The following is a 40684-nucleotide window of genomic DNA, read 5'->3' on the forward strand; positions in this document are numbered from 1 at the left end:
CCCAGCCGCTCGCAGAAGCGGTAAAGCTCCTCCTCCTCCGAATGGGGCGACAGCAGCAGCAGGACGAACAGGTTGTCGGAATAATCGAGCACGCCTCCGCGGAACGATGACAGCTTCAGCTCGTCCTCCACCAGTTCCCGGATCATGTTATCCGCCCCGAACCTCAGCAGCTGCCAGTCCCGTTCCTCCAGTCGGGTCAAAAAAGCAGGCCTCGTAATCCGCAGGCTGACGGCCGCCGTCCGGCGCGGACTGGGAAGCTCCAGATAATCGAGCCGTTCTTCGTTTATTTCATGAGCGAGATACCGCGTCGTTAACAATTCATAGAAAAACTTCTCGCGCAAATACGGCAGCATCCGGTCGATCTCCCGCTTATAATGCTCGTCCAGCCGGCGCTTCTGTTCCGTATGCTCCAGCTCCTGCAGGATTTCATCGAGCACCGACTCGATTTCGGACACGCTGGCCGGCTTGAGCAGAAAGTGACTGACTCCCCAGCGCATGGCCTGCCGTGCATTTTCAAACTCATCAAAGCCGCTTAGAATAATAATCGGGAGACTTGGATTTTCCTGCCTGAGCGCCTGGGCGAGCTCCACCCCGTTCATACCGGGCATATAGACATCCGTCATCACCAGATCCGGCTTCAGTTCCTTGTACCGCTCGAAAGCCTGCCGGCCGTCCATTGCCGTACCCGCTATCTTTAGCTTCAGCTTCGACCAACCGACATGCTGGGAAAGACCCTGCAGAATATGCGCTTCATCGTCCACAAGCAGAATCGTCCTCATCTGTTCTCACCGTCCAGCAGCCACTTTAATTGTTCCTCTGTCTCAATCACCGGGACACGTACCGTCACCCGGACGCCTCCCTCCTCCCGGTTCTCTACAAGCAAGCCGTAATGAGGACCGCAATACAGAACGATGCGCTGATGCACGTTGCGTATGCCGATGCCTGTCGTTTCCTCCAGCTTCCACTGAGCCGGCAGCCCTCTGCCGTTATCCGTCAAGGTAAGCTCCAAACACTTCCCCTGCCCTTCCTTCCTCAGCTCCCGGATCTTCAGACCGAGCTGAAGAGCCTGACCGCTCTGATCCGGCTTGCCATGGATCACCGAGTTTTCGATAAGCGGCTGCAGAATGACCTTCGGTATATAATAGCCTCGAACATGCGGGTCGATCTGCTCGGCGCATTCGATGGAGAACGGTTGACGCACCTGCTGGATCCCGATATAACAGCGGGCATGCTCCAGCTCGTCGCGCACCCGGATAAACAGCTTGCCCCCGCTCAGTCCGATGCGCAGCAGCTTGCCCAGCTGTGTAATCATCGAGCTGATATCCTCTGCCTTGTAATCCAGCGCGCGCCAATGGATCATATCCAGCGTGTTATAGAGAAAGTGCGGCTTGATCTGAGCCTCCAGAAGACCTGTCTGCGCTTCCCGTTTGAGCTTGCTCTCCTTCTGCACGCTGTCTATCAGCTCCTGCAGCCGGGACACCATATGATTGAAGCTGAAGGACAGCTGCACGTACTCCTCCGTAAAGCTGCTGGAGGTTTTCGCGTTGAAATCTCCTCTCTCCAGCTTCTTCATCTCCATCATTAACCGGCGAAGCGGCCGTACGGTGCCCTTGACGAGCACGTAGGCGAGCAGCGCAGAGATGGTCAGCCCCAGCAAGCCGATGACCAGCACATACCAGCCGGCCCGCTCAGTTGAAGCCAGCAGCTCGCTCGTCGCAATCACCTGGACCAGTCGCCACTGTACCGTATTGGGCTTGGAGAACAAGACCAGATAATCATGCTCCCCCTTGCGGTACAGCTCGTAGCCGTCGCTGAAGTTATGCGAATGCCTCGTGAGCCAGTCCGTATCCGGTATAGGCTGCACATCGGCGCGATTCGGATCATTGACCTGGATGATGATTTTACCGGCCGTATCCACTACAAGCACCTGGCCCTCCAGCACCATCGGCACGTCCGCGAAGTGACTCAGCACATCCTCCTGGGTCATTCGGATGACTAGATAACCATTCGTTTCTCCACGGCTGTTGAACATATGCTGTGCGTAGCCGATCAAGGATTGAGAAGAATCTCCCTCCTCCGCAGGAATCCAGACCGCATCCGCCTGCTTCAGCGCGGAAAACCACTTTTCCCCGGAAATATTGGAGACGGGGTACACGAGATCCGTAGAGCTGTATGGCACCTCATTGAACAGATCCGAATAAATTTCAATCGAGCTGATCCCTGTGTTGATCACCAGCATATGATGCAGCTTATCCGAGATTTCCCGTCTTCGCATCAGCATGTCATACTTGGACTCTACAGCTCCGCCGAGTCTTTCCGTGATCTCCTTCTGACTGACCACCGAGTACGCTGTATTGGTAATCTGGGTCATAAAGTCAAATCCCCGCTTGGTGCTTTCGTTCAACAAAGCCAATCTGGCCTTGCTGATCTCACTGAAAGCAACATCGGAGAAGGCCCGGTAAGAGAGCCAGATTACCCCAATGAACAAAACGAGGTTCAAGCCGATGAAGCAAACGACGATCAGTGTGGACAGCTTGCAGCGCCGAAGCAAGGAAGGCCATGAGGTAAAGCCGGAAGCACGCATATCATCACCCTATCCGGTTTCAAGTACCCTGATATTATCCCTTTATACCGGACGTTGCAATCCCCTCCACAAAGTACTTCTGGCACACGATGAAAATCAGGAAGCAAGGGGCCAGCGACAGCACGGACATAGCGAACATCGGCCCCCAGTCGGATTGAGAGCTGGAATCCAGAAACAGCCTCAGCCCGAGAGGCACCGTAAACATGGAGGTTTCGCTCAAATAGATCAGCTGGCTGAAAAAGTCGTCCCACGTCCACAGAAACGTGAATATCGTCGTAGTGATCAAAGCCGGAACGGCCAAAGGCACAATGACGCGCCAAAATATTTGGACGGGACCGCAGCCGTCAATCGTCGCCGCCTCGTCAAGCTCCCTGGGCAGACCGCGAATGAACTGGACGGTCAGAAAAATAAAGAACGCATCCGTCGCCAGCCATTTGGGCACGATCAGAGGCAGGTACGTGTTGACCCAGCCCAATTGGTTAAACAAAATATATTGCGGAATCAGCGTGACATGATGGGGCAGCATGATCGTGAGGAGCATAAGCCCAAAGCCGACGGCTTTGAAGCGAAAGCGCAGCCGGGCAAAGGCGTATGCAGCCATGGAGCAGGTCACCACATTGCCCAGCACCGCGCCCAAGGCTACGATCAGGGAATTGCCCAGGAACCGCGAGAACGGGTTATCCCCTACTCCTGCCCAGCCTCTCGCATAGTTATCCCATACCCACTGCTTCGGCCATAAACCGATTTCCGAGAAAATCTGATGGGCCGGCTTGAAGGAGCTGGCGACCATCCAAAGTACGGGGTACAGCATCACGAAGGCCATCCCGATTATGATCGCATGCTTGAACCATACGGATTTCCCTTGGACATGATCCATGAGCTATTTCCCCCCGTCTTCATAATGCACCCAAGATTTACTGGAACGAAATACCAGGAAAGTGAAGAAGCCGATCAGCAGTACCAGCACCCAGGCCATGGCGGAAGCATAGCCCATTTGGAAGAAGGCAAACCCTTTCTTGTACAAGTACAAGGAATACATCAGCGTGGAATTAATCGGGCCGCCCGTTCCATTGCTGATCACGAAGGCTTGCGTAAACGATTGGAACGAAGTAATGATCTGCATCACCAGATTAAAGAAGATAACAGGCGACAGAACCGGGACGGTAATGCTGAAAAACTGACGGACTTTGCCTGCCCCGTCCACCGAGGAAGCCTCATAGTATTCCGCAGGAATCTGCTTCAGACCGGCCAGGAAAATAATCATGGACGAGCCGAACTGCCAGACCGACAGCAGCACGATCGAGTACAGCGCATACTTGGGATTGGCTACCCAATCGGGCGCCTGAATGCCCACGTAAAGAAGGAGCTGATTCAGCAAGCCGTCCCCGCCGAACATTTTGCGCCACAGCATGGCGATGGCCACGCTGCCTCCGAGCAAGGACGGTATATAATAAACGGTGCGATAAATGCCGAGTCCCCGCATCCCCTTGTTCAACCAGAGGGCCACGGCGAGCGCAAAAATAAGCTTTACGGGAACGGATGTAAACACATACAGGAACGTAACCTTCAGGGACACCAGAAACAGTGGGTCCGTCGCGAACATCGCGATGTAGTTGTCCAGCCCGACCCAGGAGGGAGCGCTCAATATACTGTAATCCGTCAGGGAATAGTAGAGCGAAGCCGCCATCGGTCCAAGCGTCAGCACGATCAGACCGATCAGCCAAGGAGCAAGAAACAACAACGCGATGCGATTGTGCGGGTACAGGCTCCCTCTCTTTCTCTTCGTCTTGGCGGCGACGGCTTTCACATTTTCCACATATTGAATATCCATGGTAACCTCCACCATCCGAAAAAGATCAGCGAATGGTCGGTGCTCTGCGCCATCCGCTGTCTAGTCTCTAGTGTTATTTGCTCTTGCCGAGAATTTGATTGGCTCCGGTAATAAAGGAGTCAATGACGCTGTCCTGCTTTCCCTGACCGAATGAAATCTGTTCGCTTGTCGTCTTGAAGTTTTTATCAACCTCGGCAAAGCCTTGCGGATAAGGAGGGTCGATGTCGCTGGAATGCTTGGAGACGGTGTCTACAAAGTCGAACACCATCTTCTCGATTTCTCCGAGCGACCCCTTCAACTGCTCCCGCATCTGCGAGTTGACCGGAACGCCCCGCTCCGAGCCGAGGATCTGCGCCGCTTCCGGATCATTGACCAGGAAGTCGATGACCATCGCTACTTCCTTCGGATGAGACGTCTTGGCATACCCGGAGATGAATTGGCCCGGCTTCAAATATTCTCCGATCTTTTTCTCGCCATCCAGATGTGGAATGACTTGAATTTTCAACGCATCGTTCTGGTTCTTCATGGCTTTCTGGAAAGCGATGATCTGGTTGGACCAGGCAAAGTCCATCGCCGCCGTCCCGAGAGCAAGCGGCCTCGTCTCCATCGCATTCGTCATAGCCGCCGTCACTTCAGGCGTCGTGATGCCTCCATTTTTGCGCAGCTCCGCCCACATGTTGAACCAGCCTTCGAAGTCCTCCTTCGTCGCTCCGAGCTTGCCGCCCTCGAACAGCGCACGGCCATTCTGACGGACCATCACTTCAAATATATTGAAGGTTCCGGAGATATCCGCCGAGCCGTAAAAGCCTTTCCCCTTGGCCTTGGCGATCTTGGCGGCGATATCGCTGAATTCCTTCCAGGTCCAGCTTTCCTTGGGCTCCTCGATGCCCAGCTCCTTGAACAGCGTTGAATTATAAACAACGCCTGGCGCATTGACGCCTAATGTTATCGCATACAGCTTGCCGTCGACCGAGCCGGCCTTGATCATGCTCGCATCGTGATCTGCCGTACGCAGCACTTTGCTGTCTGCATAGGTTCCCAGATCAAGCAGCGCGCCTCGTCTCGCGTAGTCCGTCAGGAAAGCGTAATCCATCTGGATCAGGTCGGGAGCGTTCGAGCCGGCGACTTGGGTGGACAGCTTATCGAAGTATCCGTCCCAGCCGGAATATTCCGCCTTGATCTTTATGCCGGGATGCTTTTGCTCGAACAGCTGCAGAGCTTTTGTCGTCAGATCATGACGGGTTTGCGAGCCCCACCAGGTCATGCGGAGCTCGACCTTTTGTGCGTTTGCGCCGTCGGCGCCTGCAGTAGGAGCCTTTCCGTCGTCCTTGGGTGTACCGGAAGAGCATGCGCTGATGACCAGAGCTAGAGAAATGGGCAGAAAGGCTACTGTTCTTTTTTTCACCTAGATATCCCCTTTGATCGATATTTGAAAACGATTACATTCTTATTGTAGCTCATTTGACGATCCCGAAAAATTAAGAAAAGTAAGGAAATCCATCGTAAAAGTAACCTGCTTCTCGTACTTTTCGCGTCTGTACCTTCCTGTCTGCTCGATCCAAGCGGCTCTCCAGCTCAAAAAGACCCTTCCGCATCCCATGCCGGAAAAGCCTCTATGATACATGCGAACGAGGTTTAAGCCTGGACCGCCTCTTCTTCCTTGAACTTAAAGCTTCTGGCGATATACAGGAAGGGCGTCGAAGCCATCGACACGATAAACTTGACGATATAGGTCGTAATCAGAATTTGGACCCACACCTCCATCGTATACTCTCCAAGGAACGCAATGGAGCAGAAAATCAGCGTATCAACCATCTGGCTGACCGCCGTGCTGCCGTTATTGCGCAGCCACAGCTGACCCGGCTTGGGGAATACCCGCTTCAGATACGAGTAGATCTTCACGTCGAGGAACTGGCTGACGAAGAACGCCGTTAAGCTTCCCAGAGCAAGCCGGGGCAGCAGCCCGAATATCGTGGCCAACGAGTCTTGGGCAAAGTCCGACTCCTGCGGTGTGAATACGAGCGTCATCTTCATGGTCACCATCGTAACCAGCATGACGAAGAAGCCGAACCAAACCGCCTTGCGCGCCTCTTTCTCGCCGTATCGTTCATTGAGCAGATCGCTGGTCAAATAAATCGAAGCGTACATCGTATTGCCGAGCGTCATCACGATCCCGACCATCTCGATCGTCTTGGTCACCTGAATATTGGCCAGGATCGTCGCAATCCCTACCCAGGCATACAACCCGTTCTTGCCGAACAACCGGTAGCATAACAAAAAGCAGCCAAAATGAACGAGGACAAACAGCGCCCCCCACAGCAAATGAAACATGTCTTTCCCATCCTCCTAGTTTTGGTAACGCGGGAGTTTTCCGAACCGCGGCCCGGGTTGCCGGGCTATGCCAAGCGCCCGCCGGAGAGGCAGACCTGTTTCATTATACCGGGATATGCGGCGATTTCAAGAGAAATTGCTGCCATTCGGGTACACCATAACCTTCAGGCTCCCGCTCTTGTTCGTCATCGCCCGCTCTAGGGCTTCTTGGGTCTGTTCAAGCGTATACCGGTCCGTGAACAACGGCTTCACGTCCGCAGTACCGGACGCAAGAAACTCGATGCCGTCGGGATACGTATTCGCATACCGGAAGATGCCGTACACCTCGATCTCCCGGTCGATCAGCACATGAATGTCGAGCGGCGCATCGGATTGAGCGGGCAAGCCGACTATTCCCAGCTTGCCGCCCCGGCGCAAGGACTTTAATGCCGACTGAAGCGCCACGGGGCTTCCTGCGGTTTCCCAGGCCGTATCCACACCTTGGCCGCCGGTCAGCTCAAGTATAGCCTCCACCGTGTCTCGCTCCCGGACATTAATGGCGTGTGTCGCCCCCAGCTTCAGCGCAGCCTCCAGTCGAACCGGCTCCAGATCGCTGACATAGATCCGGGTGGCCCCGAATGCCTTGGCCGCCACAACCGCCATCAGCCCGACCGGCCCCATCCCCATGATCGCGACGCTCGAACCCGGCTGCAGCCCGGTGCGCTTGGCCGCATGGATGCCAACGGAGAAGGGCTCGACAAGCGAGGCTTCCTCGTAGGATAGATGATCGGGAATCGGAAACAGGAAGTCTTCTCTCAGCTTGATATATTGAGCGAAAGCCCCATCTACAGGAGGCGTGGCGAAAAACACGACATCGGGGCATAAATTATAGCGTCCTTCCTTGCAGTAGCGGCAGCGCCCGCAGGTAACGCCGGGCTCCATAGCTACCCGGTCCCCCGGCTGGAACCTCACCGCTTTCGCACCGGCCGCGACGACCATCCCTGCGCACTCATGTCCGAGTATGATCGGCTTATCCACGATGTAGGAGCCTATCCGCCCATGCTCATAATAGTGCACGTCCGAACCGCACACGCCGACCGCCATGACCTTGACCAGCACCTCGTCCTCTTCCAGGCTCGGAACCTCCCGCTCCTCGATGACGATTTCCTTGATCTGAGTCATCACGGCTGCCTTCATCGTACGGGGAATCGTTATATCCTTCACTGTGAATCATCCTTCCTGCGTCTAGTGGCTTTCCTGAGGACGGCCATGACGCTCTGCCATGGCTGTTCTTCTCCCATTCTAGCATGTTCGGTCACTTATCTCTTCGAGAAAATGTTTCAAAATAATACGGTATGGTTAAAAAACAACAGGCGTGATTCTTCTACGCTACTCCCCTTATCATATAAACCCTTAGACCCGCAGCCATCCATGGCCTGCGGGTCCTTTTTTTGTACGGGCAGTCAGCCGGCACGCAACTTTCAAGCGAGGCGAGGGCCGATGGGAATGAGCTGCTCTAGAGCGCTAGGACTGGCTTGCATTCGGACCTTGTCGGAATCGAATTTCATGCATAGGGTCAATGATCCACGCTTCACCCAGCCATGTATCTACCTTAATCCAGATCTCCAGCCGTTTGCTCGCCTTCACGGTTTGCGGACCAAGAACTCCCTTCCAACTGCCTCCCGGCCGATCATGAATTTCCCGATTAAACGGAAGCTCGACCTCTTGGTTATAATCTACCGCTATTCGCTCTGGCTGCAATTGAACCCATACGTCGCCGAGCTCACTATGCACATGATACCAATCCCCTTCTGCCGTTTTCTCAAACGGGTTTAAATAGCGTTCATGGACATCGCCTAGCATTTTGGACCGGTTATTCGGATACATATAGGCAGGCAACCAATAACCGTCAACTTCAAGGGGACTGGTATAGGGAACGGCCTCCAAAGGAGCAGAAATCTTAGGATGCAGCCACGTTTCCTTCCCAAACGGTGTTTCAACCCGGAGCCATCCGCCCGCGGCAGAAGCCGTCGTTTTCATTGTCTGAGGCTCCAATTTGCCAAGAACATGCGTGTAGGGATAATCATACACCGGCGTCTCGGTTTGCAACACCACTTCCTTCGACTCTTCGTTCAGGTTGAATATGAACGGCCATTCTGGACGTATCCACATCTCTCCGAGCCAGGAAGTTTTGATTTTGTAATAACTCCCTTCATTGAAAACCGCCTGTACCGTCTGCGGCGCAAGGGAGTAGGGGGTGATACCGGACTCTTCTGGTGACGAATAAAGGACCGTTTCCTCGTTAAAAGTGATGGTGAAATCGACTTCGTTGTCAGGATTGCCGTCCGCGTGCAGTTGTCCATACTCACTCAAGGTCACGGCCGCGTAAGCGGGTTGAGCGTACAAGCCACCGATAAGCGTCACACTCGTTATCAAAAGTGAATAGAGCAAACCTTTCATCTAAACAACTCCTTTTTCCGAACATTTGTAATTTCATGCTCTTCCACATACGCAGCATGGTTTTCCCCATAATTGGAATAATAAGTTCAGGGCCGATTCGAGGCATGCCCTTCATCAACCTCTATCAAATTCTTTGCAGGGAGAGCAGGCTTATGCATGTATGCTTAGCCGTTTTCAGCGCCTTCGCCGCCTGGAAATGGGCAGATTGGCGGCATTGGAAGCACTATCAGTCTACGATGCTGTACATTACCGTTGGAGGCATGCTGTACGAGTACTTGACGGATGACCGCAATCTTTGGGTGTTTCATCCCGATTTCCTCTACAACCAGCGTATGACCGTGCTCGTCTATGCGGTGTTGACCATGCCTCTAAATGTGCTGATCTTCCTTTCAACGCTTCCGCGGCAGGGCAAGCTCCGAATCGTCCTGCACATTATGCTCTGGGTTGCCATATACGCGGCAGCGGAGGGACTCCTCCAAATGTTCGGCCGCATTCAATATGCGCACGGGTGGACCTTCTGGCATTCCGTATGGTTCGATCTGATCATGTTCCCGATGCTGCTTCTTCATCATAAAAGGCCGGGCACCGCTTATATCTTATCTTTATTCATCATTGGTTTCCTCATGCTTTGGTTCAAGGTTCAGCTATAAGGCATCCAGGCGGTACTAACTAACCTGCCTAAAGCATATCGAGCATCGGCCGGATATGCTTACTAAGAGGCTCGATGCCCGCCCCCCGGATGCTCTCAGCCACCAGCCTGGCGATAGCCGCCGCACCCTGCTCCGAGAAGTGCGTGTTGTCCTGCGTACCTTCCGGCAACCCTTCATATTGTCCCGGCTCCGTCCACATGAAAAGCCGTTTGCTGCCTTCCACTCCCGCCTGCTCATATAAGACTTGGCTCCTAGCCGCCAGATCGATATAGGGAACCTGCTTGACGCGGGCCAGCTGCTCCATCGCCGCAATATATTCGCCATGCGTATTCTTTATGCGGCCCTCTTCGTCAAAGAAACGCCGATGCATCGGAGCCGACAGCACCGGATAAGCGCCCCGTTCCCGGGCGCCGTCGATATACACGCTCAGATACTCCTGGTATGTAGTGAACGGAAGGGTCCCTCCTTCATTATCTTTCTCATCATTGTGAGCGAACTGCACCAGCAGACAATCGCCGGGACGGATTTTCTTCCAGATCCGGTTCAGACGGTCCTCCGTAATAAAGCTCTTCGTGCTGCGGCCTGAGCGGGCATGATTCGCCACTGCGATGCCCGCATCCAGATACAGCCCCAGCATCTGTCCCCATCCGGTATACGGATACCCGCCTGAAGGCTGATCGGTCACGGTCGAGTCGCCGGCCAAATACAGCGTCGGCAGCTCCGCGCGCCGTTCAATCTCCAGGAAACGCAATCCAGCCGCTTGGTCTGAGAAAGCGAGCCTTAGCTGACCGTCATCCACATGAACGGCGAACTCGGCCTGCGCCGTCTGCCCGGGCTCCGTCCCGACCTCGCGCAGCATCAGCTTGCCCAGACCCGCCTTGACTGTCGTTCGAGAGGCGGTATGCTCGCTGCCCAGCTCAAGCTTGACGACATAATTGCCGTTTGGAACATCGATCAGAAGCGTAGGCACACGGGGGATAAAGTAATCCCCAGGCCAGGAATCCCTCAAATCTTCATACCGGGATGCAGCAGGGGCTTCAGCCCAGCCGTATCCTCTCTGCGGCTCGTAAGCCAGACTTGCGGATAGAGCGAAGCTTCCCTCTGCAGCCGCCCCCTGTACCAGGGAAAAGCGTTGTTTCACTTTCATAAGATCATCCTCCAGCTCCATGAATGCCTGTTTTTGTTGTCTATTGGAAGTTTATCCCACCCCACGTATTTCCGCAACCCGATCCACGATATCACACCTGCGATCAGGCTTAGTGGTGCCGCGTTCGCTTACTCGGGCATGTCCTGCTTTCCTTCCAAATACGCTATCTGCGTGGGCTTCAACCGGATATCCGCTGCTTGAAGGCTGTCTGACAGCTGCTCGTCCGTGCGGCAGCCTACGATGGGAAAAGTCTGGATCGGCTGGGCCAGCATATACGCAAGAGCGATCTGACTAACCGGCCGGGACAGCTCCTCGGCGAGCCGCTTTGCCCGCTCATAGCGTCTAGCATTTTCCTCCAGGCGGTACATAGGCGGTATGCGCTCATCCTCCATCCCCGCAGCCGATTCCCCGAGCTTCGAGAATAAGCCCTGAGCCTGCGAGGAATAGGCGAACACGGCCATCGGATAATTCTCATGATAGCGGTACATCGATTCATCCATATGCATAAGCGTCGTATCCTCGATCCGGCTTGCGTCTACCTTCGCCAGGCTCCAGGAAACCTGACTGCAGACGAACCCTCGAAGGCCATGCTTGCGGGCGTAGTCCCGGGCCTCCGCGATCCGGTACGTTCTCCAGTTGGAGCAGCCGAAGTAACGGAACTTCCCCGCTTGCGCCAGTTCATTCATCGTATGCAAAATTTCTCCGACCGGACGGTACGGATCGTCGCGATGCAGCCAGTACAGATCGAGCTCGTCCACTTGCAGACGCTTCAGGCTGCCTTCTAGATCCTCCGCGATCAGCTCCGACGTCAATCTTCGGATTTGGGGCGATGCCGGATCGGGATGCGCCCCCTTCGTCGTTACGATGAGCTGCGATCGGTTACCCCTGGCCTTCATCCACCGGCCTACCGTCTTTTCACTGAGACTCCGCTCGCCGGGCAGCCAGTTGGCATACACCTGGGCCGTGTCCACCATATTCCCTCCGGCCTCGACGAACGCGTCCATCAGCCGAAACGACTGCTCCTCGCTTAGCTTTGAGCCGAAGTTGACGCTTCCCAGCACGATAGACGAACAATCCAGCGAAGTGCCTGTTATCCTCTTTTTCTCCATAGCCGGTTCTCCTTTTTTGTTAAAATTCGTCTCCTTCAAGTATTAACCCCTCTGATCAAATGTAATCGGGCGGGGACCATCAGCCGGATAGACAAACAGCCCTCTCCCCCGGCTCTCGGGAAAGAAGGCTGCCCTTCCAGTTACTTGTTTGGATCCAAATTCTTTGTCGCGTCGGTGCGTCGGAGCGCCGGGTTCCGCTTACCTTGGAGGCGATCAGACCGGCTCGACCCGGAACCAGTCCACATCGGCCCAGCCTTCTGCAGCGTCTCCGCTTGGACGGATACAGAACAGGCCGAGCTTGGCCCCTACCCAGCCCCCCGGCAACGCGGAGAAGCTTTGTCCGATCGGCGTGTAGCCTTCTCCGCCGAGGCTGTAAGAGAAGGTGCATTCGGCTTCAGGCACTACCGTAACCCTCAGATACACAGCCGTCGTGCCTTCCGGCAAGCTGATTGCCTCGGCAATACGCTCCGTGGCGGCTTCTTTGCTGCCCTTGCCTTCTGCCCAGACAAGCCGCGGCCCGCTCCCGGTGCTTTCCAAAGCCACATACCGGTACTCGTATCCGAACACCGTCAGACCTGCGCTTATGCCAGGCGTAGCCGACTGCAAGGCAAGCTTGACCGTAGCGGTCAACGCCGGCGCAGGCAGCTTCTGACACAGCACATTGGGCGCATAGTGCAGGGCGTCGGCTCCTGCAGGAAGCGGCTGGGCATACAGTCGGAGCTGTCCCGGCGAGTCGGTCAGGGAGTACCACTCCTGCCGCCAGTTGGCCTGCCACTGCCACTGCAAACCTAGCTGAGCGTCCTCGAACTCGTCGCTCGTCTCGATGATAGCAATCGGCCATTCCTTGCCTACATTGGGCTTTTTATGCTCCAGTACGGGCTCTCCGATCCCATCCCCGTTCGTATCGATCCCCATCACCGGCCAGTCGTTCTCCCAGCCCATCGGCTGCAGATGTACGATCCGGCCATACGCTTCGCGGTCCTGGAAATGAATAAACCACGACTCGCCCGACTCCAGCTCGACATAGCCGCCCTGGTGCGGCCCGTTCACATCGCTATCGCCCTGATGCAGCACAATTTTATCCTCATAGGGCCCATACAGGCTGGTCGAGCGCAGAATGGTCTGCCAGCCGATCGGCACCCCGCCTGCAGGCGCAAAGATATAGTAATAGCCATTGCGCTTGTACAGCTTGGGACCTTCCATCGTAGGGTGATGTTCTTCCCCGTCGTACACGATAACGCCCTCGTCGAGCAGCGCGGTACCGTCGGGCTTCATCCTGCACATCTTAAGCTTATGCTTGATCCCGGCACGGCTTCGGGCGAAGGCATGGACCAGATAGGCATTGCCGTCCTCATCCCAGAACGGGCACGGATCGATCCAGCCTTTCACTTCCTTGACCAAGTGCAGCGGCGTCCAAGGGCCCGCCGGATCTTCCGCAGTGGTCATATAAATCCCTTCGTCCGGCGTGCTGAAAAATATCCACAGCTTGCCGTCGTGATAGCGGATACTCGGCGCCCATACGCCGTCGCCATGGCGAACATGCTCATAACCGCCGGGAAGCCGATCGACAGCGTAGGTCAGCAAGCTCCAATTCACCAAATCTTTTGAATGCAGAATCGGCAAGCCCGGCGAGCTGTTGAAGCTGGATGCCGTCATGTAGAAATCGTCCCCGACCCGAACGACATCAGGATCCGAGTAATCCGCGTACAAGATCGGATTCTTGTATTTCCCGTTGCCCAGATCGGCCTGCCAGACCGGCTTCTCCTGACCTGACCTTTGTTTGGATGTTTGCATGCTTATTTCCCCCTTAGTTGATATTCCTCTCACAAAGTCAAGCAGCCTGACCTCGCCTCTACAGGATGCGTACCTTATCCTCCGACACTTCCTGCCCCCGAGTCACCCCGCGTAAGCCCGCTTCCGTTCTGATCTGCGAGCACTCGATCTGTTCCGAACGGCTGCCCGTTACGGCCAGCATAACCGACTCCTCCGTTGCGGTTGTGCCCGCAAGTCCCGTCAAAACCACCTGCTGGCTTTGATGCAATCGGACAAGAGGCCCCTGCATCACCTGCAAGGTCAGCTCCTCCAGCCGCAGCTTCCTGACATTGTGGCAGATCACGCCATGCTCGAACGATCCCCGAAGTCCGCGGATCGTAACGGCCTCCAGAGGCATTTCCGCCAAGCCGTTCACAATCAGAGCTTTGTTCGCCCCCGAGCAATCCACGTTGCTTATCTCGATACTCCGGAAAACCGGCGTTTCCTCCGTAACCGGAAAAGCCTGCTCCTGTGCCGTACCCGATCCCTCTACTCCCTCGTAGAACAAGTGGAAGGAGATCGCTTCGCCTACGATATCCACCATGCGGACGGACTCGATCTCGATATGCTCGACGATGCCGCCGCGTCCGCGCGCGCTCTTGAAGCGGAGTCCGATATCGGTGCCTATGAACGTGCAGTCCGACACCTGGATATGGCGCACCCCGCCCGACATTTCGCTGCCAATGACGAAGCCGCCGTGACCATGGTACACGCAGCATCCGCGGATAGTTACGTATTCGCATGGCATAGCGAGCGCACGACCCGCAGCGTCCTTGCCCGATTTCAGGCAGATCGCGTCATCGCCCACATCAAAGGTGCAATCCTCCACCAGCACATAGCGGCATGACTCTACGTCCAGGCCGTCTCCATTTTGCGCGAACCACGGATTGCGTACATTCACCCGCCGGACGGTAACATGCTCGCAGCCCCATGGATGCAGGTTCCAGGCCGCCGAGTTTTGAAAGGTCGGTCCCTCCAGCAGTATGCGCTTGCAGCGGCGGAAGCTCAGCAGATTCGGCCGCAGATAAGCACGGGCCGCTTCATAGGCTTCCGGCGACGTGTTGCCCGCCTTCTTCAGATCGGCGACAAGTGCAGCGCCTTGCATGGCCTCGTCCGACGGCCACCAGATCCCCGCATCCCGGTCCACCACGCCTCCTGAGCGAACGAGCTTGCCCCACTGGATATCCGTCATCTTGAACCGTTTCACCGGCCGCCAGGCTTGCCCGCCTCCGTCGAAAATCCCCTGCCCCGTAATCGCGATATGTTCCGCGTTCTCCGCATCCAGCGGAGACTGGCAGCGGATCGACGGCTCGCCTTCGAAGGTGGAGACGATGACAGGGTAATCCTCGAATCTCTCGCTAAACAGAATCGTAGCGCCCGCTTCCGCATGCAGCTCCAGCCGGCTTACGAGCTTGAGCGGCCCAGTCTTCCACAAGCCGGGGGGAATGACCAAGCGGCCTCCCCCCTGCTCGTCCAATGCCTGGATCGCGCGGCGGAAGGCTTCGGAATTATCCGTCAAGCCATCTCCCTTGCCGCCGAAATCGCTCAGCCGCACCTCGCGCGCCGGGATCTCCGGCAGCAGTACTTCCGGCATGCCCCGTTTCTTCTCAGTCGAAGCTTCATTTTGCGTCATCCCATGCTCTCCTTCCAGTTCTCTAGCTGCTAAGTATGCCTCCCATTATATAGCATGTATGATCTCATTATCTTGCAAGATTGTTGCCCGAATCTATACTTATTCTACATATTTGTCATTTAGGAGACCTTGTTGAAGCGCTCCGGCATCTGCTCAAGACATATTCCGGAACGAGTAGGGTTCTTTTCTCAGCTTGTCCCGATACTGCCCCGGCGTTAAACCCGTCCACCTTTTGAATGCATTCTGAAAGGAACTCGGCTCTGAAAAATGCAGAACATAGGCAATCTCCCCGACAGAATATTCCGGTTTCCTCAAGTAACCCATCGCTAGTTCTTTGCGGAACGCTGCTGACAGTTCTTGATAGGAAGTGTTCTCTTCCTTCAATCTATTCTGCAAGGTCCGGGTGCTTGTTCCGAAAAATTCAGCCGTTTGCTGCACAGTGGGGAAAAAGGACGGAAAGCTTGCCTTCATCCATTGCATAACTTGGTCCGACAAGCTGCTGGTCCGGGTCAGCTCATCCCTGGTTTCCTTCGCTATGGACTCGAATACAGCAAGCAGTTTGGGATCGGAATACAGGACGGGGTAGTCCAACACGCCCTTGCTCATGCTCAGAGCCGCTTCATCCCCGCCGAACCTAGGCATTCTCCCGAAGACGGACAAGTAGGGAGCTGTGTCTTTGGGCTCGTCATGAGCAAAGCGAAGGTCTGTCAGCGGCGCCAGCTTGTTGCTGAGCCTGCCGATCAAGCGATACAGCGAGCTGGCCATGTCCTCCACACAATGGCGCGACATATGCCTGTCCCCGGCCTGTTGCAGGAATAACCGGATCGTGACCTCGTCCCCTCGCACTACCCAGTCCAGATTAAAGCCGCTGCACAGGATCATATTGTATCTCTGGTAAGCCGCCAAGGCGTCGGCAACTGTTCTGGAATGCATCATGACGTACCCGAGAACCCCCATATCGGCGAACTCCATAATCTGCCCCTGATGCAAGCCAAAATGCTCGTCTTGCGTGTACTCCGCAGCTGCGATCATCAAGCGCTCCAATTCTTCCCCGGCAATGCGGGCCTCTACATCTTGCAAAAGACGGGCGTCAAACGAGGCATAGCGGCAAAACTGCTCCGTATCATACCCTTTATGTACAATGGTCTTCATGACAGGATAGACCATGGAGATCGCGATTCCTTGAGTGTTCAGGCTTACTCCTCCTTTGCGCAAATCAACAATGGGACTGCGCGATTGATCATTCACTTTCGCAGGCTATCGTTCTATGCTAGTTGTAGCCTAACACCACCAATATATCACAAAAATCAAAGCGCTTAATTCATAAGGAGGAGAATGACATGAGTTCCCGTATTCTCGTAATCATCGGTCATCCCGATTCACAAAGCTACTGCTCGGCCTTGGCTCGCGCCTACATCGAAGGCGCCTCGGGGAGCGGCGCCCAAATCCGGGAGATAGACCTTAGCAAGCTCACCTTCGACCAGAACCTCCGATACGGATACCGCCAAAGAACGGAGCTGGAGGAAGAGCTGAAAGAGGCGCAGGCCCTGATCAAGTGGGCCGATCATCTGGTATTTGTGTATCCGACCTGGTGGGGCACGATGCCGGCCATCCTCAAAGGGTTTTTCGACCGCGTCTTTTTACCCGGCTTCGCTTTCAAATATCGCGAGCATTCATCGCTCTGGGATAAGCTCTTGAGCGGCAAATCCGCTCGCCTGATCGTCACATCGGACACCCCTTCCTGGTATAACCGATGGATATACAAGCAGGCCGGGCATCAGGTGATGAAACGAAATATATTGAAATTTTGCGGAATCGCGCCCATTCGCGTTACGGAGATCGGCCCCGTCAGGCCGTCATCGGATGTGCTCCGTGCCAAGTGGCTGGACCACGCGAGACGGCTCGGGTCCAAGTTAGCCTAATGCGAGAGGGTCGTTAGGGAAACCTTGTGGGGGAATCTTACGCTACCGGGAGTGATTATCCGGTTGAATGACTCGGTTGGATTCCTTGATCGGATTAACCCGGTTGGACATTGCTGTCTTGTCTCCATACAGGTATACTTGCATCATAAAGTCGGTCGTGAAGCACATGCCGCTTTGAACCTTAACTCCATTGTAAAAGATGGTGTTGGGGATCAAAGCGGCTTTTGTGTTTCAGCGCATCTACTAACAAACAAGGAGAGGGTGTACGTATGGTGCGGTTTCAACAACAATACGAGGAATGGATTCATGCTCAGATCTCGAATGAACGAAGCCCCAGAAGGCGCGAGTTGCTTGAGAATGGACTCGGCCATGGAACGATAGAATTTCTTCGTTCGGTATGGTTTCCCGCTGTAGGAAATTTCGATCATCTATTTCCCGAGTGGGAAGTGCGGGATTTCAACAATGGCTACCGCTATCTGGACCTTGCCTATATGCCAGGCGGGGCAAAGGGCGGTATCGAAATTCAGGGATATGGGTCTCACGCCAGAGACCTGGATGTAAAGCGGTTTAAAGATTTGTGCATGAGGCATTGTTTGCTTTCCCTCGACGGTTGGATTTTCCTTCCTATTGCCTATCTCTCTATTAAAGATGAGCCGAAGCAATGCCAGCAACTCGTTCTCTCCTTTATTGGGAAATTCTTAACCACGGATGTGTCTTCGCAGCTGTCATGGTTAGAGGCTGAGGCTTTGCGTTTTGCACGGCGTTTATTGCGGCCCTTTCCACCCATGGAGCTTGCCCGGCACCTTAGGATCACGGACCGGCATGCCCGGCGAGTCTTGCATCATTTGGTGGAGCAGCAATTGTTATTCGTGACGAGCGGAAATGTGCGGTATCGCTTGTACCAGTTGAGACTGTAAGTTGACAACGGATACAGCTACGGACTCCCTGTTATTTGCTGGAGTGATCTCGATCGTCACCGGGAATTCCTTCAGCATGCCTGCGTAGTGAAGGAACAGGAGTGGAGAAGGAGCGGGTGGGCGGAGTACGGAGCAATCTATATAGCGTGCTGGAGCAACTATTTAGCGAAAGTACCGGATCGACTATATAGCCAGAGTACTGGAGAGATCTAATGGACTTCAGAGCCGCTATAAGCCCCTCCTCCGCCCTTTTTGCGGAGTTGCGGACTGAGGAGCCGTTAATCAGGCCATGATCGTACTCACCAGACGATTTATGTGCCCATAGCAGCATCCAGGTCCGTAAACTGGTGGATTCGGGGATTCTGGGCACTATAACGACTCTGGGGTCCGTCCCGTGACCGTTGTGAATCGCCCTCCGAACCGAACAGCGAATCGCCTTCTGAACCACACTCGCAACCGCACTCTCAACCGCACTCTCAACCCCACTCCCAACCGCATTCCGAATCGCTTCTGAGTCGCCCCCCGCTGCCTTCCGACCGCCTTCTAAACCCACACTCCCAAACGTACTCCGAACCGCCACCTCCGAACTGCAACCAACCGTATTCCGGATCGCTTCCGAACACCCCCGATGCACTCCGACTTCCCTCCGAAACGCCCTCTCCGACAACGTTCACCGTTCGTCTCTGCCGGGAGCCTTCCGATTAGCTATACGGAGGGCCTCCGCCCTCTAGGTCATCGCCCGTCAACGGAGATGCTCCCCCGTAATCGCCGGAATAAAGCTTTACAAACTAATAAAAACCAATATAATAGAGATAATATATCACTTGATATATATTATATGATATCCATAATCCATTAAGGAGTGACCAATGGCACCCAAGACAAAGTTTACCAAGGAATCGATCGTTTCCGCCGCTTTTGAAGTCGCCAGGGAAGAGGGGATCGATCATATCACCATAAGAAAAATTGCCGCGAAGCTAGGGAGCTCGATCGCCCCCATCTATGTCAATTTTACCGATGTGGAGGAAGTCAAGCAGGAAGTGCTGACCTACATCCAGCGGCTTTCCCAGCAGATGCTGATGACGGCTTACAGCCCCGATCCGTTCCTCAATATCGGCATCGCCAGTTTGAAGTTTGCCAGACAGTACCCCGTGCTTTTTAAGGATCTGGTCATGAACACGAACCGATTTGTGAAAGACGTCCAGCAGCCTCCGGGCAGCCTGATCGACCAGATGAAGCAAGCGCCGGAGCTGGTTGGGTTCACGGACGAGGAGCTCATGGATATTTTTTTCAAAATGCAAGTATTTCAAATGGGGATATCCGTCATGGATGTCAACGGGCTTCTTCCCGAGGAAGCGGATGAGGAGAAGCTGATCAAGCTTCTGGAAAGCACGGGCAAGGATATCATCACAGCCGCGCGTATGCATAAAAACAACAAGTCCATCATCTAAGCACAGGAAGGTGACTCCATGAAAACCGAACAAGCGCAAGCGTCCATAGAAGCACATTTCCGCAGACTCGTCCAAAAAAATGCGAACCTGCACAATGCCTACCTGCTGGTTCAATCCGACAAGCTCGGCATCCGGCTGGAGCTTGCCGAGGGCACTACCGGCGGCATGCCCGCCCATGCCCGTCAGCCTTATTGTATGGCCAGTGTAAGCAAGCTGTTTACCTCGGTTCTGATCGGCATGCTGTTCGAGCAGGGATTGCTGTCTTACGAAGATCCTATCTCCAAGTATCTGGACTCGGGCCTGCTAGACCGCCTGCATGTCCACAAAGGAACCGACTATACGCATGACATCCGAATTAAGCATCTATTGAACCACAAGTCAGGCCTGCCCTGCTTCCTGGAGGATAAGCCCAAGCAGGGTAAATCCATCCTCGACCTCCTGCTGGGCGAACCTTCTCGTCTCTGGACTCCTCAGGCGATGATCGAATGGTCCAAGGCTCATCTCAAGGCCCATTTCCCTCCCGGCCAAGGGTTTCATTATACGGATACGGGCTACCATCTGCTTGGATTGATCATCGAGAACGTAACGGCCCGCCCGTTCCACGAAGCGCTTCATCATTATCTATTCGAACCTCTCGGGATGAAGCATTCCAGTTTTTTTCGCAAGGAGCCTATAGAGAGAAGCGAATATCCTTTGGCCCATTTGTATGTACGCAATACGAATATTACCGATTACAACAGCTTGAGCCTGCTGTACGCCGGCGGAGGACTAGTTTCTACCTCTCAGGATATGCACGTCTTCATGAAAGCCTTGGTTCATCACCGGCTCCTTGCAGCTTCTACCATCGAACTCATGAAGAAGGATTGCGGAAGATTTTTTCCGGGAATTGATTACGGCTACGGTGTTATGATGTTCAAGCATGTGCCCTTGATCATGCCGGCCAAATATCAGGTGTGGGGAAATGCGGGCTCGACCGGTTCTTTTATGTTTTACCATCCGGCCCTGGATACATACATCATCGGGAGCTTAAATCATTTTCGTTATCATCAAAAAGGAATAAGACTTATGCTTCATGTCATTGGACAGCTTCATAAATGTGCGGGCTAAATTCCCTTGTATAGAGCCGCCGCGCTCCGGTCAAGCTAATAACGATGCACAGCTTATGCCACCGACCGACGGCTTTCCCTCCAGAAGCTTTAGCAGTTTTCGAAAAAAAATGTTGAAATTTGCGATATGTTATGATAAAGTAAATGAGGTCGAAAGAGACAAGCATTCTTCCACCGAAGGAAACTTTCACTGAAGGTCCGTAGCTCAATGGCAGAGCAACCGGCTCTTAACCGGTAGGTTGTGGGTTCGACCCCCACCGGGCCTATACCTAAAACATCCGTGATTTCACGGATGTTTTTTTATGCTCTTCTCCGACTTCAACTCTATCGCCGCCGCTTGATTCTAGGCAGGACAAAACACGCTCCTTCCCAGGAACGTGTTCGGCCTCCCAAGGCTCCGCCAAAATAAGAGCTAGAAGGCGCGGCCCGCTTCGCATCATCCGCCGCCTGCTCAGCCTGTCGCGCGGCTGACAATGCTCAGTACGTCGGCTCTGCTCAGCTTATTGCCGCCCGCACGGATCAGCTTGGCCGTTGCATGGGCAAGCGCCAGCGGAAGCTTACAGAACTGCAAGGCCGGGCCCGGCTTCAGCTCGGAAACATACTCATCGGCCAGCTGCAGGTTGCGCTGCGTGTAGCGCAGCATCTCCTCTTTCCCCCAGCCGTTCGGGTAAAAGTCGACGCCGCGCTCCAAGTCTTCCTTGCGGTTGCGCAGGATGTTCACCGCTTGCAGCCCCCGGCCGAAGGCTACGGCTTTGATGGGATCCGCCTTGATCTCCCGATCGTCCCATACCCACAGCTCGGACAACAGCTCGCCCACCATTCCCGCTACGCTGTAGGTGTACCCGTCCAGATCTTCTTCCGTTTCGATGCTCCACTGCCTGTCCACCCACTCGGCCATATCCCCGGCCATCCTGGAGGTATACCGGCATACCGTCTCGACGGTCCCAGGCGGACATAGCTCGATCCATTTATGCAGCTGCAGCGAAACCTCCGGCAGCTTTCCTTGGTAAGGGGCCAGCAGCTCTTGGACCGAAGCGGAGACGCGGGAAGTCGGAAGAATATCGCGAATCTCGGAGAGGAGCTTGATCTTGGTAGGGTCGTCGAGCTCCGGCCGGTCTTCAATCTCGTCAATAGCCCGCATGCACAAGTAGGCGGCCGTGACCGCTTCCTTCAAGCCCGGGTCGAGGCGGGAGATGGGGATATAAAAGGTTCGGCTCGTTTTCTTCAACATGTTCAGCGCTTCGCTCATAGCTTTGATAATCATTCACTCCATTTGCTTTAGTTGTCGTTCAGAACGATGCGCATGCTGCATGACGCCCTGAATGGCTAGGTATTGAACTCTTCTATCCATTTTCCTACGAAACCCTTGACAATGCAAATATATTTCGGGACACCGCCTTTCCGTTTCCTTCTTCTATCTTTTAAATCATTTCCCATCCTTTGAAAACAAATGATTCAGCATTTGAAGAAAAAGCGGAACGAGCGCCTACCCTACTCTATAAATCTTGAATTAATTGACTATTGATGTCGAATAATGGTATTATTTATAAAAAATACATATGTTGAGGAGGCCGAGATTCATAGGTCCATAAGTCCATCAGCAGGCTTCAGGCCGGTATTCAGCTGCCATCACACTTCATCCCATCGCATTGGATATCTTCATATTCGCTTTACCATAAGGGAGATCATCTGCCATGTCCAAGTTTTTAATCGTCGATCCCTATTTATATGAAAAAGCTATGAAATGCTCGGAAACGAAAACGAAATTCGATATGATCCAGCATCATATTTATCAAATCGAAACGAAGCTTGATTTATTAAAAAGAGAAATGACGCTTGTACCTTCTCTGCTTACCCTCGCCCTCGAATCCATTATTGTACATATGGAGCTGTTAGAAACGCAGCGAGGCGACAAAATCGCGGAGCTGGAGCATTTATTCGCTAACTTTGAGGAAAAGGAATGCATGCAAGAGGAACAGGCCAAAGACCATAAGCACAAGGAAGATTGGTCGGATTATGCGCAATGAAAAAGGCCAGCCCGCTAACTGGTTGGCCTAATTACGAAAAGCCCCGGATCGGGGCTTTTTTCGTTAAAAATAAATCGGCTTGCTATCGGGCGGCCTCCTCGTCCTCAAGACGCCGAAGGAGCCGGTTCATCCGCACCGGAATTTCCTGCTGCAGCTGCGGCCATGGCACCATCGCATCCTCTGCCCATGTGTACGGCCGATACCGGTGCAAGGGCTGGAAGCGAAAGGCTTGCAGATGCCGCTTCGCCAAACGGTGCAGCCGATCGTCCGCTGGATATAGGTTCTCGAACATGCGCGGTACGAGCACCCCCTCTTCCCCTGCCCGCTCCTGGCAGCACGCCGGAACATCCGGCAGCAGCCGGAAGAGCTCCGGCATCGGGGAGAAGGCATGCTTGCCGGCTTGCACCAGCAGGCGAACATGCATATCCTGCTCGATATTGCTGCGGTCGGGCAGCAGACCCAGCAAATATTTGCCATGAAAGCTGGCCTCGCAACGAACGATCTCGCCCTGATGTCCGAGGAAGATCCACACATGCTCCAAGTCGTACAGGTGCTGGATGTCATAATCCCAATATACGGCGTATTCGAGCACTCCTTTGACCTGCTCGGGATCGAATTCGATCCTCCGATTGAAGGAAGGCGAGTCCCCAGGCCGGTCCAGGAACGTAATCCCCGCCCTGATCGGTTCAAAGGGCTCCGCGATGTCCAGCTGCAGAGCGGGCGCATACCGCTTGGCCGTCAGCAGCAGCTCAATATCCTTCATTTGTCCTTGCTTCCTTTCCCTGCGAAGAATCATCCTGTTGCCCCTAGGGCAGATTGCCTGCGCTGTCCGCGAAGCATCAGGGCGAAGCCGATGGCGCACGCCATACTGATTCCGGCTGTAATCCGGTACAGCGGCGGGAACCCGTAGCTGTCAATCAGCCAGCCGCCCGTATTGCTCGCCACCAGCATGGCCAGGTTCGCGCTAACTACGGCGAATAGCGTCTGCGCGGTTGTGCCGAGCTGCGGAGGGCTGGTCTCATGCATATACCGGATGCCGATCGTCATAAATAAAGCAAAAGTAACGCCGTGAAGCAGTTGTCCTGTGGCGAGCAGCCAGAACGGAGGCTCTGTCGAGAGCAACAGCCAGCGAAGCGAGGCGGCCGTCCCGACAAGGGTCAGAAGCAGGAACGGACCGAAACGCGCAATCAACCGCCCCGCCAGTAAAAATAACGGAAGCTCCGACAAAGCCGCTATCGTATTCAGCAGCCCGATGCGCGCGGCGGCGCCTTCGCCCATCTCTCCGACATAGACCGGGAAAAATACATTATTAGCCGCTGACCCAAGGGAAATGCCGAAGACGAGCAGGAGGAACAATAAAAGCCTTCTCTGCGCGAGGAACGGCCGGATGCCGCTCAGGAGCGAGCCGGTCCGCTTCCTTGCCTCTATCCCGGGCCGCTTCTCCATGAACAGCAGGGTGACCAGCAGGAGAGCCATCAGGCCTGCATAGACCGAGAACATCTGGACGAGCCCGCCTCTCGCATAGAGCATCCCCATCCCCGTCGAAGTCAGCGCGAAGCTGATCGAGCCCAGCATGCGGATGCCGCCATAGCTGAAGCCATGCTTCTCGGCATGCCGCACCGTCAGCGCCTCTCCGATCGGCGACATGGCCGAATAAGTCAGCGCAAGTCCCCAAGCGGCGAGCATATAGACGGCAAATCTAGGACCAGCGGCCAGATAGCCGTAGGCAAAAACCGGGGCCAGCACCGTGGACAAAATCAGGATGACGCGCTCCAGCCGGTACCGGTCGCAAAGCATGCCCCAGAGCGGTTGGATAAATAGCCCCAGCACCGGCCCGACGGAGAACAGCAGGCCGATTTGCTTGTTATCCAGCCCTTGCCCGGCAAACCAATAGCTTAGATAAGGGTTAAAGGCGCCTTGCGTCATATAGAACACGAAAATATAAAGATGCATGGAGTACTTGCTTGGGTCAGTTCTCATCTTAGCCCCCGGCTTTCTCTTCCTGCGCCCTCAGCTTGCGGCTTTCGTCGTCTGCCGGCCTCAAAGCCCCTGCAGACCGGCCCTAACACTGGGCGGACAGCCGTGCAGCGGGTCAGGCTATGCCCCCCGCGCACTACTTCCGCCCTGCGGTTCATTGAAGCTGAAGCGTAAACAAATGATCCAGCGGAGTTAACAGATTCACCAGCACCGTCTGCAGTCCGGGCTGCGCCGGCTCAACGCGGATCATCCGCAAGCGGTGGTCATGAGCCCCTCCGTCGAGAACCAGGCGCGAGCCTCCAGCCTCACAGGTTAGCTCTCCGCCCTTCCAGAAATAAACTTGCTCTCCGATTCGCTCCAGACCATCTCCGGTTAAGTGCGTATCGATACCGAAGGAGAAGGCTACCTGTGTAAACACATCCTCCAGATCGTCTGCCGACAGCCTCATGCGCCATTCCTCCGCTCCGGGTGTGAGCTCGGCGCGGACCGCATGCTTCTGCAGATGAGTAACCGGCCGCTGATGATGAGGAAGCAGGTACCAAGGACTGATGCTCCTCCCCGCCGAAGGGGGGAGCAGATCCTTCGGCAAGGGGCCATAGTAGCCCTTCTCCATTCCGGCGCTCAGCGTATAGCCGCCATCCGGATGCTTCTCGAAATGCTCCATCTGAACAAGCCCAGGCGTGAACGACGTAAACAGCTGTGTTCCGGCCAGATGAACCTCGCCGTGCCGCAGCGAGAAGAAGGACGGAGCCCGCGTCACGATCGTGGCGCTTAGCTCCCCGTCGCGCAGCCTCACGACCGGCGAGCCGAATGACAGATGCATCGAGCTGTGCTCGATTCGGTCATGATGCCCTACGCTCTTCCTGCTCTCGAGGTCGGCCTCCACCGGATGATGCTCGTTGATGATCTTCGTGTACGACACCGGCAAGGACACGCGGCTCAGCGTCTCCAGCCTCGTCTCGGGATAGAGCAAGCAGCCGAGCATCACGTGGTTGTTTACCGGGCCGAGCCTGGACAGATGCGTGCCTGCGAGATCGGACATCGAGGCGAAGAGCGGGTCCTGATCGAGCGCCGCCATCAGCCGGTAGATGAGGAAGTATTCCGATAAATCCGCCCGCTGGCCGAAGTCCTGGCGTCCCGAATACTCGGTGACGACATCGCCGTTCGGATGGACGAGGTACGCCATCATCCTCAGGTTGCGGCGGACCGGCTCCAGCAGCTCGCTTTTGCCAAGCAGACCTGCCGTATGATAGAGCATTATATCGTTCACCGTGTTGTAGATGCCATGGCTGCGCTCGGTCCATTCCCCATCCTCCGTGCAGTCCATCCCCTCGGCCAGCCACTCGTCGGCACGCGCGGCCAGCGCTTCGTCTCCGAAGATGTCGTAGAGCCAGCCAAGCGCCGAGGTCATGACCCAGCGGTGGTTGGGGGTATGGCAGCCTCCGGTCAGCATCGCCGGCACGGCCCGCTCCAGGAACAGCTTGACCTTCGCCCGGGAGCCGCCGACTGCCGGCCAGTCCTCCCGCTCAAGCAGCCGATACAGCTGGCCGAAGCCCGTCACCACGAAGCCCGTGTCCGGCGGCGAATGATAATTGGTCGAGCCGAGCGAGATCGTGCCGTCCTCATGCTGGCGGAGCAGCATATAGTCGGCCGCCAGCTCAAGCCGGGCCGCCAGCTCCGAGTCCCGGTACCACTGGGAGTCCGGGTTCAGCAAAGCCGCCGCCATAGCGGCCATAGAGCTTCCGGTGCCTCCGTGGGTCGGACTTGGCAGCCCAGTCATGTCGTGGACAATCCCGCCTCGATGGCGGCTCCCCGGATCGGTCACCTGCTTGCTCAGCGCTTCGCGTACGTGGGCGTCATTCATATGGACCAGCTTTGCATAGATCGGATCGTTCATCTCGCCACCTCGCCCAGCCCGGCCAATTTTTGCTGCAAAAGCCGATGACTTTCCTCGATCTCTTCAGGCAGGCAGCTCGCCTTCAGCTCATACACCTTCAGCGGAGCGTCGCGCACGATGTCCAGATAATCGTCGAATACGTCCGTCCCGCTGTGCACATACGGACAGTAATGATCGGACAACCCGACCGTCTCGTGGATATGAATGCCGTAAATATACTCCTTCAGCTCGCGCGCGTCCTTCACGCTGTCATACAGCCCCATCCGGTCCATCATCATCGCATGCCCGAAGTCATACCACAGGTGGACCGGCGCTCCCTTCAGCCCGTCGATAATCGTCTTCGCTTCCCGGGGCGTCGGCATCTGATAGCAGCGGGAACGCGTTTCGATGCCGATCGCGAGCTTATAGCCCTTGGCAGCCGCATACTCGCATACCTGCTCCAGACTTTCGCTGATGCGCCGAACATATAACGGACTCAGCTGCTCTCGTCTGTCCAGCATCTCTCGCCACAAGCTCTGATAAGCGGCCGAGTCCTTGCCCTCCTCGCGATACAGCTTCTTCAACCGGGCATCGATATTGTCCTCGAAGGGCACCTCGCCCGGATGGACCACTACCGCTTCCGCGCCATACCGATCCGCATAATCCAGCGAACGGTTCAGCAGCGCGATGGAGCGGCTCCTCTTCTCCTCGTCCTCGAAGCCGAGCAGCACCGAGTCGGTACCGTAATCCGGGTCGGATACATGGGGGAACGTATTATGCACGCTCGACACCCCAATCTCCCCGCTTGCGATCATCGGCTCGATGGTAGCGAGCAGCTCCTCCGTTACGTTATAGTTCAGCTCCACCCGCCGGAAGCCCAGCTCTTTGATCTCGCGGATCATGCTGCTGCCCGTCTGATGCCGCTTGATGTTCCAGCAGGTGGAAAACGAATATTCACCTTTGTCCGTGGCCACTTTACACAACTCCTTCACCTTAAAACTATGCCAAACAGCGCCGGGCGCGGCTGCCCTTGGAGAGGACCCCTTCCGGTTCGGTCACACCTCCTGGCACGGGCCGAGCCGGGCGCTTCTATAATGGGGCTCCCTCTCCCAAGGAGACTTTGCATGCGTAGCCGTTCTTTCTCATTAGCCCTTTACCGCGCCCAGCATGATCCCGGATACAAAATAGCGCTGCAGCCATGGATAGATAAGCAGGATCGGAACGGTGGCGAACATGACGCTTGCCGCCTTCAGGCTTTCCGGTAAAAACTGGACGACCTGCGTCCCTTCGAGCTGCATCAGGTCATTGATCGTATTGTTCATGATAAGCTGGTACAGCTTGAGCTGCAGCGGATACATCTTCGGGTTGCTGATATAAAACAGCGAGTCCATAAAGCCGTTCCAGCGGTTGACCGCATAGAACAAGCTTAGTGTGGCGATGACCGGCATCGACAGCGGAATGACAATCTGGGTGAGCACCCTTACATGGCTGGCGCCGTCCATCTCGGCCGATTCGTGCAAGCTGGCCGGGATCGATTGGAAAAAGTTGATCAGAATAATCAGGTTAAACGGACTGATGAGGAGAGGCAGGATGAGCGCCCACATGGAATTAAGCAGATTAAGCTCCTTCATCAGAATGTATTCCGGGATGATCCCGCCGCTGAAAAACATCGTAATGACGATCAGCACCATAAAAAACTTCTTGCCCTTCAGATACGACTTGGTCAACGGATACGCGGCCATCATCGTCATCAGCATGCAGGCCAGCGTAAATATCGCGGTCAGCGTAATCGTATAGCCCATCGACTTGAGCATCGATATATCGCCCAGCACCTTCCGGTACGCCTCCAGACTGATCTCGATAGGAAAAATGGTCACATCCCCCGACATGATCGCCCGGTTCGAGCTGAGCGAGATCGAAGCGATATGCAGAAACGGGATGAGGCATAGAGCCAGCACAATCGCGATAAACACCTGGATGGCGATATCGATCACACGGTCATTGGTTGAGACTCGCATAAGCAGATTCCTTTCTCCCGATGTCAGAGAATACCCTGATCGGTCGTTTTCTTGGCGAAGTAGTTGGCGCTCAGGATAAAGACAAGACCAACGGCCGCCTGGAAGAAGCCGACCCCGGTAGCCAGCGAATATTGGGCGGATTGAAGCCCCATTTTAAACACGAACGTACTAAGCACCTCCGAATATTCGCTGACCGACACGTTGCCGAGCACGAAGGGCCGCTCGAAGCCGATCTGGACGAGCTCTCCCAGCTTCAGGATCAGCAGGACAACAATCGTCGGCTTGATTCCCGGCAGCGTGATATAACGGATCTTGGTCAACCGGCCGGCTCCATCCACCTCTGCGGCTTCGTAGAGCTCCTTGTTAACCCCGGTCAGTGCGGCCAGGTAAATGATCGTCCCCCAGCCTGCGCTATGCCACACTCCTGTAGCCAGGTAAGTAATCAGCCAATAGTGCTTGTCGGACAGCCACGGTATCGATTCCAGGCCAACCTGATTCAACAGCGTGTTGACCATCCCCGACTTGGTCGCGAAAACCTGGTATACGATCCCGCCGACAATGACCCAGGAAATGAAATGAGGCAAGTATAAAATCGTCTGGGACAGCTTTTTATACAGCGCGCTCCTGAGCTCATTGAGCATGATCGCCAGCACAATAGGAGCCGGGAACGAGAAGATCAGATCGAGAAAATTAAGCATCAGCGTATTGCGCAGAGCGACGTAAAACTCCCGCATCCGGAAAATTTCCCGGAACGTATCCAGGCCTGCCCACGGACTTTGATTGATGCCCTGGAACAAATTGAACTTCTTGAATGCGATCGTCACACCGTACATCGGTCCGTACTTGAAGATCAGAAAATAGACGATTGGTAAGATGAGCAAGGCATACAACTGCCAATTTCGCCGCATGTACACCTTAAAGGCGCTCTTCCGCGCCTTGGTCCCCGCTGCCTGCGTAGCCGCTGCTGCGTCCATGCGCTTCCCCTCCTTGCCCCCGGGCGGGCGCTTAAGCGGCCCTATTCCATATGCTTATCCGCTGAAGCGCCCAGGGGAGATTCCTTATTTTTTCTTCATTTCCTGATAAGCCGCCTTACGCTCGTTGGCGATTTCCTGGCCGCCGCTGTTCATGAAATCCTTCAAGCTCTGCTCGTACGTCTTGTCGAAGTCGGCCGGCTTAGCCAGCATGGACTTCACGATCAGCTCATAGTATTTATCCACCAAGCTGCTGCCGTACTTCACTTCGGCCTGGATAGGACGCGGGAAGCGTACCTGAGGCTCGGTATCCGTCAGCGAGATCTGGCGGGCCAGCTCGCCTTCCTTCGCATATTCCGGCGGCAGCGATTTGATGGCGAGGGTTGAATTTTTGGCCTCGTCGCCCAGATCCTGCCCGTTGCTGATGATCATGAAGTCGCCGCCGATAAACATTCTATCCTTCGTCTCCTGGCTGTCGATCCGAACCGGAACCCCATCCTCCATCTTGTAATTTTTACCTTCTTCGCCGTTCATGATCGTGAAGTAGTTATCCTTCTGGGCCATAAAGTCCAGATACTGAATCGCTTCCTTCACATTCTTGCTCGACTTCGGAATCATGATATACATCCCGGCCGGCATATATTTGGGCTTGGTATGCTTGCCGTCAGCGCCTGCGAACGGATCGATCGGAAGCAGCTTGGCGCCCTTCACATTCGTCTGCAGCACCTTGTAGACGCCTGGGGAAGCCTGCAGCGGATTGACCGAATCCTCGCTGAACATCCCCACCTTGCCGGTCATGATGTCCTGATTCATCTTCTTCTTATCCTTATCCAAGGCGAAGTCCGGGCTCACCAGTCCCTCGTTATACAGCTTGTTCATGAATTGTACGGCTTCTTTATGTCCAGGCGTCAGAACCGCATAATCGTTGGAGCCGAGCTGCATCCGCAGCGTGTACTTCTCTTCCTCGGTCAAATCCTTCTTGATGAACGGCCAGATGATCGGTTCGACCGATGCCGCTGCAAGCGCCAGACCAAGCGGAATCAGATCCTTGCCCACTTTGCCCGGGTCCTTTTCCTTGAACGCCTTTAAGGTTGCGTATACTTCTTCCGTGTTCTTCGGAACCGGCATATTCAGCGCTTCCAGCCAATCCTGGCGAACATAGGACGCATACTTGCCCAGGTTGACCCTTCGAGCCGGGATCGCATACTGCACGCCGTTGAATTTGCCGTAGGCCAGAGTGTCCTCTCCTAAAAACGCTTTCAAATTTTTTCCATGCTCGTCAAGCGCCTGTCCAATGTCCGCAAGTCCGCCCTGCTGCACATAGTTATTGACCAGATTGCTGTCATAGGTGAACACGATATCCGGGGCATCGCCGCCGCTCGCCATCAGCACGTTCAGCTTCTGTACCTCCTGGGCCCGCGGGACCGGCACATACTCGAGCTTAATATTATTAGGAGTAGCAAACTTTTCCTGCATCCATTTGGTCCAGTAATTATCGGTTGCCGATTGGCCAGACGGCGCATTGCCGCGGTCGAATATTTCAACTTTCAAGGTCACGGGATCTTTCTTCTTCGCTTCAGGGGTGCTTCCCCCGGTTTGCGGTTCGCTGGTCGCACATCCTGCTAGCGTGCCCCAGGCCAGTGCTGTTGTAAGGGAAAGCGCAACCAGCTTGTTCCATGTTTGTTTTTTCAACTTGAACCCTCTCCTTTTTGGAAATGAATCCTTCGTTTGCCCGGCCGATGCATGGGATCCCATCGTTTGCTTCTGTCGTTGTTCCGGGCACAACCTGGTTATACCCCATGAATCCGGCAGGCGGCAATCAACAAGATTCCACCGGACCAACCGAATGCCGGAAGACGCCATGTGAACGTCCGAACCGGATTCCGCTCCGCCAACCGGATTCCTAATTGAAGCCTTTTCGCTCCCCCCAACTCTTTTCAGACCACAAACCGAATTCCGTTCGGCTTCTTCGGACGCTACGGGCGGCCGGGCGGTGCGGCTGCACCGGTCCCCGAGCGAGTACGCGGGAGCGCGCAAAAGGCCAAGGGCATGTATGCCCTCAGCCTGCCTTCCCGCCGCCCCTGCATGCTGCCGCTTACATCAGTTTACGGTAATCCCCCGGGGTCGCACCGATTACCTTTTTAAAGGACCGGCCAAAGGAAATGCCATGGGTATAGCCGACCTTATAAGCGATCTCCTGGATGGAGCTATCTGTCTCCAGCAGCAGCCGCTTGGCCTCCTCCATCCGGAGCTGAACGAGGAAATCCACAAACTTCATCCCGAATCGTTCTTTAAACAGCTGACTGGCGTATTTCGGATTGATCTCGAATTTCTCGCTGAGATGGTTCAGCGACAGATCCGGGTTCGAGTAATTGGCCTCGATATAGGCTTTCATCTCCTCCAGCATGACCGTCTGGCTTCTGGAGTCCCTCACCGCCATATACTGGCCGTACAATTCATTCAGCCGCAGCTCCAGCACCCCGAACAAGTCTTCGACCGACCCGGCTCTCCGCATCTGAAGCCGCAGCTCCTCTCGGCCCCTGTCCCAAGCCCGGCCCACCTCTTCGGGCAGCTCCTCCAGCTCGCGGTTCAGCATGTGATGCATATAATCCATCAGACTGCGGATTTCCTTGTCATCCATCAGGTCTTTATGGATATGGTCGAAAAGATCGCGCAGCACCTCGGACCATCTCGGATTCGCCATCCTGAAGTACTGCAGCAGCAACGGAACCTGCTGGTAATATTGATAGGCCCCCCTCCAAGTCCCTTCTACGGGCCCGGAATAGGTGATTGCGCGATTGCCGCCCATCGTCAGCTTGTGCTCCAGAGGAAACAGCGCCTGGAGATAAGAGACGCGCAGACCGGACAAGTCCTCTACGGCCTGACCCATCCCGATAGATATGGAGAACTTGAGGTTCGACTCCACCCAGGTGCGAAAGGCCTCATTCAGCCGGGCAAGCGGCTCGAGCATCGGTTCGTCCTGCATCATAACGATCAGCCCCAGCCGTTCGCTGTTGATCCACTCCGTCCAGATGGACAAGCTTTCTTCCTGGGCAAACTCGTGGATCACATTCGTCAGGACGAACTTGAGGAGCTGCTGATCCCGTTCCGAGTACTGTTCAAGAAATTCGGGGTAATCGTCGATCTCGGCAACAGCCGCAACCAGATGCTTGTAAGCGGATGGCAGATGCAGCCGGGCCGTGCGGGCCCTCCATTCCTGCTCTGTTATTTTCTTATCTCCGCTGACCAGCTCGTGATAAAGCTGCCGCCTGTGTACAAGCAGATCTTCTTGAAATTGCTTCTCGAACTTGCTCGTCTGGTCAATCAGGCCCTCCAGCGCCTTATCGATAAAGGAAAATTCATCCTTATCTGATTTGCCCGGCAGCAGATTCCGGTTTTGATAATCCTGCAAGCGCTTTACTATGAGCTCGAGCGGCTTGTAGTTTCTCTTCGTAATGTACACCAGGTATATAATGCAGAGCAGCAGGATCGCTATCCCAAGAACGATCCACACATACGACACGACAGATACCCAGCCGAATAATTGTCCGGCCTTGATGCCGCTAGTAAACGTCCAGCCGAGGTAGTCCGAATGGATCTCGCTCATCACCTTGGAGTTCGCTTCCGCACGCCCTCCGCCGAACCTGCTCCCCGGGTAGATGATCGTCTCCTGATCCCGGATGTCCATAAAGGAAAGCTGGCCATCCACCCAATCGTCCACCGCCTGCAGCAGCGTATCCACCCTTACATTGATCACGACGAGCCCCTGGTTTCCGAAGGGGAGAAGCGCTCTCTTGCTCATCGTAATAACGCTTTCTTCCGAGTCAATAGCAAACCCGTTGAGCATTCGGGGCGAGGACCATTTCATCCGCGGGGAAGCGGCTCTTTCTTGTTCTATAAATGCCTTGTCGGCGAACCGTTCGAGGGGCTCCGCCGATCCGTGCGTCAAAACTAACCCGTCGCTGAACCTATAAAAATACAAGGAGTGAATCAGATAATGATTCGTCATCAGATTTTTGGCGTCACCCGAAAGCATGTACTGAACGAGCCTCGGGTCCTGGCCCGATTGGGCGATAAAAAACTCTCTGACATTGGGGTTGGTAGCGAGCTCCTTAAGCAACGTTTGCTCAATGTCCCGCAAGGAAGCTTCCACCGAGTTCACCACGTACCGGGAGGAGATAGCATTCGCCTTCTCGGCTTCTTTTTTGGATACTTCCGAGACCAGTAAAAAGGAGATGAACAGAATCGAGGAAATGGCAATCAAAAATACAGGAAAATACGAGAGAAGGAGCTGCTTATACCACTTGTTGTTCATGGAATCCACCGTCCTGACTGCCATAGTACGCTATGCCCATATAGATCCGTGATTACCCTATCTTACTACGCGAGCCTTCAGAATACTACTCGTAACAAGCATTGGGGACCGTATTACGGGGTAGACGGGCATGAGACGCGCTGCTCCCCCTCCTGCGCAAAAGACCGCCCGATGAAACCCGGACGGTCACTTGCTACTAGCGCAATCCGGACTGCCGTCTAGATAACGAAGAGTAGGCGAAGCCTTAGCTGGCCCCAAGTCGATTAAGCGCTTAACCTTATAGTACACTACGCGGTGATCTACTTCAAGTTTTTTCCCGCTTGCCCAATCCATTGGTTCCCTGTTCTCATACCATACAGAAGCTGAAGAGGAAGGGAGGCGATCCTATGGGTTTCGTTGGTGGAGTCGGCGCAAGTTGTGGCGGTTTTGGAACGACGACTGCGATAGTTCTCGTGCTTTTCATCCTTTTGGTCATCATTCTCAGAACCTTCATCTAAGCTGAGTATGTTGATTTGAGCTCGCTAAGCGACAAGCAGCCGTACGGAGTTTCTCCGTACGGCTGCTTGTCTTTTGCGATATGCTCCCTTAGCGAGCTTGCCTCCCTCCCTTATTTCCAGTTGTAAAGCCGGTACAAGAGGACGGCTGCCTCCGCCCGGGTAGTGTGGCCGAGCGGGTTCAGCTTACCGTCCGCTCCCCTGATGATTTGCCGGTCCGTCAAGGACGCTGCGGCCTGCCGGGCGTAGTCCGCCAGATCGTCCTGATCGAGATAAGCGTCCAATGCCGAAGCGCCTGCATGCTTCCAGCCGGCATCCGCCAGTCCCATCGCTCTGTCCGTCAACACCATCATATCCTGGCGGGAGATGGCGGCGTGCGGCTGGAACTCATTGTTCCCTTGCCCTTGGGCGATCCCCAGCTTCTTCGCTATGCCTACGGCCTCATAGTAGTAGTCCCCGGGCCTAACATCCGCAAACTGGCTATCGGCATCCGCATGCAGACCAAGCGTTTTCACGAGCAGCAGCATGTAGTCCGCTCGGGAAACATCCTTACCTGGAGCAAAGGTCCGCTCCGCTTCCGATGTCCCTTCTACCACCCCTTTGGAGGCCAGCACCTCAATTTCCTTCTGGGCCCATGCATAGGAGTCCAAATCCGTAAAGGTCTTACGGACAAAAGAAACGGCGAAGGTGCTGAAATGACGGGTTGTAAACTCTACGGTACCCGTCTCAGGACGGTAGCGTCCGTTAGTGACGGGGATGCGGCTGCCTTGCCCATCGATATAGATGACAGCCAGATGCTCATGACCGCTGACTTCGCCTCCCGCCGGTACATAAGGAAGCGAAACATGGACTGCGGCGTCCGCATGCTGCCAACGCTTCTCGACCCCATTGACCTTGATCTTTAGCTGAATGGTCAGTCTATCGCCCGCAGTCGCATCCGGTTTTGCAGCAGCAAATTCAAATTCAACGACATCCTCGGGCTTCAGTCCGTCCTGGCCCAGCATATGAGCGGGCAGCGTGAAGCTTCCCAGTTGACTAGCAATCGTCAGAAGATGCTGTCCCGACGGAGAGCTGACCGCAGTGGCCGGAAGCTTTACCGAGTAAGCCGAAGCTTCTCCTGCCAATTCCACGACGATCCGCTTGCTTCCCTTGGAATCCGCCTTAGCCTGCTTCAAGGCTTGATCAAACGCCTCCCGCTCGACTATGCCTTCCAGTTTTTGCGTGTCTGGATGGAGCGTTCCCTTCACAGCTAAAGCGGCAGAGCCGTCATTCCGGGCGGACACTTCGGCTGGAGCCTGCGGTACGCTTGACCCAGATCCAGATCCAGACCCGGAGCCAGAGCCGGAACCGCCGTTACCGGAGTCCGGATCCGTCTCGCCGCCACCCGAGTCAGGCCTTGACGCTGCGGGTTTATTCGTATAAGCCACACGCGGCGCCTTTAGCTTTCCGGCCAGAACGGTATCCCGGATATCCTCGCCGAGATAGAATCCGAGGTGCGGAGGCTGGTTGTAGGCCGTATTCTGCCAAGCGATCCCCATCCGATAGACGGTATCGTGCATCAACGTATACATCCGGTATTCCGTCGGAATCGTCGTGCTGTAGATGCGCAGCTCGGAGCTGTCCGTGGCCGGCAGCAGCACTTCTTCGCGCCAATCCCCCAGTATATCCGCCTGCAAGGTAGGGGTGGCTTTCGTGCCGTTATTGCTGGTTACTCCTTCGAAGCGTTTGAGAAGCTCCGCCGCTCCTGTCACTTCGTTATACTTCGTAATCGAGGTTTGATCGAGCAATTCATGCAGCAGGTCTCCATCCCAATAGAGGGCAAAGTTAACGGAAAGACCCGCAGCTCGGAAGCTGTCGGCGATAGCGCCGTTTTGAACATTATAGATACCTCCGCCAGTGGCTGCATTCGGACCCGCCGTTCCCCAGAACTCATAACCGGGGCGTGACGTAATATTCGCCGCGAGTCCCCTGCCTGCATCCACGTAGGCATAGAACGATTGAAGGGTTTCTCCTGTAGCGCCATCGTGATACTCCAGGGAAGCGACGGCCGGATCCTCATGCACCCCGATAACGTGGAGTCCTTCGCGATCTGGATCGAACGCGCCCACATGAAGCGCATCTCCGTGAGAGCCCTTCTCGCGCCCCTTGTCGCCATCCATCATATACAGAATCGAGCCATCCTGATCCAGCACCAGAGATCCGGCTATAATCTCATCGAAGCCGTCATTATCCACGTCTCCGGTCGCCAAGCTATGGTAGCCGAGGCCGCCTCCTTTGCCTTCTACAGCCGAATCGAACGTCCATTCCAGGTGAAGCTTGCCGTCCACAAGGCTGTAAGCGGCATAAGTCGTGCGCTCGTAATAGCCCCTGCCGTATACGGCGCTAGGCTTCACTCCGTCGAGATAGGCAAGACCTGCCAGGAATCGGTCGGAGCGGTTATGCCAGGTATCTCCCCAAGAAGCGACATCCCCGAGCGGGAATGCATAGTCGACCGTATCGATGACTTCTCCGGTCTCTCCCTTGAATACCGTTATATATTCAGGTCCGCCGAAGATATGACCCTGGTCGTTCACCCACTTGCCGTTGTCGTCCGCATTGCCGATGACGCTGATCACCTTGCTGCTGTCGAACACGCCGTTTGTGGTTCCGTATACCGTCGTGGCATCCGCTGTTTTGATAAGAAACTCGCTCTTCCCGTCTCCATCGAAGTCTGCCACGATAAACTGATGATAGTGAGCGCCGGAAGTCAAATTCAGCCCCATATTCATCCGCCACAAGAGCGTACCGTCCAGACGGTAGGCATCGAAAATCGTCGGTCCCGTCATAGCCTGCTGCGAGCTGTCGATGGCATTGGAAGGATACCATTTGACCAGCACCTCATACTGGCCGTCCCCGTCCAGATCCCCTACGCTTGCGTCATTCACGCTATACGTATAGGCTCCCGAAGCTGTAACGCCGCCCTCAGGCTTTTGCATCGGAATCGACAGATAGTCGGTTTCCGCAGCCTTCGTCTCGTTACGTTCCCGGGCAACCCCTTGAATGACCGTGTCGACCCGGTAAGTGTCGCCTGGCTTTCCTTCGGGGTCAGCGTAGTTGGTCACTTGCAGAGGCTGCGAATTAAGCAGCGTTCCGTTGCGATACAGGTTAAACCGGATGTCTCCGGCATATTCATCCGCCAGCAACCGCCAGCTGACAAACGTGCCTGTCTCCGACTTGAGGGCGATCAAGCCCCGGTCGAGCCATTCGGTTTGACGCGCCGTATCGGGCGGAGCCAGCCGGTTGTAGACATAGATCGAAGCGGTGCGGTCAAAGCTGTTGGCGAGGCCGATCGATTCGGCCAGTTTCCCCTGAAACTCATAAACGCCCGGTTCCGCTGGAGTCCATGGCTTGCCGACCGGGGTCCATTCGCTGATGGCGGCTTCCACCTCGCTGTTGTCGGCCAGCGTCACATTAACCTTCTGAGGCAATCCGATCGAAGCGATATCCTCAGTTGTTTCATGGACATATACCCGGTGATAAGGAAGTTTGTCTGCCTTGATGATCGTATTTGCCGGGATCGGCACATGATAGACGCCGAAATTGTCCACATACGTCGTCCACGTTATGTTATTCCCGGAGGTCCGGACTCCACCCAGCCTGACTCCGGCCACGGACCCGTCGAAGGCAATGCCTGCCAGGGAAACCGTATGCGTTTCGCTGCGGCCGTCCGCCCGGTCGGTAAGCTTGAGCGTTGCTTCATTCCGGATGATGTCAAAGTCTACCTCGACCTTATACCAGGTCTGCTGATTGGTCATGCCGGTAGGCGCCGCCGTCTCGGTCCGGCCGCCAGCATAGTAGGTCAATGGAGCATGATTGGTCGTATTCACCGTGAAAACGGTATTGTTAGCGCTGTCCAAAATCCGGACCTCGCCGCCGTTCTCCTGAGCCCGGTCGCCTTTGTCATTGACCTTGCCCGGATACCAGTCGAAGACAAGCAGGATGCGGCTGCCTTTCACCGCTGGCTTGAAGCTTTTGCTCGCTACGCGTCCCCCGCTCTGGTTCACGATGCTGTATTGCAGCTTAGGGGTTCCGTTGCCGCCCAGATCCTCCTTATGAATCGACAAAGTCGCATTGGCTGTCTCAAAGCCCCAGTTGGCAGGAACCACTGCGATCTTATCGCCGAAATCGCTATAGTACTTGTTCTCGTAGCCATCGATCTGCGGCGCTTGATCCGCTTCCGCAACGTTAACCGTCGCCTGGGCCGCGATGCCGCGCCCGTTGGCCACATTCGGTATACCGCTAGCATCCAGCGTTCCCGTGAAGGTATACGTGCCCCGCTCGCTCGGGTTATAGTCGGCGCTGCTCCAATGCAGCGGAACCCCGTCAACCAGAACGTCGTTTTCCAGCTTGACCTGGACGGTTGTCGGAAAGTTCGTCATGACCTCTTCCTTGGCTATGCCCAGCGGTACAGTGAGCTGTCCAGGGTAGGCGGTCACGATGGACATGATATTTTGCTCGCCCTGCACAGGCGCCGGTACGCCGGAGCCGTAGATCTGCACATTGTCCAGGCCGGCTGTGAAGCCAAGCGTGTTGCCGCTGGCCCGGTTCCCCTTGACCGAAATCTTCGCCAGGCGGTTTACATAGTTAAGCGAGCTGATATCGAGGGCCGGCCCCGCAAATACCCGGGATGCGTCGTCCTTGTCCTGCAGGCGAAGTGAAACGCTTTCATTTGTGAAATTGAATAAAACCTGCGCTGACAGCCAGTTCTCCTGGTAGGTCACTCCCGTAACCACGGCGGTCTGGGTAAGGTCGGTCCCCGTCGTTCCGACGCCATATCGAATGACTCCGTCCGTGCCCCCCTCCTTGATCAGCCGGAACAGCGGTTGTCCATTCGGATCGCTGAATAAGACTTCGCTGGAGTTTGCGGCTGTCGAGACGGTTCCCGGCTTCCAGTCGAAGGTCACCAGTACCGAGGCATCGCTAGTGGGCTGAGCAAGCGGCTTCTCAATCACCCGGGTGCCGCTGCCGGAGCCCGACGTGTTCAAATAGCGGTTGCCGTTGTCCTCTACCGCCACTTCGGCGGTGGCTCCTCCACCTGGCGCAAAGCCCCATTTGTCGCCGTCTTCAAAATCAGTCCCTCCCAGCCGCACAGAAGGAAGGCTGTCCGTCACATAGCTATCGGCTCCTATTGCGGAGGGAATCGATGAACTCATGAGCATCAGTCCCAGCAGCATCGATAGCGCTCTTTTTGGCATGCGTGCATTCACGTTGCGTCTCACTCCTTTTCTCATTTAAGCAAGATATGTACCAAGATCACGTGCCAGGAGTTCGCCCTCGAACCCTCAGGATGGGCATGGTTCCAGGAAGCAGACCCCTACTGCCATCCTATTGCTGGGAATTTTGAATGTCTATCGGATTTTTTTGATTAGGCCCGATTTGGCAGTCTGAAAGCGCCATCAACGTATTGAACTTTATTGAAAATCTTTGTCTTTTCTTGATTTAAGGGGTGGAAAACGTTAGGAAACTCTGAAAAAGCGAGGAAGGCCGAGATTTTCTTTATTCGAAAGGCTATGTTAAACATTGTTGTTGACCGCCTTAATGGTATCGCGACCAAAATTTTCGCAACATGATTTGGCTTGATTTCGTTTATTAATAACAGAAATATGAGAATACATCATCGAATAAGAAAGAATAAAAATGAATATAAAAGGGGAATTAGATATGATTGCTTGGCTTAATCTTGGCAGCCTCGTGCTTGGAGCAGTCGCATGGATTCTTCCGGCTATTAATATATCTAGATATTATAAGCGTTCTAGAGATTGGGTTACTCTTTCTATGGTGAGTATTTGTAGTTTCTATGAACGCGTAAAGGCTGAGGATTGGTCTGCTCTTATGGATACCGTAAGTGTTATCGCATCTGTTCCAGCAATTCTGCTCATCGGTACAATCCTATTAAATGTAATTACATTCACTAGCGTTGCATAAAAGTTAGTTGAGCTAATTGTCACATTATTCTGAATAGGATATTCCGTTCATGGACCAAAAGGTCGATGACCTATCGAAAGGTAGCCTTTGTCCATTTGGTAATTATATGG

Annotated in this window: 31 protein-coding genes and 1 tRNA gene (1 of these 32 cut by a window edge); 9 read left to right on the forward strand and 23 right to left on the reverse strand. The window is 54.9% G+C overall.

What is annotated here, in order from left to right; genetic code table 11:
* The 8 genes from GSF01_RS04480 to GSF01_RS04515 form a co-directional block, all read right to left on the reverse strand.
* Positions 1–779, reverse strand: partial view of a response regulator transcription factor gene (locus GSF01_RS04480; protein ID WP_159881809.1) — the start only. Its footprint begins 841 nt before the window's first position; the window shows 779 of its 1620 coding nt (coding positions 1–779); the start codon lies at positions 777–779; the stop codon falls past the left edge of the window.
* Positions 776–2584 (reverse strand): cache domain-containing sensor histidine kinase, encoded by a 1809-nt coding sequence (locus GSF01_RS04485; protein ID WP_159881810.1) that lies wholly within the window; start codon positions 2582–2584, stop codon positions 776–778. The genes GSF01_RS04480 and GSF01_RS04485 overlap by 4 nt, the downstream gene beginning before the upstream one ends.
* A 34-nt stretch (positions 2585–2618) precedes the next feature.
* On the reverse strand, positions 2619–3461 hold the full coding sequence (locus GSF01_RS04490; protein WP_159881811.1) for a carbohydrate ABC transporter permease: 843 nt from the start codon (positions 3459–3461) through the stop codon (positions 2619–2621).
* Between the two features lie 3 nt (positions 3462–3464).
* Positions 3465–4415, reverse strand: coding sequence for a carbohydrate ABC transporter permease (locus GSF01_RS04495; protein WP_159881812.1), 951 nt, complete (start codon positions 4413–4415; stop codon positions 3465–3467).
* A 73-nt stretch (positions 4416–4488) separates the two neighbouring features.
* Positions 4489–5820, reverse strand: a complete 1332-nt coding sequence (locus tag GSF01_RS04500; protein WP_159881813.1) for an ABC transporter substrate-binding protein — start codon at positions 5818–5820, stop codon at positions 4489–4491.
* 230 nt (positions 5821–6050) lie between these two features.
* Positions 6051–6746, reverse strand: a complete 696-nt coding sequence (locus GSF01_RS04505) for a queuosine precursor transporter (protein WP_159881814.1) — start codon at positions 6744–6746, stop codon at positions 6051–6053.
* Positions 6747–6872: 126 nt separating this feature from the next.
* Positions 6873–7922, reverse strand: a complete 1050-nt coding sequence (locus GSF01_RS04510; RefSeq protein ID WP_159881857.1) for an NAD(P)-dependent alcohol dehydrogenase — start codon at positions 7920–7922, stop codon at positions 6873–6875.
* Between the two features lie 327 nt (positions 7923–8249).
* Positions 8250–9185: a hypothetical protein gene (locus GSF01_RS04515; protein WP_159881815.1), complete on the reverse strand. Its 936-nt coding sequence runs from the start codon at positions 9183–9185 to the stop codon at positions 8250–8252.
* 152 nt (positions 9186–9337) lie between these two features.
* Between GSF01_RS04515 and GSF01_RS04520 the strand changes: the two genes are divergently transcribed.
* Positions 9338–9835 (forward strand): CBO0543 family protein, encoded by a 498-nt coding sequence (locus tag GSF01_RS04520; protein WP_159881816.1) that lies wholly within the window; start codon positions 9338–9340, stop codon positions 9833–9835.
* 28 nt (positions 9836–9863) lie between these two features.
* Here the strand turns inward: GSF01_RS04520 and GSF01_RS04525 are convergent, their stop codons facing one another.
* The 5 genes from GSF01_RS04525 to GSF01_RS04545 all read right to left on the reverse strand — a co-directional run bounded on the left by GSF01_RS04525 (position 9864) and on the right by GSF01_RS04545 (position 16703).
* Positions 9864–10982 (reverse strand): rhamnogalacturonan acetylesterase, encoded by a 1119-nt coding sequence (locus GSF01_RS04525; RefSeq protein WP_159881817.1) that lies wholly within the window; start codon positions 10980–10982, stop codon positions 9864–9866.
* A gap of 128 nt (positions 10983–11110) precedes the next feature.
* Complete coding sequence (locus GSF01_RS04530; protein ID WP_159881818.1) at positions 11111–12091, reverse strand: aldo/keto reductase; 981 nt, start codon at positions 12089–12091, stop codon at positions 11111–11113.
* A gap of 213 nt (positions 12092–12304) precedes the next feature.
* Positions 12305–13885 carry a glycoside hydrolase family 43 protein gene (locus GSF01_RS04535; protein ID WP_159881819.1) on the reverse strand — a complete coding sequence of 527 codons (1581 nt, stop codon included), beginning with the start codon at positions 13883–13885 and terminating at the stop codon, positions 12305–12307.
* A 58-nt stretch (positions 13886–13943) separates the two neighbouring features.
* Complete coding sequence (locus GSF01_RS04540; RefSeq protein ID WP_159881820.1) at positions 13944–15536, reverse strand: glycoside hydrolase family 28 protein; 1593 nt, start codon at positions 15534–15536, stop codon at positions 13944–13946.
* A gap of 153 nt (positions 15537–15689) precedes the next feature.
* Complete coding sequence (locus tag GSF01_RS04545) at positions 15690–16703, reverse strand: AraC family transcriptional regulator (protein ID WP_201305318.1); 1014 nt, start codon at positions 16701–16703, stop codon at positions 15690–15692.
* A 173-nt stretch (positions 16704–16876) separates the two neighbouring features.
* On the opposite strand from GSF01_RS04545, the gene GSF01_RS04550 reads away from it, so the two are divergent.
* The 5 genes from GSF01_RS04550 to GSF01_RS04570 all read left to right on the forward strand — a co-directional run bounded on the left by GSF01_RS04550 (position 16877) and on the right by GSF01_RS04570 (position 21198).
* Positions 16877–17458, forward strand: coding sequence for an NAD(P)H-dependent oxidoreductase (locus GSF01_RS04550; RefSeq protein WP_159881821.1), 582 nt, complete (start codon positions 16877–16879; stop codon positions 17456–17458).
* Positions 17459–17727: 269 nt separating this feature from the next.
* Entirely contained in the window at positions 17728–18375 is a 648-nt protein-coding gene (locus tag GSF01_RS04555; RefSeq protein WP_159881822.1) for a transcriptional regulator, read from the forward strand.
* An 869-nt stretch (positions 18376–19244) separates the two neighbouring features.
* Positions 19245–19826, forward strand: coding sequence for a TetR/AcrR family transcriptional regulator (locus GSF01_RS04560; RefSeq protein ID WP_159881823.1), 582 nt, complete (start codon positions 19245–19247; stop codon positions 19824–19826).
* Between the two features lie 18 nt (positions 19827–19844).
* Positions 19845–20933, forward strand: a complete 1089-nt coding sequence (locus tag GSF01_RS04565; protein ID WP_159881824.1) for a serine hydrolase domain-containing protein — start codon at positions 19845–19847, stop codon at positions 20931–20933.
* Positions 20934–21126: 193 nt separating this feature from the next.
* Positions 21127–21198 (forward strand) — tRNA-Lys (locus tag GSF01_RS04570).
* Between the two features lie 185 nt (positions 21199–21383).
* On the opposite strand, the gene GSF01_RS04575 is transcribed toward GSF01_RS04570, so the two are convergent.
* The gene (locus GSF01_RS04575; protein WP_235941278.1) at positions 21384–22196 is read right to left on the reverse strand and encodes a squalene/phytoene synthase family protein; all 813 of its coding nucleotides are present in this window, start codon (positions 22194–22196) and stop codon (positions 21384–21386) included.
* 430 nt (positions 22197–22626) lie between these two features.
* On the opposite strand from GSF01_RS04575, the gene GSF01_RS04580 reads away from it, so the two are divergent.
* A complete protein-coding gene (locus GSF01_RS04580; protein ID WP_159881825.1) occupies positions 22627–22959 on the forward strand; it encodes a hypothetical protein in 333 nt (110 codons plus the stop codon).
* Positions 22960–23041: 82 nt separating this feature from the next.
* Here the strand turns inward: GSF01_RS04580 and GSF01_RS04585 are convergent, their stop codons facing one another.
* The 8 genes from GSF01_RS04585 to GSF01_RS04620 form a co-directional block, all read right to left on the reverse strand.
* Positions 23042–23722, reverse strand: coding sequence for a hypothetical protein (locus GSF01_RS04585; protein ID WP_159881826.1), 681 nt, complete (start codon positions 23720–23722; stop codon positions 23042–23044).
* A 29-nt stretch (positions 23723–23751) separates the two neighbouring features.
* Entirely contained in the window at positions 23752–24939 is a 1188-nt protein-coding gene (locus GSF01_RS04590; RefSeq protein ID WP_159881827.1) for an MFS transporter, read from the reverse strand.
* Positions 24940–25090: 151 nt separating this feature from the next.
* Positions 25091–26833 (reverse strand): hypothetical protein, encoded by a 1743-nt coding sequence (locus GSF01_RS04595; protein WP_201305316.1) that lies wholly within the window; start codon positions 26831–26833, stop codon positions 25091–25093.
* Positions 26830–27786, reverse strand: coding sequence for a sugar phosphate isomerase/epimerase family protein (locus GSF01_RS04600; RefSeq protein ID WP_235941279.1), 957 nt, complete (start codon positions 27784–27786; stop codon positions 26830–26832). The genes GSF01_RS04595 and GSF01_RS04600 overlap by 4 nt, the downstream gene beginning before the upstream one ends.
* Before the next feature lie 171 nt (positions 27787–27957).
* Entirely contained in the window at positions 27958–28830 is an 873-nt protein-coding gene (locus tag GSF01_RS04605) for a carbohydrate ABC transporter permease (protein WP_159881828.1), read from the reverse strand.
* Between the two features lie 23 nt (positions 28831–28853).
* Entirely contained in the window at positions 28854–29804 is a 951-nt protein-coding gene (locus GSF01_RS04610; RefSeq protein ID WP_159881829.1) for an ABC transporter permease, read from the reverse strand.
* An 84-nt stretch (positions 29805–29888) separates the two neighbouring features.
* A complete protein-coding gene (locus GSF01_RS04615) occupies positions 29889–31493 on the reverse strand; it encodes an extracellular solute-binding protein (RefSeq protein WP_235941280.1) in 1605 nt (534 codons plus the stop codon).
* Between the two features lie 403 nt (positions 31494–31896).
* Complete coding sequence (locus GSF01_RS04620) at positions 31897–34116, reverse strand: helix-turn-helix domain-containing protein (RefSeq protein ID WP_159881830.1); 2220 nt, start codon at positions 34114–34116, stop codon at positions 31897–31899.
* A 386-nt stretch (positions 34117–34502) separates the two neighbouring features.
* Between GSF01_RS04620 and GSF01_RS29540 the strand changes: the two genes are divergently transcribed.
* Complete coding sequence (locus tag GSF01_RS29540) at positions 34503–34613, forward strand: YjcZ family sporulation protein (protein WP_235941281.1); 111 nt, start codon at positions 34503–34505, stop codon at positions 34611–34613.
* 110 nt (positions 34614–34723) lie between these two features.
* On the opposite strand, the gene GSF01_RS04625 is transcribed toward GSF01_RS29540, so the two are convergent.
* Positions 34724–39856: a rhamnogalacturonan lyase family protein gene (locus tag GSF01_RS04625; protein WP_159881831.1), complete on the reverse strand. Its 5133-nt coding sequence runs from the start codon at positions 39854–39856 to the stop codon at positions 34724–34726.
* Positions 39857–40310: 454 nt separating this feature from the next.
* On the opposite strand from GSF01_RS04625, the gene GSF01_RS04630 reads away from it, so the two are divergent.
* Complete coding sequence (locus GSF01_RS04630) at positions 40311–40574, forward strand: hypothetical protein (RefSeq protein WP_159881832.1); 264 nt, start codon at positions 40311–40313, stop codon at positions 40572–40574.
* Positions 40575–40684 lie beyond the last annotated feature (110 nt).

This window comes from Paenibacillus puerhi, from assembly GCF_009846885.1.
In the GTDB taxonomy this organism is placed as follows: Bacteria; Bacillota; Bacilli; order Paenibacillales; family NBRC-103111; genus Paenibacillus_G; species Paenibacillus_G puerhi.

Excerpts from the sequence above, each read along its gene's own strand:
- GSF01_RS04525 (WP_159881817.1), bottom strand. The coding sequence starts at position 10,982 with ATGAAAGTGAAACAACGCTTTTCCCTGGTACAGGGGGCGGCTGCAGAG.
- GSF01_RS04590 (WP_159881827.1), bottom strand. The coding sequence starts at position 24,939 with ATGAGAACTGACCCAAGCAAGTACTCCATGCATCTTTATATTTTCGTG.
- GSF01_RS04485 (WP_159881810.1), bottom strand. The coding sequence starts at position 2,584 with ATGCGTGCTTCCGGCTTTACCTCATGGCCTTCCTTGCTTCGGCGCTGC.
- GSF01_RS04515 (WP_159881815.1), bottom strand. The coding sequence starts at position 9,185 with ATGAAAGGTTTGCTCTATTCACTTTTGATAACGAGTGTGACGCTTATC.
- GSF01_RS04545 (WP_201305318.1), bottom strand. The coding sequence starts at position 16,703 with ATGGTCTATCCTGTCATGAAGACCATTGTACATAAAGGGTATGATACG.
- GSF01_RS04490 (WP_159881811.1), bottom strand. The coding sequence starts at position 3,461 with ATGGATCATGTCCAAGGGAAATCCGTATGGTTCAAGCATGCGATCATA.
- GSF01_RS04530 (WP_159881818.1), bottom strand. The coding sequence starts at position 12,091 with ATGGAGAAAAAGAGGATAACAGGCACTTCGCTGGATTGTTCGTCTATC.
- GSF01_RS04520 (WP_159881816.1), top strand. The coding sequence starts at position 9,338 with ATGCATGTATGCTTAGCCGTTTTCAGCGCCTTCGCCGCCTGGAAATGG.
- GSF01_RS04580 (WP_159881825.1), top strand. The coding sequence starts at position 22,627 with ATGTCCAAGTTTTTAATCGTCGATCCCTATTTATATGAAAAAGCTATG.
- GSF01_RS04555 (WP_159881822.1), top strand. The coding sequence starts at position 17,728 with ATGGTGCGGTTTCAACAACAATACGAGGAATGGATTCATGCTCAGATC.
- GSF01_RS04510 (WP_159881857.1), bottom strand. The coding sequence starts at position 7,922 with ATGAAGGCAGCCGTGATGACTCAGATCAAGGAAATCGTCATCGAGGAG.
- GSF01_RS29540 (WP_235941281.1), top strand. The coding sequence starts at position 34,503 with ATGGGTTTCGTTGGTGGAGTCGGCGCAAGTTGTGGCGGTTTTGGAACG.
- GSF01_RS04550 (WP_159881821.1), top strand. The coding sequence starts at position 16,877 with ATGAGTTCCCGTATTCTCGTAATCATCGGTCATCCCGATTCACAAAGC.
- GSF01_RS04610 (WP_159881829.1), bottom strand. The coding sequence starts at position 29,804 with ATGGACGCAGCAGCGGCTACGCAGGCAGCGGGGACCAAGGCGCGGAAG.
- GSF01_RS04630 (WP_159881832.1), top strand. The coding sequence starts at position 40,311 with ATGATTGCTTGGCTTAATCTTGGCAGCCTCGTGCTTGGAGCAGTCGCA.
- GSF01_RS04540 (WP_159881820.1), bottom strand. The coding sequence starts at position 15,536 with ATGACGCAAAATGAAGCTTCGACTGAGAAGAAACGGGGCATGCCGGAA.
- GSF01_RS04565 (WP_159881824.1), top strand. The coding sequence starts at position 19,845 with ATGAAAACCGAACAAGCGCAAGCGTCCATAGAAGCACATTTCCGCAGA.
- GSF01_RS04595 (WP_201305316.1), bottom strand. The coding sequence starts at position 26,833 with ATGAACGATCCGATCTATGCAAAGCTGGTCCATATGAATGACGCCCAC.
- GSF01_RS04620 (WP_159881830.1), bottom strand. The coding sequence starts at position 34,116 with ATGAACAACAAGTGGTATAAGCAGCTCCTTCTCTCGTATTTTCCTGTA.
- GSF01_RS04575 (WP_235941278.1), bottom strand. The coding sequence starts at position 22,196 with ATGATTATCAAAGCTATGAGCGAAGCGCTGAACATGTTGAAGAAAACG.
- GSF01_RS04535 (WP_159881819.1), bottom strand. The coding sequence starts at position 13,885 with ATGCAAACATCCAAACAAAGGTCAGGTCAGGAGAAGCCGGTCTGGCAG.
- GSF01_RS04605 (WP_159881828.1), bottom strand. The coding sequence starts at position 28,830 with ATGCGAGTCTCAACCAATGACCGTGTGATCGATATCGCCATCCAGGTG.
- GSF01_RS04505 (WP_159881814.1), bottom strand. The coding sequence starts at position 6,746 with ATGTTTCATTTGCTGTGGGGGGCGCTGTTTGTCCTCGTTCATTTTGGC.
- GSF01_RS04560 (WP_159881823.1), top strand. The coding sequence starts at position 19,245 with ATGGCACCCAAGACAAAGTTTACCAAGGAATCGATCGTTTCCGCCGCT.
- GSF01_RS04585 (WP_159881826.1), bottom strand. The coding sequence starts at position 23,722 with ATGAAGGATATTGAGCTGCTGCTGACGGCCAAGCGGTATGCGCCCGCT.
- GSF01_RS04495 (WP_159881812.1), bottom strand. The coding sequence starts at position 4,415 with ATGGATATTCAATATGTGGAAAATGTGAAAGCCGTCGCCGCCAAGACG.